Here is a 41,761-nt window from a genome sequence, read left to right as displayed (position 1 = left end):
GCGACGTCGATGACGTCCTGCGCCTCGCCCGGTTCGCCCACCCGGACCAGGGCCTCGGCGAGGTCGCCGTGCCAGCGGCCGCGCGCCGGGTCGCTCCCCCTGGACCCCGCCGTTGTCTTGCAGCTAGCCGGCCAGCCTCTTCGCTGCCGTTGCGATGCGTTCGTCCGTTGCCGTCAGGGCCACTCGTACGAAGGTGGCTCCTGCCTCGCCGTAGAAGTCGCCGGGGGCGACCAGGATGCCCCGGTCGGCCAGGTGGGCGACCGTGGTCCAGCAGGACTCGTCGCGGGTCGCCCAGAGGTACAGGCTGGCCTCGCTGTGTTCGATGCGGAAGCCGTGGGCGAGGAGGGCCTCGCGCAGGAGGGTGCGGCGGGCCGCGTAGCGGGCGCGCTGCTCCTGGACGTGGGTGTCGTCGCCGAGGGCCGCCACCACCGCCGCCTGGGTCGGGGCCGAGGTCATCATGCCGCCGTGCTTGCGGATCTCCAGCAGCGGGGCGAGGACCGCGGGGTCGCCGGCCAGGAAGGCGGCACGGTAGCCCGCGAGGTTCGAGCGCTTGGAGAGGGAGTGGACCGCGACGATGCCGTCGTACGACCCGCCGTTCACGTCCGGGTGCAGCACCGAGACGGGGTCGGCCTCCCAGCCCAGCTCGAGGTAGCACTCGTCGGAGAAGAGCAGGACGCCGTGCTCACGGGCCCAGGCGACGATCCGGGTCAGCTCCTGCTTGGAGAGGACCTTGCCGGTGGGGTTCGACGGGGAGTTCAGCCAGAGGAGCCTCAGACCGTCCGGGTCGAGCCCGGTCGGGTCGTCGTAGACCTCGTGGTCCGCGCGGGCGAGGCGGGCGCCGACCTCGTACGTCGGGTAGGCCAGGCGCGGGTACGCGACCCGGTCGCCGGGGCCGAGGCCCAGCTGGGTCGGGAGCCAGGCGACGAGTTCCTTGGAGCCGACGATCGGCAGGACGTGCCGGTGGGTGACCTCACGGGCGCCCAGCCGGCGCTCCAGCCAGCCGGTGATCGCGTCGCGCAGCGCCGGGGTGCCCCAGACGGTCGGGTAGCCCGGGGAGTCCGCCGCGTCGATCAGGGCCTTCTGGATCAGGTCGGGGACCGGGTCGACCGGGGTGCCGACCGAGAGGTCGACGATGCCGTCCGGATGCGAGGCGGCCGTCTTCTTGTACGGCTCCAGCTTGTCCCAGGGGAACGTGGGCAGGCGGTCGGAGACTGCGGACACGGTTTCTGGCTCACTTTCTCGTACGGACGGTGTCGTACGGACGGCAAACGCCTCGGTCCCGCATGGCCGGCAGAGCTCATCAGGCCGTACGGGACCGAGGCGGCACGTGTGGTGCGGGCCGCTGATGCGGTTACTCGGCCTGCGGCGGCAGCGCGGCGATGAAGGGGTGGTCGCGCTCGATCAGTCCCAGCTTGCTGGCGCCGCCGGGCGAGCCGAGCTCGTCGAAGAACTCGACGTTCGCCTTGTAGTAGTCCTTCCACTCCTCCGGAGTGTCGTCCTCGTAGAAGATCGCCTCGACCGGGCAGACCGGCTCACAGGCACCACAGTCGACGCATTCGTCCGGGTGGATGTACAAGGACCTGGAGCCCTCGTAGATGCAGTCGACCGGGCACTCCTCGATGCACGCCTTGTCCTTCACGTCGACACAAGGCTGCGCGATGACGTAGGTCACGCTGTCGTTCCTCCTCGATAGGGCGCTGGCGGGCCTCCTCAGGCCCTGCCGCCTGGCGCGCGGGAGCGCGGCGTCGTCGATGCCCGCCCCTAGTATCTCCGTTCTTGGGCATGATCCGAACAGGAGGGGTGAACCGACCAGTGGAAATCTCGGCCTACGGACGCCTCGAGGTCCGTATCACCGCTGCTGACGTGGGCAAACGCGTCTCCGTACGGCGGTTGAGCGACGCTGGAGTCACGGAGGGGAAATTCACCGACACGGTGGGTGTTCTCACATCATGGGACAAGGGTGTGCTCGTGATCACACGGAAGAGTGGGGAGGCCGTCCGGATTGACGAGTCCTCGCTGGTCGCCGGGAAGGTCGTGCCTGCCGCCCCGGCCCGCCGCCGGGGTCCCGCCGCGACGTACGAGGAGCTCGCCCGGGTCGCCTCGCGGGCCTGGCGGCCGGTGGAGAGCGAGCGGCTCGGCGCCTGGGAGCTGCGGGCCGCCTCCGGCTTCACCCGCCGCGCGAACTCCGTGCTGCCGCTCGGCGACCCCGGCCTGCCGCTCGACGGGGCCCTGGACGCCGTACGACGCTGGTACGGCGAGCGCGGCCTGCCCGCCTATGTACAGACGGCGACGGGCGCCGAGGGGGCCCAGGAGCTGCTCTGCGCGGAACTGGAGCGGCGCGGGTGGGTGCGCGAGGTGACCGCCGGGCTGTGGACCGGGGCGCTGGCGCCGGTCGCCGACCGGGCGGACGCTGAGGGTGTGGTGCTGGGCAGGGAGGCCGACGAGGCGTGGCTGGCCCGGTATCAGCGCAAGGGGGTGAGCGAGGTGGCTCTCCGTGTGCTCGGGAGCGGACCGTCGGTGTGGTTCGCCTCGATACCCGGTCCGGTCGGCGGTGCGCCCGCCGCGATCGGGCGGTGTGTCGTGGACGGGCGGTGGGCCGGGTTCGGCGCCGTCGAGGTCGATCCCGCACAGCGCCGCAGGGGTCTCGCCACAGTCGTGATGGCCGCGCTGGCCCGGCGGGCCCTGGACGAGGGCGCCTCGGCCGCCTGGCTGCAGGTGGAGGAGGAGAACGCGGGGGCGCGGGCGCTGTACGCCGGGATGGGGTTCTCGGCGCATCACGCCTACCACCACTACCGGGAGCCGTCGTGAGCGCGTACGACCCCGCGGAGGTGCGGCGGCTCTTCGCCGAGGAGGCGCGGGCCGAGCGGCCCGACCTGGCGGCGCTGTGTCTGCTGGTGGGCGCGGCGGCGGACCCGGAACTGGGCGAGGCCGGGGTGGACGCCGCGCAGATGGAACTCGACCGGCTGGCCGGCGAGGTGCCGTACCGGCCGGGCGGGCCGCGGGCGTGGGCGCTGGCGCTGGCGGAGCTGCTGGGCGGGCGGTACGGGTTCCGGGGCTCCGGAGCGGACTATCAGCGCCTGGAGTCCTCGTTGCTGCACCAGGTGCTGCTGCGGCGGCGGGGGCTGCCGATCCTGCTGTCGGTGGTGTGGGTGGAGGTCGCGCGGCGGGCGGGGGCGCCGGTGCACGGGGTCGCGCTGCCGGGGCACTTCGTGGTGGGGTTCGGGCCGCCGGAGGATCTCGAACGGCAGGTGCTGGTCGATCCGTTCGACGGGGGGCGGGTGCTGTCGGGCGGCGACGCGGAGCTGCTGGTGGCCGGGGCGGGCGCGGCGCGGCTGGAGCCGTCGATGCTGGTGCCGGCGGAGCCGTTGTCGGTGGTGATGCGGATCCTGAACAACATCCGGTCTTGGGCGGCGGCGCGGCCGGAGCGGTCTGATGTGGGGTTGTGGGCGGTGGAGTTGTCGTTGCTGGTGCCGTCGCATCCGGCTCGGTTGCGGTACGAGAAGGGTCATCTGCTCGTGCAGCGGGGGGACTTCATCGGGGGTGCGGTGGAGTTGGAGGAGTACGCGTCGTTGGTGGAGGTGGTGGATGAGCCTGCGGCTGCGAAGGTGCGGAGGGAGGCGCATGCGGCGCGCTCCATGTTGAACTGACGGTTGTGTGGCGGGTGCGGGTGCGTCGTGGCTGGTCGCGCAGTTCCCCGCGCCCCTGGGTGGGCTCCCCTTGCGCTTCTTTCAAAGCCAACCCTTCTCCCTCGCTATCCGTACCGCCTCCGCCCTGTTTCTCGCCGCCAGTTTCTGGATCGCCGTCGAGAGGTAGTTGCGGACCGTTCCCTGGGACAGGTGGAGTTCCGCGGCCAGTTCGGCGTTCGTCGAGCCGTCGGCCGCCGCGCGGAGGATCTCCCTCTCGCGGTCCGTCAGGGGGTTGGCGCCCTCCGCCAGGGCCGCTGCCGCCAGGGTCGGGTCGATGACCCGCTCGCCCGCGAGTACCTTCCGTACCGCCTGGGCGAGTTGGGCCGCCGGGGCGTCCTTCACCAGGAAGGCGTCGGCGCCCGCCTCCATGGCGCTGCGGAGGTAGCCGGGGCGGCCGAAGGTCGTGAGGACGACCAACTTCAGGCGCGGGAACTCCTGGTGGAGCCGGGCCGCCGCCTCGATGCCGGTGCAGCCCGGCATCTCGATGTCGAGGAGGGCCACGTCGATGTCGTGGGCGCGGGCGGCCGCGAGGACCTCGTCGCCGCGGGCCACCTGGGCGACCACCTCGATGTCGTCCTCCAGGCCGAGGAGGGCCGCCAGTGCCTCGCGGACCATCGACTGGTCCTCCGCCAGGAGGACCTTGATCGTGCCGTCACTCATGGGCGGGATCCTACGTCCGCGGCGGTGCCCGCCGGGACGCGGGCGGTCAGTCGGAAGCCGTGCTTGACCCGGCCCGCCTCCAGGGTGCCGCCCGCCTTCTCCAGGCGCTCGGTGAGGCCGGTGAGGCCGTTGCCGGGGCCCTTGCCGGAGCCGCCGGAGCCGTCGTCCTCGACGGAGAGTTCGAGGCGGGGGCCGTCGAGGGTCTGGCGGCGGACGACGTCCACCGTGCAGCGGGTGGCGCCGCTGTGCCGTACGACGTTGGTGACGGCCTCGCGCAGGGCCCAGGCGAGGGCGGACTCGCTCTCCTCGGGGACGCCGTCGAGGTCGGGTTCGGCGGGGGTCACGGCGGTGATGCCGGCCGCCGTCAGCGCGACCTGGGTGCCGGCGAGTTCGGCGGCGAGGCGGGGGCGCCGGTAGCCGGTGACGGCCTCCCGGACGTCGACCAGGGCCTGGCGGCTGACCTGTTCGATGTCGGCGACCTGCTGGGCCGCCTTCTCGGGGTGGTCGGGGAGCATCCGGCCGGCCAGCTCGCTCTTGAGGGTGATCAGGGAGAGGGAGTGGCCGAGGAGATCGTGCAGATCGCGGGCCAGGCGCAACCGCTCCTCGTTGGCGGCCAGTTGGGCGACGGTGGCGCGCGCCTTGCGCAACTCGACCGTCGTACGGACCAGTTGGCTCACGCCCGTCATCGCGAAGCCGATGAGGAGGACCAGGACCAGGAGGTTGGCGGCCTCCCCGATGTCGGTGCGCAGGCCGACGAGCATGAGCAACGCGCCCGTGCCGGGGATCGCCCAGAACGCCGTCCGCAGCGGCAGGGCGGTGCCGCTGGCCACGGAGACGTAGCAGAACAGGCCCAGCCAGGCGGAGCCGAGGGTGAGGGACAGGACGACGGCGAGCACGGCCATCGCGCCGATGAGGCCCTGGACGAGCCTCGACGGGTAGGGCGTCGCCCCCATGTCGCGGAAGAGGAGCGAGAGATAGACGGTGACGAACACCGCGAGGCCCGTCCAGCCGGCGACCGTGCCGGCGGTGGTGTGCCGGCCGGAGAGCAGGTCGTGCACCGGTGAGCTCAGGAACACCAGCCAGACGCCGATCCACAGCACCTTGCGCCGCCACAGCTCGCGGCGGGTGCGGGCCGCCTGGCCCAGCAGGATCGGCGGGCCCTGCCGGGCTTCCTTCGACAGCAGGTCGTCCGTCATGGCGCTCACGCCTTCAGCGTGTCCTTCCGGTACAGCCAGGCCGCGCCGCCCGTGAACAGGGCGAAGAAGACGGCCAGGATGGCGATGTCCTTGGCGTGCGGGGCCTGGCTCTGTTCGATCGCCTGCCCCAGGGCAGCGTACGCGTGCGTGGGCACCCACTTGGCCATGTCCTGCAGCCACTGCGGGAAGGTCGTCGTCGGCATCCACAGGCCGCCGAGGATGGACAGCCCGAAGTAGGTGATCATCGTGATCGGGCGGACCGCGTCCCCGCTCGCGAGGTAGCCGATCGCGACGCCGAGGGCGGCGAAGACGAGGCTGCCGGCCCAGATCGAGCCCGTGAGCGCGAGCCACTGCCAGGCGTCCAGCCGTACGCCCTTCACGGCGGCGGCGACGGCGAAGACGACGACGATCGAGGGGAGGCTCACGACGGCCGCGCTCGCGGTCTTCGCCAGGACGTATCCGCGGCCCGGCAGCGTGGTCAGCCGCAGCTGGCGCACCCAGCCGCTCTCGCGCTCCTTGGCGATGCGCTCGCTGTTGCCCATCAGGACGGCCGTGAGGGCGCCGAAGGAGGCCATCGACACCATCATGTACGTCGGGAGGGTCAGGCCCGTGCCGTCGACCTTGGTGGTGGCGTCGGCGCTGCCCGCGATCAGCAGGAACAGCACCGACGGGTAGATCACCGAGAAGAACAGGAACTTGCGGTTGCGCAGGGCGCGGGCGAGCTCCAGCTTGATCAGGCTGTTCACTTGGTCTTCGCCTCCTCGGCGGCGGTGATGGCGACGAATGCCTGCTCCAGACCGAGCCCGGCGACTTCGAGGTTGCGGGGGTAGACGCCGAGGCCGTAGAGCGCGTGGACGGTGGCGTCGGCGTCGGAGGACTGGATGCGGACCGTCTGGCCGGAGACGTCGAACGTGGTCAGGAAGGGCAGAGCGCGCAGCGCGGTCTCGTCGATCTCGCCCTCGAGGTCGAAGGAGACCCGGCGGGCGCCCGCCTTCGCCTTGATCTCGGCGGCGGTGCCGTCGGCGAGCAGCCGGCCCCGGTGCAGGACCAGGACGCGGTCGGCGATCGCGTCGGCCTCTTCCAGGTAGTGCGTGGCGAACAGGACGGTCCGCCCCTGGTCCGCCTGCTCGCGCATGGTGGCCCAGAAGCCCTGGCGGGTGGTGACGTCCATGCCGGTGGTGGGCTCGTCCAGGACGATCAGATCGCTGTCGCCGGCCGTGGCGAGCGCGAAGCGGACGCGCTGGGCCTGGCCGCCGGAGAGCTTGTTGACCTTACGGGAGGCGATCTGGGCGATGCCGGCCCGGGCGAGTACGTCGGAGGCCTTGTACGGCTTGGGGTGCAGGGCGCAGGCGAGGCCGACCAGTTCGCCGACGGTGACCTCGTCCATCAGGCCGCCGCTCTGCAGCATGGCCCCGACCCGCCCGGCGACGATCGCCTCGCGCGGGCTGGTGCCGAAGACGGTGACCTTGCCGCCGTCGGCCTGCTTGAGGCCGAGCAGCAGGTCGAGGGTGGTGGACTTGCCGGCCCCGTTGGGCCCGAGCAGCGCCACGGTCTCCCCCGGGTGCAGCTCCAGGGTCAGCCCGTCCACGGCGCGTACCTCGCCGTAGGCCTTGCTCACCCGGTCGAAGCCGACCGCGGGTGCCGTCGTCTGCCCGGGGGGTGCTGTCTTCGTCGTCATGACAGCGATCGTCGCCCGAGGGGGCCGGTCGGGGGCAGTGTCGGGCGTCCTCAGTGCCGCATGACAGATGTCATGGCTGTCATGACTGTCATGCGGCGCTGGGGGCGGATCAGCTCGGGTTCGTGTCGATGACCGCGATCCGGTCCGTGGTGCTCTTGAGGGCCGGGCGCAGGGCGCCGATGACGTCCTGGACGGTGACGGCCGTCTTCTGGCCGGTGCCGCGGGTGATCAGGACGTCGTTGAAGGTGCCGCCGTACAGCTCCTTCAGGGCCTCCTGGTTGTAGGCCTCCACCAGCTTGCCGTCGACGGCCTTGACGCCGAGGAACTTCCACAGGGAGTTCTTCGGGCTGAACTCGATGCCCGGGGCGCCGCCCTTGACCTGGATCTTGACGTTTCCGGACATCGCCGGTTCGGCGAACTCCTTCATCATCCGGTCGACCTCGGCGTCGGTGATCGTCGGCTGCTTGGCCGTGGTCGGGACGGTCACCGCAGTGGTGGAGCCGGTCTCCACCTGGGCGCGGTACCCGGCGACGACGGCCGCCTCGGCCTTCGCCGCGTCGATGCCCTTGCCCGCCTTGCCGTAGACGGCGACGGCCTTGCCCGACTCGAACTTGATGGTGCCGTCGGTGGACGAACCGGAGCCGCCCGCCGCGCTCTGCAGCGCCGCCTGGAGCTTCTCCTCGTCGACCGGCATCTCGGGCTCGATCTCACGGTGCTGCCCGAACAGCGAGCCGATCACCGAGACCGGGTTGTAGTCGCTCTTCGCGGCGTCGTCGAGGGTGGCCTGGATGTCGAACTGGAGGCCTGCCTGGTCCGGCTTGAGGGAGACGGTGTCGCCGTCGACGGACAGCTTCAGCGCCTGCGCGGCCCGCTTGTCGAAGGCGTCGTCGAGCTTCTTGGCGGCCTCGTCGCGGGTGCTGCCGCCGATGTCGACGCCGAGCACGGTGGTGCCCTTGGGCACGTCGGAGTGGCTCATCAGCAGTCCGGCGCCGTAGACGCCGACACCGCCGAGGACCAGGACGCCGCCGAGCAGGACCAGCTTGCTGCGGCCCTTCTTCTTTTTCTTCTTGGAGCTGTTCTTGGAGCTGTTCTTGGAGCTGTTCTTGGAGTCGGACGCGTTCTGCGCGGCCGCGGCGGCCGGCTTGGGCGCGTTCTTCGCCCCCGGTCCGCCGCCCTGCGTACCGCCGGGGCCGCTCTGGCCGGCGGAGGGCACGACCGGGATGCCGCTGGTGACGGTGTGCCCGGAGACGTTGTCGGCGGGACGGCCGTAGCCGCCCGTGCCCGGCCCGGGGGCCTGGATCTGCGGGGTGAGGATCGCGGTGTCGTCACTCAGACCGCCACCGGGGAGCCGGCCCGTGGCGGGGCCGGTACCCGTGCCGGGGCCGGTACCCGTGCCGGGAGCGGCGGTACGGGGGCCGCCGCCGGGTCGGCCGTAGCCGTTGGGCGCGCCGGGGGCGCCGGGGATACCGGGGGCGCCGATGGCCGGGCCGGCCGCGTTCTGGGCCACGGGGGGCACCATCGGGCCGTCGCCGGTGACCGGGCCGCCGGTCGGGCCGGTGGGACCCTGCGGGCCGCCGAGGCCGTGCGGGCCGGAGGGGCCGTCGGGGCCGTTGAAGTCGTGCCGGCTGCCGGGACCGGGGCCGGCGCCCTGGCCGTTCGCCCCGGGGAAGCCCTGCTGGTCGCCGCGGCCGTTGTCGGAGAAGTACGGCAGCTCGTCGCGGCGCGCCTCGGCACCGCCGCCGCCCGGCCCCGCGGTCTGTCCGCGACCCTGGCCCGGAGCCTGCCCCTGACCTTGACCCTGACCCTGCGCCGGGCCCCGGCCCTGCCCCTGTGCCTGTGCCTGTCCGGGCCGGGAGTTGCCGAGCGGGCCCGCGGCCAGCGCCTCGGTCACGTCGAAGGAACCGGTGCCGCCGCCGTGCCCGGGAGCCACCGGACCGCCGGTGGCGCCACCGGGGAGCCCGGCGCCGTTGGTGCCGCCCGGCCTGGCGCCGAGCGGTGCGCTCATGGAACCGACCACGCCACCGGGCCGCCCGCCGACGGGTCGCCCGGCACCGGGGCGCGCGCCACCCACCGAAGCACCCGGCGTACCCGGCGCACCCGCGCCCGACGCACCCGAAGTGCCGGAAGCGCCCGCACCTGCGGCGGAACCGCCCGGAATGCCCGCCCCGTTGGTCGCTCCGCCGCCCTGACCGCCCTTGGCGGGCCCGGACTTGCGCGGGGCGAACCAGTCGCTGGCCTTCTCCTCCGTACCGGAGGCGGGTTCGGCGGGCGCCGCGAAGCTGCCCGTGTCGGACCCGGAGGCCCCGGCGGAACCGGCCGAGCCGGAGGACCCCATGGCCCGGGTGGAGCCGCTGGAGCCGGTGGAGCCGGTGGAGTTGCCGGCACCGGCCGCGGGCCCCGGCTGTGCGCCGGTGTTGGTGTCGTCGACCTCGGAGTCGGCGACGGGCTTGCGCACGACGACCGGCGGAATGGGCCGGGAACCGGGGATGTTGATCCGGATCCGCGTCGTCAGCGTGGTCTCGGTCTTGCGTTCCTCCGGCTGGGCGGCCGAACGGCCCGCGTCCGCACCGCCGTCGGACACCACGGGGATGCCGTACGGCGGCGTACCCGAGGGGTACGCGGCCCCGCCGCGCCCGTTGGGCCCGGAGGACGGACTGTCAGTTTCACGACTCAAGGCAGGTTCTCCAGTTTGGCTCCGCCGCCCGCCACGACCTCACGGGCAGCTCGGCGGCGCGCACCACCATACTGGCCGCTTCTGGCGCGTATCCCACGACCGCCGCTGAAAACCCACACGGGACTCGCACGGCCGCGCCCTGCGAAGTGGTACGTCACTTGCCAAGTCGGACGTCGAAGCCGTCCGGTTGCCGCCCCAGCCCAAGGGTGGCGCAGATCACAGCCAGAGCCATACCGCCGAGCAGGAAGAGGTAGGAGCCGCCTCCCGCGCCGAACAGGAAGTCGCCTTCGGAACGGCCCGCGGTGCACACGATCACGGAGATCATCCAGCCGGCGGCCGGCGCGACCGCCCCGGCGCGGCTGTTCGCGGCCCGGGCGCCGCCGAGGAAGAGCCCGGCCGCGCCGGCGAGCGCGAGCAGCAGTCCGCCGGGGAACCAGCCGGCCTGTACGAGCGCACCGGCGAGGCCGGTGACCGCTCCGAGGACGAGAAGTCCGAGGTAGGCGGCGATCCGTCCGACGGAGGGCCGCTGGAGGGGCTGGGCGAGCATCGAACCGGGACCGGACATCAGGCGACTCCCTCGATCCCGACCTCGACTCCGGCGAAGAGGTCGGTCTCCCTGCTCTGCACCTGCTCTCCGGGCCCTCCTCGCACCAACTCGTAGTACTCGGTGGTGAAGAGGGGCTGGGCCAGCTCGTTGGAGAGGGCGAAGTGGCGCTCGCCGGGGGCGACCTCGATCTGGGTGGCGTGCGCGCGCATCGCGGCGGCTTTCGCACTCGCATACGCCGTACCGTCGATGGCGGTGGTGATCCGCTCGTCGTCGACGACACCGGGTACGTCGCCGACGGCGGCGCTCTTACTGAAGGGCAGCGTCGGCAGCTCCTCCCGGAGCCGGTCGAAGGCGGCCTCGACGACGGAGCGCGGAACGCGGTTGTAATAGACCTTGGGGACACTCCAGCCGGCTCCACCCCCGGCCCCGGCCGCGAAGTCGACAGCCCGCAGGGCGACGCGGTGGGCCTGGATGTGATCGGGGTGGCCGTAGCCGCCGTTGTCGTCATAGGCGACGACGACATGGGGACGCACCTCGAGGATCACCTCGGCGAGCGCGGCGGCGGCCTCGTCGACACTCGCCTGCCAGAAGCACGCGGGGTCGTCATTGTCGGCGATCCCCATCATCCCGGAGTCGCCGTACCGCCCGACACCGCCGAGCAGCCTGAAGTCACCGACACCGAGCGCGGCCATGGCATCGGTGAGCTCCCGCAGCCGGTGCTCACCGAGGGCGGAACCGGTCAGATGCCGCAGGTGGGGCGGAATGACCTCCCCCCGCTCCCCGAGCGTGCAGGTCACCAACGTCACCCGGGCACCCTCGGCCGCGTACCGGGCCATGGTCGCGCCGTTGTTGATCGACTCGTCGTCCGGATGCGCGTGCACCAGGAGCAGACGCCGAGCGGGCATTTCCGTCATGGAGCCAGCCTACGAGGCGACAGCCGCCACACGGTCACCTCCCCGCCCGCCTGTCACCCCTCGCCGTCGAGCACGTGTGCGATGGCCAACGCGATCCGCTCGATGTGCTCGATCCGGTCGATGATCGAAGGCTTCACCCAGGTCACGATCGAACTCGGGAAGCCGGGCAAGCGCGATGTCGTCCCGGATCCGCCTGGCTTACGGATGCGGATGCGGGGAAGGCGCGGGTTGTAACAGCGAAGGTCGAGCTCCGGTCAACCACGCACCGGAGCCCCCTCGTCGGCACGCGTCAGAACTTGATGCTGCCGATCATGCTCGCCACGCTCGTCGTCAGATCGTTGATCGTCCCCGCCATCGTCGAGGAGGCAAGGTAGAAGCCGAGCAGCATGCAGACGACCGCATGACCGCCCTTCAGTCCTGACTTCTTGATCAACAAGAAGACGATGATCGCCAGCAGCACCACCGCCGAAATCGAGAGTGCCACGGCGGCTCACCTCCAAGAACCCGGGAACGTGGGGGCAGGAACAGAACGAGGGAACTTGTAAATCCATACAACTGCCAGCAGGTTCATACCCACAGTGCGCTAGTGATCATAACTACGAGTACGTGCGCATCTCTCGGCGCACAGCCGCACAAGGGGGCGCATGGCCAATATGGTCGGGGGATGACGACCGAGTCCGACTCCTTCCCCCGCCGGCACGCCCGCACCCAGCGTTTCACGCTCGGCGCGCCGCGTTCGTTCACGGTGGCCCCCGACGGCTCCCGGGTCGCGTTCCTGCGCTCCGGCTCCGGTGCGGATCGCGCGGGCGCCCTGTGGGTCCTCGATCCCACGGACGGTGCGGAGCGGTCGGCCGCCGATCCGCGTGCCCTGCTCGGGGGTGCCGAGGAGGACCTCTCGCCCGAGGAGCGGGCGCGTCGGGAGCGCAGTCGCGAGGGCGGTGCCGGGATCGTCGGCTACGCCACCGACGACGCCGTTGAGCTGGCCTCTTTCGCGTTGTCGGGGCGGCTTTTCACGGCCGAGCTGAGGGCCGGTACGGCGCGCGAGATCCGGGTGCCGGGGCCGGTGGTCGATCCCCGTCCGTCCCCCGACGGGCGACTCGTCGCGTATGTCGCCGGGGGTGCGCTGCGGGTGGTGAGCGCCGAGGGCGAACCCGACCGGGCCGTCGCGGAGCCGGAATCCGGCACGGTTTCCTATGGATTGGCCGAGTTCATCGCGGCCGAGGAGATGGGGCGTTCGCGGGGTTTCTGGTGGGCTCCGGAGTCGGACCGGCTGCTGGTGGCGCGGGTGGACGACACGCCGGTGGAGCGGTGGTGGATCTCAGATCCCGCACAGCCGAAACGTGACCCACAACACGTGCCGTATCCAGCTGCTGGGACGGCCAACGCCGAGGTCCGGCTGTTCGTGTTCGGGCTGGACGGGGTGCGCACGGAGGTCGTCTGGGACCGGGCCAGGTATCCGTATCTGGCCCGAGTGCACTGGTCAGGGGCGGGTGCTCCGCTGCTTCTCGTCCAGGCGCGCGATCAGCGCAGTCAGCTGTACCTGGCGGTGGACACCGAGTCCGGGGCGACCCGGATGGTGCATGCCGACGAAGATCCGATTTGGCTGGATCTTTTCCCCGGCGTCCCGTGCTGGAGCCCCTCGGGGCAGTTGGTCCGGATCGCCGACGAGGGCGGCGCCCGGGTCCTCGCGGTCGGGGAAAGGCCGCTGACCGGAGCGCAGTTGCACGTGCGGGCGGTGCTGGACGTCACGGCCGACGACGTGCTCGTCTCGGCGTCCGCCGGGGAGGGGGCGGAGCGCCCGGAAATCGGCGAGGTGCATGTCTATCGCGTCAATGAGCTCGGGGTCGAGCGCCTCTCCCCGGAGCCCGGCGTGCACTCTGCCGTGCGCGCCGGGGGCGTGACCGTGCTGGTGTCCGCGGGGCTGGATCGGCCCGGGAGCGTGGTGCGGATCCTGCGGGACGGGAAGCCGGCGGCGACTGTCCGGTCGTATGCGGAAGATCCCGGTCTGTCCCCGCGCGTGACCCTCACCGAGGGGGGCGCACGGCGGATCCCGTGCGCCGTGCTTATGCCTACGGACTACCCCAGTGACACCTCGCAACCCTCCGCGCCCCTGCTGCCCGTCCTCCTCGACCCCTACGGCGGCCCGCACGGCCCTCGGGTCGTCTCCGCCCACAACGCGCATCTGACCTCGCAGTGGTTCGCCGACCAGGGCTTCGCGGTGGTCGTCGCCGACGGACGGGGCACCCCGGGCCGCTCCCCCGGCTGGGAGAAGGCGGTCCACCACGACTTCACCGTCAGCCTCGACGACCAGATCGAGGCGCTCCAGGATCTGGCGAAGTCCCACCCCCTGGATCTGACCCGGGTGGCGATCCGCGGCTGGTCCTACGGCGGCTGGCTGGCCGGGCTCGCGGTGCTGCGCCGCCCGGACGTCTTCCACGCGGGCATCGCGGGCGCCCCGGTCACCGACTGGCGGCTGTACGACACCCATTACACCGAGCGCTATCTCGGCGACCCGGCGGCGAACCCGGAGGCGTACGCGAAGAGTTCGCTCGTCACCGACGCGGGGCTGTCCGCGCCCGCCGAGCCGCACCGGCCGCTGATGATCGTGCACGGTCTCGCCGACGACAACGTGGTCGTCGCGCACGCCCTGCGGCTGTCCTCCGCGCTGCTCGCGGCGGGCCGGCCGCACGAGGTGCTGCCGCTGTCCGGCGTCACGCACATGACCCCGCAGGAACAGGTCGCGGAGAATCTGCTGCTGCTCCAGGTGGACTTCCTGAAGCGCTCGCTGGGACTCGGCTAGACAAGGCAACGGGCCGGGATGACATGGCGCATCCCGGCCCGTTTACGGCACCCGCACGGCCGTACGCTGTTCAGACTGACGCGTCCGTATATCGGAATCGGGTCGGCCAAGTTGCCTGCGTGTTAACGCAGTTACGGTACAAATGTGCGGCTATGGGCGGGGGTCCCCATGATCGACCCCTGCGAAGTGGCAGGCGGAGGCGTGTGCGGCGGGCCCGCCGAGGTCCCTCAGGGGCTCCGGGACGGCGAGCACCGGCACCTCCTGGGCGCACCGCTCCCGCGCCTTCCAGCAGCGGGTGCGGAAGCGGCAGCCGGAGGGCACGTCCGTCGGGGACGGGACGTCACCGGTGAGGATGATCCGCTCGCGCCCCGCACGGGCCTCCGGGTCCGGGACCGGGACCGCCGACAGCAGCGCCTGGGTGTAGGGGTGCGTCGGACGGTCGTAGATCTGCTCGTCGGAGCCGATCTCCACGATCCGGCCGAGGTACATCACCCCGACCCGGTCCGAGATGTGCCGGACGACCGACAGGTCGTGGGCGATGAAGAGGTACGACAGCTCGAACTCGCTCTGCAGCCGGTCGAGGAGGTTGACGACCTGGGCCTGCACCGAGACGTCCAGCGCGGACACCGGTTCGTCGGCGACGATCACCTCGGGGCGCAGGGCGAGACCGCGCGCGATGCCGATGCGCTGGCGCTGGCCGCCGGAGAACTGGTGGGGGTAGCGGTGGATGTGCTCCGGGTTGAGGCCGACCACGTCGAGCAGCTCCCGGACCCGGCGGCGCCGGTCGCCCTTGGGGGCGGCCTCGGGGTGGATCTCGTACGGCTCCCCGACGATGTCACCGACCGTCATCCGCGGGTTGAGGGAGGTGTACGGGTCCTGGAACACCATCTGGATGTTGCGGCGGACGGCCTTCAGGGCGCGCCCGGAGAGCCGGGTGATGTCCTCGCCCTTGTAGCGGATCCGGCCGCGTGTCGGGCGCTCGAGGCTCACCAGCAGCTTGGCCACCGTGGACTTGCCGCAGCCGGACTCGCCGACGATGCCGAGGGTTTCGCCCTTCCCGAGCGTGAAGTCGACGCCGTCGACGGCCTTCACCGAGCCGACCCGCTTCTTGAACAGGACGCCCCGGGTGAGCGGGTAGTGCTTGTACAGCCCGCTCACTTGGAGAATCGGCTCAGTCATGCAGGCACTCCCTCCAGAAGTGGCAGGCGCTGCCGCGGTCCTCGTCCACCGGGTGCAGCGGCGGTACGTCGGTCCGGCAGGCGTCCCGGGCCGCCGGGCAGCGGGGGTGGAAGGCGCAGCCGGGCGGGATGTCCATGAGGTTGGGTGGCAGGCCGCTGATGGCGTGGAGCGCGTGGCCCTTGCGGTCGAGGCGGGGGATGGAGTCGAGGAGGCCCCGGGTGTACGGGTGTGCCGGGGCCTTGTAGAGGTCGTGGACGGGGGCCGACTCGACGATCCGGCCCGCGTACATCACGGCGATGCGGTCGGCGACGTCGGCGACCACGCCGAGGTCGTGGGTGATGAGGACGAGGCCCATGCGGTACTCGCGTCGGAGCTCGGCGAGGAGGTCCATGACCTGGGCCTGGACGGTGACGTCGAGGGCGGTGGTGGGCTCGTCGGCGATGATCAGGGCCGGTTCGAGGGCGAGGGCCATCGCGATCATGATGCGTTGGCGCATGCCGCCGGAGAACTGGTGCGGGTAGTCCACGACCCGCTGTTTCGCGGCCGGGATGCGGACGCGGTCCATCAGCTCCACGGCCCTGGCCCGCGCGTCCTTCCTGGACAGGCCCCGGTGGACGACGAACATCTCGCCGAGCTGGTCGCCGACGGGGACGACCGGGTTCAGGGAGGACAGGGCGTCCTGGAAGATCATCGCCATCTCGGCGCCCCGGATCCTGCGGCGCTCGTCCTCCTTCATCCTCAGCAGGTCCCGGCCCTTGAACAGCACCTCGCCGCCGGTGATCCGGCCGGGCGGCACGTCGAGGATCCCCATCACGGCCTGCGCGGTCACCGACTTCCCGGACCCGGACTCCCCGAGCACCGCGAGCGTCTCCCCCGCGTGCACGGCACAGCTGACCCCGTTGACGGCCCGGGCGACCCCGTCCCGGGTCCGGAACTCCACCCGCAGATCCCGCACTTCGAGCAGCGTCTCCCCGCGGGGCCGCGGCCCCGCCGTCTCCGCGTCTCCTGCGTCCAGCGGCATCGCCGGGTCACCTCAGCTTCGGGTCGAGGGCGTCGCGGATCGCGTCGCCGAGCATGATGAAGGCCAGGACCGTCAGGGCGAGGGCGCCGGAGGGCCACAGGAGGGCGTGGGGGGCGTTGCGGACGTAGGGGGAGGCGGCGGAGATGTCGATGCCCCAGGAGACCGTGGGGGGCTTCAGACCGACGCCCAGGTAGGAGAGCGTGGCCTCCAGGGCGATGTACGTGCCGAGCGCGATGGTCGCGACGACGATCACCGGAGCCACCGCGTTCGGCGCGATGTGGCGCAGGAGGATGCGGGAGGAGGAGGCGCCCAGCGCGCGGGCCGCCTGGACGTAGTCGTGCTGTTTCGCCGTGATCACCGAGCCGCGGGCGATCCGGGAGATCTGGGGCCAGCCGAGCAGCACCATGAAGCCGATGACCGGCCAGACGGTGTCGCCGGTGACCACGGAGAGCAGCACCAGGCCGCCGAGGACCACGGGGATCGCGAAGAAGACGTCCGTGATCCGGGAGAGGACCGCGTCGCCCGCGCCACCGAAGAAGCCCGCGAGGCCGCCCAGGACGCTGCCGAGGACGGCGACCCCGAGGGTGGCGAGGACGCCGACCGTGACGGACGTACGGGCGCCGTAGACCGTGCGGGTGTAGACGTCGCAGCCCTGGCCGTCGTAACCGAAGGGGTGGCCCGGGCCCGAGCCCTCCTGGGCGTGGGCGAGGTCGCACTTCAGGGGGCTCTCCCAGGTGATGGCCGAGGGCCACAGGGAGATGAACAGCAGGAAGAGGATGATCAGGGAGGAGGCCAGGAAGACCGGGTTGCGGCGCAGGTCGCGCCAGGCGTCGGACCAGAGGGAGCGGGGCCGGCCCGTGGCACCGGTGGTGGGGGCCTTCTCCAGCGGCAGCGGCTGCCCCACCGTCAGCCCCGGCGCCGCGATCTCGCCCTCGGGCTCCAGTTCAGGCATAGCGGATCCTCGGGTCGAGTACGGCGTACAGAAGGTCGACGAGCAGATTGGTGACCAGGAAGACCAGCACGAGGACGGTGACGAAGCCGACCACGGTCTGGGTGTTCTGGCGGAGGATCCCCTGGTAGAGCTGGTAGCCGACGCCGTGGACGTTGAAGATGCGCTCGGTGACGATCGCGCCGCCCATCAGGAACCCGATGTCCGCGCCGATGAAGGTGATCACGGGGATGAGGGAGTTGCGCAGGAGGTGGCGGGTGACGACCCGGTGGCGCGGCAGTCCCTTGGCGACGGCCGTGCGGACGTAGTCGGCGCGCCGGTTCTCGGCGATCGAGGTCCGGGTCAGCCGGGTGACGTACGCCAGGGAGACCGAGGCCAGGACCAGGCCCGGCACGATCAGCTCGCCGAAGGCGGCCTGCGGGGACACGGACGGTCTGATCCAGCCCCACTCGACGCCGAGCAGCAGCTGGAGCAGCAGACCGGTGACGAAGGTGGGCACGGAGATCACCACGAGGGTGGCCAGCAGGACCCCGGTGTCGACGGGGCGGCCCCGGCGCATCCCGGTGATCACGCCGAGGGTGATCCCGATGACGATCTCGAAGAGGATCGCGACGACCGTGAGCCGTGCGGTGACGGGGAAGGCCGTCGCCATCAGCTCGGTGACCGGCTGCCCGTTGAACGCCGTACCGAAGTCTCCGGTGAAGACGTTCCCCATGTAGGTCAGGTACTGCTGCCAGACGGGCCGGTCGAGGCCGAACTCCTGCTTGAGCCGGGCGGTCGTCGCCGCGTCGCACTGCCGTTCGCCGCACAGGCCCGCGACGGGGTCGCCCATGACGTTCACCATGAGGAAGATCAGCAGCGTCGCCCCGAGGAACACGGGCGCCATCTGCAGCAGCCGCCGTACGACGTACCGCCCCATGGCGGGTCAGCCGACCTTGATGTCGGTGTAGACGGGGACGGAGAACGGGTTGAGCCGGACGTCGGAGAGGCGTTCCCCGTAGCCGCCCGTGCCGTTCTGGTACCAGAGCGGGATGGCCGCCATGTCGTCCCGGACGACCTCCTCGGCCTGCTGGAACAGCGCCACGGCCTTGGCGGGGTCGGTCTCGGCGTTGGCCCGGTCGACGAGCCCGTCGAACTCCTTGTTGGACCACTTGCCGTCGTTGGAGGGGGCGTTGGTGTAGTAGAGCGGCTGGAGGAAGTTCTGGATGAGCGGGTAGTCCATCTGCCAGCCGGCCCGGAAGGGGCCGCTCAGCTTCTGCTTGGTGGTCTTGTTCCGGTAGTCGGCGAAGGTGCCGATCGGGCTGCCGGCGCAGGCCCGGTCGTCGCCCAGGACGTTGTTGATGGAGTTGCAGACGGCGTCGACCCACTGCTTGTGGGAGCCGGCGTCCGCGTTGTACGTGATCTTCACCTGTCCGCCGGGCAGTCCGCCGCCCTGCTGGATCAGCTCCTTGGCCCGGGCCGGGTCGTAGGTGCACCACTCGCCGCACAGCCCCTTGCTGTCACCGCCCTTGATCCCGAGGACCGGTGACGTCCAGTCCGTCGCCGGGACGCGGGTGCTCTGGTAGATCGTCCTGGTGATCCGGTCGCGGTCGATGGCCATGGACAGCCCCTTGCGGACCTTGTCCATGCCGGGCTTGGCCCACGCCTCGTCGTAGTAGGGGAAGGCGATGGTCTGGATGATGCCGGCGGGCTGGTTGAGGTACCGGCCGCCGAGGTCGCCGGGGGCGTTCTTGAGCTGGGCGGCGGGCACGTCATCGGTGAGGTCGAGGTTGCCGGCCAGCAGGTCGGTGTAGGCGGTGTTGGGGTCGGTGTAGACCTTCAGGGTCACCCCGCCGTTGCGCGCCTTGTCCGCGCCGGGGTAGTCGTCCCGTCGGACGAGGTTCATCTGCGCGCCCCGGGTGTACGAGGCGATCGTGTAGGGCCCGTTGCCGACGGGCTTCTTCAGCCAGGCCTCGTGGTCGTCGAAGAACGCCCGGGGCAGCGGCGAGAAGACGGCGTAGCCGAGGGTGTCGGGGAAGGAGGAGAACTTCTGGCTGAGGCGCACGGTGAAGGTGCGGTCGTCGACGACCTTCAGTCCGGACAGGGTGTCGGCGCTCTGTTTCCCCGTCTCCGGGTGGATCCGGTCGTATCCCTCGATGTACTTGAAGAACTCGGCCGCTTTCTGCGCGTTCTTCAGGCTCGCCCCGTAGTTCCAGGCGTCGACGAAGGAGCGGGCGGTCACCTTCTCGCCGTCGCTGAACGTCCAGCCGTCCTTCAGGGTGACCGTGAAGTTCTGCGAGTCCGGTGTCTCGATGCTCTGGGCCAGCATGTTCTGCGCCTGGGCGGTCTCGGGGTCGTACCGCTTCAGGCCGCGGAAGATCATGTCGAGGACCTTGCCGCCCTGCACCTCGTTGGTGTTGGCGGGCTCCAGCGGGTTCTGCGGGTCGCCCCAGGACGAGGTGAGGACCTCGCTCGTGTCGCCGCCGCCGCTTCCTCCGCCTCCGCACGCCGTGGCGGCGAGCATCGTCAGCGCCGCGCATACGGCCCGTCCCGCGTGCATGCCTCGACCCATGGGATGCCTCCTCGTGGCTGCGCGCCGTAGGCCCTGACGCCTTGATCCCTTACCAGTCAATATCGCCACATCGGAAATTCTGCGCACTTTCACCCCACCCGTACGGGTTCCTTCGGGGGCGGCGGGAGGCAGGAAACCCGTTCAGCCCGACTCCACAGCACCTCCAGTGGTACGTTATTAGGTACCACTCATTCACTGGGGGTCAGTCGATGTCGATAACCGCGAGCGAGGCCCGCAAGGCTCTCTTCCCTCTGATCAAGAAGGTCAACGACGACCACGAGGCCATCGAGATCGTCTCGAAGCACGGCAACGCCGTACTCGTCTCCGCCGAGGACTACGCGGCGTTGCGCGAGGGGTCGTACCTGCTGCGCTCTCCGGCGAATGCGCGGCGGCTGCTCAAGGCGTACGAGAACGCGCTGGCTCACATCAATGTGTCGGAGCGCGAGCTGATCGATCCGGATGCGGCAGACCCCGCAGCGGGTGTCGAGTGAGGCTTGTCTTCGAGGATCAGGGCTGGGAGGACTACACGTCCTGGCTCAAGAACGACCGCAAGATGCTCGCCCGGATCAACAGGCTGATCGAGGACATCAGGCGGGACCCCTTCACGGGGATCGGCAAGCCCGAACCGCTCAAGTACCATCTGCCCGGCGCATGGTCTCGGCGGATCGACGACGAGCACCGGCTCGTCTACCTGGTGACGGACCAGGAGATCGTCATCCTCGCCGCCCGGTACCACTACTGACGGTGTCCACAGCGGCACTCAGACACCGGCGACCAGCTCGGTCTCGAATCCGTCAGTGTTCTCCAGATAGGCGGCGTAGTGGTCCGGGCCGCCCGCGTGCGGGTAGCGGTCCGGGAAGAGCGGGGTCCAGCCGTGGGACGGGGCCTCGCGGGCCAGCGCGTCGACCTGCGCCCGGCTTCCGGCGTGGAACGCCAGGTGGTTGAGGCCCGGGCGCAGCCGGTCGTGGCCGGTGGCCGCGCGCAGTGCGGGGGACTCCTCGACCACGACGTAGAGCGTGCCCTGGCGCCAGCTGCGGCCGCGGTCCCACTCCTGGTACGGCTCGTAGCCGAGCCTCCCCAGCAGCCAGCCCCACTCGTGGACCGCTCTGGCCAGGTCCGGGACCCACAGTTCGATGTGATGAAGCATCGGCGTCCTTTCCGGGACAGCACGAAAGCCCGGCACCTCCGCGTGAGGTGCCGGGCTTCGTGGGTTCGTCACGCCGCGTGCACGACGTCCTTCTCCTCGGCGAAGTGGCAGGCCGACTCATGGGCCGCCGGGGTGTCCTCGCCCCGGAAGCGCTCCGGTACGGCGAGCACCGGGACCTCGGTCGAGCACTTGTCCTGCGCCTTCCAGCACCGGGTGCGGAAGCGGCAGCCGGACGGCGGGTTCGCCGGCGAGGGGACGTCACCGGTGAGGATGATCCGGTCGCGGCCCTCACGGGCCTCCGGGTCCGGCACCGGGACCGCCGACAGCAGCGCCTGGGTGTAGGGGTGCGTCGGGTGGTCGTAGATCTGCTCGTCGGAGCCGATCTCGGCGATCTTGCCGAGGTACATGACCCCGACCCGGTCCGAGATGTGCCGGACGATCGACAGGTCGTGCGCGATGAAGATGTAGGAGAGGTTGAACTCGTCCTGCAGTCGCTCCATCAGGTTGATGACCTGGGCCTGGACGGACACGTCCAGCGCGGAGACCGGCTCGTCGCAGATGATGATCTCGGGGTTGAGGGCCAGGCCGCGGGCGATGCCGATGCGCTGGCGCTGACCGCCCGAGAACTGGTGCGGGTAGCGGTTGATGTACTCCGGGTTGAGACCCACGACGTCCAGGAGCTCCTGGACCTTCCGGCGCCGGTCGCCCTTGGGGGCCACCTCCGGGTGGATGTCGAAGGGCTCGCCGATGATGTCACCGACCGTCATCCTCGGGTTGAGCGAGGTGTACGGGTCCTGGAACACCATCTGGATGTTGCGGCGGACCGCCTTCAGGGCGCGACCGGACAGCTTGGTGATGTCCTGGCCCTTGTAGAAGATCTCGCCGGCGGTGGCCCGCTCCAGGTTCATCAGCAGCTTGGCGACCGTGGACTTGCCGCAGCCGGACTCGCCCACGATGCCCAGGGTCTCGCCCTGGTACAGGTCGAAGGAGACCCCGTCGACGGCCTTGACCGCGCCGATCTGCTTCTTGAACAGGATGCCCTGGGTGAGCGGGAAGTGCTTCACCAGGTTGCGCACCTGGAGGATCGGCTCACCGCGGTCCACCGGCGCCTCGATCGCGGCGACCGCCTCCGACTCGGAGTGGACGTCGGCGGTCTCCACCTCGGAGACGTTCGGCGTGGTCTCCTGCTCGTCGTTCTTGCTGAGCTCAGCCATGGATCGTCTCCTTCCAGAAGTGGCACGCCGAACCCCGGCCGACCAGTTCGGTCCCGTCCTGCTCGGTCACCGGCACCAGCGCCGGGATGTCCGTGCGGCAGATGTCCTGCGCCTTGGGGCAGCGCGGGTTGAAGGCGCAGCCGGTGGGGATCCGCAGCAGGTTGGGCGGCAGACCCTTGATCGCGAACAGCTCCTGGCCCTTCTGGTCCAGGCGCGGGATCGAGTCCAGCAGACCGCGCGTGTAGGGGTGCGCGGGACGCTTGTAGAGCTCGTGCACGGGGGCACGCTCCACGATCCGGCCCGCGTACATCACCGCGATCTTGTCCGCGACGTCGGCGACCACGCCGAGGTCGTGGGTGATCAGGATCAGACCCATGTTGTACTCGCGCTGGAGCTCTGCGAGCAGATCCATGACCTGGGCCTGGACCGTCACGTCGAGGGCCGTGGTGGGCTCGTCGGCGATGATCAGGTCCGGCTCCAGGGCCATCGCCATGGCGATCATGATGCGCTGACGCATACCGCCGGAGAACTGGTGGGGGTAGTCACTCACCCGGGCCGCGGCGGCCGGGATCTTGACCTTGTCCATCAGCTCGATCGACTTGGCCCGGGCCTCCTTCTTGGAGAGGCCCTGGTGCACCCGGAACATCTCGCCGAGCTGGTAGCCGACGGAGAGCACGGGATTGAGCGAGCTGAGCGCGTCCTGGAAGATCATGGCGATCCGCCGGCCGCGGATGCGCCGGCGCTCCTCGGCGGACATCTTCAGCATGTCCTGGCCGCGGAAGAGGATCTCGCCCTGCGGGATCCGGGCCGGCGGCATGTCGAGGATGCCCATGATCGCCTGCGCGGTCACGGACTTGCCGGAGCCGGACTCGCCGAGGACGGCGAGGGTCTCGCCGGCTTTGACGCTGTAGTTGACGCCGTTGACCGCCTTGGCCACACCCTCCCGGGTGTGGAACTCGACGTGCAGGTCACGTACTTCGAGCAGCGGCCCGTCGTCGCCCTCGCGGGGCGCCGGTACCGCGGCTGTGTCTTCGATGATGGTCACGTACGCCTCCCTCAGCGCAGCTTCGGGTCGAGGGCGTCGCGGACCGCGTCGCCGAGCATGATGAACGCGAGCACCGTGATGCTCAGCACCGCACTGGGGTAGAACAAGACATGGGGTGCGGTACGGATGACCGTCTGTCCAGACGAAATGTCATTGCCCCAGGAAACCGCGCTGTCCGGAAGGCCGATGCCGAGGAAGGACAGGGTCGCCTCAGTCGCGATGTAGCCGCCCAGCGCGATGGTGGAGACCACGATGACGGGGGCGAGCGCGTTCGGAAGGATGTGCCGGAGCATGATCCGCCACGTTCCGGCGCCGAGTGCCCGTGCCGCCTGCACGAAGTCCTGCTCCTTGACCGTGATCACGGATCCACGCATGACGCGTGCGATCTGTGTCCAGCCCAGGAACACGAGCGCGACCACCACGGACCACACGGTGCGGTGCGTGAACGAGTTGAGGACGACGATCGAACCGAGCAGCAGAGGAATGCCGAAGAACACGTCCGTCAGACGTGACAGCAGGGAGTCCACCCAGCCGCCGTAATACCCCGCGATCATGCCGAAGAGACTGCCGAGGACGGCAACACCGAGCGTCGTGCAGATACCGACGATGATCGAGGCGCGCGCGCCGTAGACGACGCGGGCGTAGATGCTGCGGCCCTGGCCGTCGTATCCGAACCAGTCCGCCTGGAAGAAGTGGGTGAACTGCGGCTTCCCCAGGTAATGGTTGGCGAGGTCGGCGTACTTCGGATCTGTTCCGGTGAACAGGCCCGGAGCGATCGCGATGGCCACCAGCAGCAGGATGAGCGCCGAGGACACGACGAAGACGGGGTTGCGCCTCAGATCGCTCCAGGCGTCGGACCAGAGGCTGCGCGGTTTGTCCAGCTCGGCGGTCACAGCGGGAACCGTCTCGACGGCGCCGTCCTCCGCAGTCTTGGACTTGAGAGCCTCAGGCATAACGGATCCTCGGGTCAAGAACGGCGTACAGCAGGTCGACTGCGAGACTGGACACCAGGTAGACGATCACCAGCACGGTGACGATGCCGACGACCATGGCGTTGTCCGACTGGTTGATCGACCGGTAGAGCTCGTTGCCGATTCCATGCACATTGAAGATGCCCTCGGTGACGATGGCGCCGCCCATCAGGGCGCCCAGGTCGGTACCGAGGAAGGTGACGACTGGAATCAACGAGTTGCGCAACAGGTGGACACCGATCACACGGCGGCGAGGAAGTCCCTTGGCCACCGCGGTGCGAACGTAATCGGCGCGGATGTTCTCCGCGATCGAGGTACGGCTCAGCCGGGCGATGTATGCGAAGGACAGGGATCCCAGCACGATGCCGGGCAGCACCAGCTGCGAGATGTCGTTGGAGTCCTGGACGGTGGGGGTCACCCAGCCCAGCTGGTTGCCGAACACCGTCTGGAAGACATAGCCCAGAACGAAGATCGGAATGGACGTCAGCAGCAGGGTGACCGCAAGCACGAACTTGTCTGAGAGCCGACCGCGGTTGAGGCCGGAGAGGAGGCCCAGGGAGATACCGACCACGATTTCAATGGTGAAGGCGACCAAGGCCAGCCGGATGGTCACCGGGAAGACCTCGGACATGACATCCAGGACCTTGCGGCCGGTCACGAAGCTGGTGCCGAAGTTCCCTGAGAAAACGTTGCTGATGTAGTGCCAGTACTGCGCGAGCACCGGTCGGTCGAACCAGTACTCGTGCCGGAGGCGCGCCATCGCCTGCGGATCCGCAGGTCTGTCGCCCCACAACGCCCGGACTGGGTCGCCGGGCAGGGAGTACACCATCAGAAAGATGAGCAGAGTGGTCCCGAAGAACACCGGGATCATCTGGAGCAGTCGCCTCGCGACATAGCGCCCCATCGAGCCTCCATTGTCAGCCGCTGTGGTGGTCGCCCCGCCGCTCCTCGTAGGGCTTTCCGGACAGGCGCCACTCGCGAACGGTGGGCGCCCGCGGTGAAACGCGGGCGCCCAGTGGATCGACCGTTGCGGCCTTTACTTCTTGAACACCTCGACGTCGGCATACACCGGCTTGCCGAAGGTGTCGTAGCTGACGTTCTTGACGTTGGCCGAGTAGCCGGCGTTCGTCTTGTAGTACCAGAGCGGGATGGCCGGCATGTCGTCGTACAGGGCCTTCTCGGCGTCCTGGTACAGCTTCACCGACTCATCGAGCGTGGCGGCCTTGTCGGCCTTTGCTGCGAGCTCGTCGAACGTCTTGTTCGAGTAGCCGCCCTCGTTGCCGGCCGCAGTGCTGCCGTAGAGGTCCTTGAGGAAGTTGGCGTTCAGCGGGTAGTCCTGCACCCAGCCCGAGCGGTAGAGGCTCTGGACCTTCTTCTTGGTACGGACGTCCAGCGCGGTCTTGAAGTCCGCCTTCGCGTCGCCCTCGCACTTGACGCCCGTGTTCTGGGTGATGTTGGCGCAGACCGCCGTCACCCATTCCTTGTGGCCGCCGTCGGCGTTGTAGAGGACGGTGATCGACGCGTTGGCACCGCCCGCCTCCGTCACCAGCTGCTTGGCCTTGGCCGGGTCGTACGTGCAGGCCTCACCACAGGCGTCGGCGAGGTAGCCCTTGACGGCCGGCGGTACGAAGCCCGTCGCGGGCGTGCGCGAACCGGCAAGCACCTTCTCGGTGATCGTCTTCCTGTCGATGGCCATCGACAGGCCCTTGATGAACTTGCCTCGGTCCTTCAGGCCCTTGATCGTCGGAGCGTACTCGGCGACGGCGATCGTCTGGATCGCGTTCTGGGGAGCGTCAACGGCGCGCTTGCCGAGGTCCTGGTGGTACTTGGCCATGTCGCTCGGCGCGACCTGGTCGAGGACGTCCAGGTTGTTGGACACGGCGTCCTGGTACGCGGCCTCGGAGGTCGTGTAGAACTTGAAGTTGATGCCGCCGTTCTTCGGCTTCTGGCCCGCGTACTTGGCGTAGGTCTTCGTCAGGAAGTTCTGGTTGTGGTTCCACTTGACGAACTCGTACGGGCCGTTGCCGATGGGCTCCTCGCCGTACTTCTTCGGGTTCGTGTAGAAGACCTTGGGCAGCGGGTAGAAGGCGCTGTAGCCCAGCTTGTAGGTCCAGTACGGAGCGGGGTTGGCCAGCTCGACCTTGATCGTGTAGTCGTCGGGGGTCGTCAGACCGGACATCTTGTCGGTCTTCGGGTCACCCTTTTCCGGGTGAACGTCGGTGTAGCCCTTGATGTCCGCGAACCACGAGGCGTTCTGCTGAGCGTTCTTCGAGTCTGCGCCCCAGTTCCACGCGTCGACGAAGGAGTGCGCGGTGACCTTCTCGCCGTTGTGGAAGGTCCAGCCCTGCTTGACCTTGATGGTGTAGTGGCTGGCGTCGTCCTGGGTGATGGACTCGGCAACGAGGTTCTCGAGGGCGCCCGTCTTCGGGTTGTAGTCGGCGAGACCGCTGAAGAGGGCGTCGGTGATGTGGCCACCACCGGTTTCCATGACGTTGGCCGGCTGAATGGGGTGCTGCGGCTCGTTGCTCTGGTAGCTGAAGACCCCGTTGGGGTCGACCTTCCCCGAGCCCTCGTTGCCCGAGCTGTCGCCCCCACCTCCACAGGCCGTCGCACCCAGCGCCACAACCGCGGCTATCGCAACCCACTTGGCGCTCTTGGCACCACGCATGGGGCTCCTCCTCATGAGTCCATTGGTTCACCACATGGGGGAGCACATGACACCACCGTCACCGGTGCCTGAAACAGTCAGGTGCCCCCTTGCTCGTGAGTCGGTGCCGCCAGCAGCGCGCCCCGTTCATCCGAGCTCTACGCGCCTAACTATCTGCCATGGGACATGCCCGAGCCACACCCCTAAGGTCTCGGTTCGATCACACCTGCCACCTACTTCTTCCAAAATCCGGACAAACAGTTTGCAGAAAGATCCCTGCGAAACGGACTTGTTACACAAGTATCGACACTGACTGTCCGTATAGCGGACGGTCTCGACGAAAAACTAGTTGCGCTCGACCCGTGGAGGTGATCTCTCGACACAGGGAGGGAACAAATGGTGACGGACCCTGCCCAGGCGCCCGCACATTTCAGCAACCCTAGCGGCACGGCGCCGCAGGAGCGATCGAGTCGACCCCCCACAAAGACTTCATAGGGAAAACCCTGCGTGCTCCTGACCATCTCTGCCCGCCAACCCGGACCCGGGCACGGCCGCGGCCGGACCTCCACAGAGAGGCCCGGCCGCAGTCACCGCTTATGGCAAGGGAGTTGGGTCAGCAGTAGCCCCGCTTGGCCGCGAGCTTGACAGTGCCGCTCGCCGGCCTCTCGGTGCACTTGACCGCACCCTCGGCCTGGATGTTCCAGCTGTGCGCCTTGCCGTAGCCGACCTTCGTCCAGCCCGTGCCCCGGGCGTTGCAGGTCTTGGCCTTGTAGTAGCCGGAGGCCTTCTTGACGCCACTGAAGACCACGTACGCGCCCGGCTTGTTGAAGTTGTAGGTGACCGACTCGCTCGTCTCCTTGGTCTTCTCACCGGCCTTGGTCAGGGTCCCGGAGACATGGGCGTCCATGCTGGAGATCACCCAGCTGGCCGAGTAGCTGCCTCCGGCGGTGACCTCGCGCCCGGACGTGACCGTCTTGCGGTAGGTCGCCGTCTTCGTGTACGTCCCCGTGCTGCTTGCCGGGATGTTGATCTGCTTCGCGTGGGTGACGATCCACCCGCTGCTCAGGTTGGTCCAGGTGGCGCTCTTGTAACCCGGCTCGCACACAGTCGGCACTGCGTTGGCCGCGCTCACCGGGCCAAGCACCACGATCGAGGCCGTGGCCAGGCCGGTGGCAGCCGCTATCGACATGAACTTCTTGTTCACTGGTGTTCCCCGTTTCCTCATGCGCGCCCCGCATGTACAGAGCCCGCACCCCGTTGCCCCGCCGTACTTGACGGAGCCAGGACAAACTACTCCCTCGTAATTACAGGCCCTCAAGGGACTTGAGGGAAATCTGAGGGAAGAACCGGTGACTGCCGGGTGACCCCGGAGGCCTTCCCCCGCAATGCCCCGTACCATGGGGTGAGGCCGTGGCATGTCAAGCCCGGCAGGGCCCGCGTCACACAGACGTACACGGACGACGGGCCTTCCTCACACTCCGGGAGAACGCCGCTTTATGGCCACGCGCCACGACATCCGCAACGTCGCCATCGTCGCCCACGTCGACCACGGCAAGACGACCCTCGTCGACGCCATGCTGAAGCAGGCCGGTGCCTTCGCGGCGCACGCGGCCGAGTCGCTCGACGACCGAATGATGGACTCGAACGACCTGGAGCGTGAGAAGGGCATCACGATCCTGGCCAAGAACACGGCCGTGAAATACCACCCGAAGGATGGCGGCGACGTCATCACCATCAACATCATCGACACCCCGGGCCACGCCGACTTCGGTGGCGAGGTCGAGCGCGGTCTGTCGATGGTGGACGCGGTGGTGCTGCTCGTCGACGCCTCCGAGGGCCCGCTGCCGCAGACCCGGTTCGTGCTCCGCAAGGCGCTCCAGCAGCGCCTGCCCGTCATCCTGTGCATCAACAAGACGGACCGCCCGGACTCGCGCATCGACGAGGTCGTCAACGAGACCTACGACCTCTTCCTCGACCTGGACGCCGACGAGGACCAGATCGAGTTCCCGATCGTCTACGCGTGCGCGCGGGACGGCGTGGCCTCGCTGACCAAGCCGGAGGACGGCACCGTCCCGGCCGACAGCGACAGCCTGGAGCCGTTCTTCTCCACAATCCTCTCCCACGTCCCGGCCCCGGAGTACGACGAGGCGGCCCCGCTCCAGGCGCACGTCACCAACCTGGACGCCGACAACTTCCTCGGCCGTATCGCGCTGCTCCGCGTCGAGCAGGGCGAGCTGCGCAAGGGCCAGACCGTCACCTGGATCAAGCGTGACGGCACGATGGCGAACGTGCGCATCACCGAGCTGCTGATGACCGAGGCGCTCACCCGCAAGCCCGCCGAGAAGGCCGGCCCGGGCGACATCTGCGCCGTCGCCGGTATCTCGGACATCATGATCGGTGAGACCCTCGCCGACACCGAGAACCCGATCCCGCTGCCGCTGATCACGGTCGACGAGCCGGCGATCTCGATGGTCATCGGTACGAACACCTCGCCGATGGTCGGTCGCGGCGGCTCCGGCAAGGGCGCCGACGCGAAGGCCGCCGTCAAGGACCGCAAGGTCACCGCCCGCCAGGTCAAGGACCGCCTCGACCGCGAGCTGATCGGCAACGTCTCCCTGCGGGTGCTCGACACCGAGCGTCCGGACGCCTGGGAGGTCCAGGGCCGTGGTGAGCTGGCGCTCGCCATCCTGGTCGAGCAGATGCGCCGTGAGGGCTTCGAGCTGACCATCGGCAAGCCGCAGGTCGTCACGAAGGAGGTCGACGGCAAGACGTACGAGCCGGTCGAGCGCATGACGATCGACGTGCCCGAGGAGCACATGGGCGCGGTCACGCAGCTCATGGGCGTCCGCAAGGGCCGGATGGACAACATGTCCAACCACGGCTCGGGCTGGGTCCGCATGGAGTTCGTCGTGCCGTCCCGCGGTCTCATCGGCTTCCGTACCGAGTTCCTGACGCAGACCCGCGGCACGGGCATCGGGCACTCCATCCACGAGGGCCACGAGCCCTGGTTCGGCGTCCTGCAGACCCGTAACAACGGCTCCCTGGTCGCCGACCGCTCCGGTTCCGTCACCGCCTTCGCGATGACGAACCTCCAGGAGCGCGGCGTGCTGTTCACGGACCCCGGCACCGAGGTGTACGAGGGCATGATCGTCGGTGAGAACTCCCGCTCCGACGACATGGACGTCAACATCACCAAGGAGAAGAAGCTCACGAACATGCGGTCGTCCTCGGCCGACTCGTTCGAGGCCATCGTGCCGCCGCGCAAGCTCTCCCTGGAGCAGTCGCTGGAGTTCTGCCGTGACGACGAGTGCGTCGAGGTGACCCCGGAGGCCGTCCGCATCCGCAAGGTGGTCCTGGACGCCCGCGAGCGCGCCCGTACCGCGAGCCGCGCCAAGCACGGCTGACCCCGGTCGAGCAACAGTGTGACGCCCGTGCCACACGGCACGGGCGTCAGCCTTTCTCGTGGGCGAGGCCGGGGCGGAGTCAGGATCCCGACGATGTGCTCGGAACCGGTGTCACACCCTGCTTCAGGAAGCCCATGTCCTCGTACACCGGCGTCTGGAAGCCGAAGGCGCCCGCGTTGACGACGTTCTTGCGGGCGGCGGTGAGCTGGGGGCGCTGGTAGAGGGGGATCGAGGCGGCCGCCGCCCAGATACGGGAGTCCGCCTTGCGGATCAGGGAGCGCTCCTCGTCGGCGTCCAGGGTGGTGATCGCGCGGTCGAAGAGCTGGTCGACCTGGTCGGTGCCGACGCGGGTGTAGTTCTGCTCGACGCTCAGCGAGCCGTCGGCGGCCGGCACGGGCTTGGCGTAGATCGGGCGGGCGTCGGTGGCCGGGAACGCGGTCGCGGGCCAGGAGTAGAGCGCGAGGTCGTACTCGCCGGAGGCGATGTGGTCCTTGAAGTAGCTCTCGTCCGGGACCTTGACGGTCTCCGTGCGGATGCCGACCTTGCCCAGCATCTTCGTGATCCGCGCGGCGACCGTGCGCAGCGGCTCCGAGCCCGCCCCGGACGGCACCACGAACCGCAGCGACAGCGCCTTGCCGTCCTTGGCCAGCGCCCCGGCGGCGGCTTCCGCCGGGGCGCGGGTGCCCTTGGGGGCGTAGGCGCCGGGGGCGCCCTGCCGCTGGTGCTTGTACCGGGTGCCCTCCTGCGCGAGCTGCCGGTCGTCCGCGTCGTGGCCCTTGTCGTCCTCCCCGACGATGTACGCCCCCTCGGAGCCGCCCTGCGACTTCTCGTCGTCGGACCCCTCGTCCCCGGAATCTTCCTCGCCGGCCTCTTCCTTCTCGCCCTTCTCGCCGGCGGCCTCCTTCTCGCCCTTCGCCCCCGCCGCCTTCTCGCCCTTCTTCTCCTCCTTGACCGGCCCCCCGGCCACCCACCCGGCGTCCGTGAGCAGCGCCTGCGCCTCCGCCGTGTCCTGGCCGCCGAGCGCCCCGCTGTTGTCGGCGTACGCCTCCTGCCCGGAGAGCGCGAGATGGCTGCCGACCGGCACCGCGGGCAGCCCCAGCGGCCTGAGCACCAGCTCGGCCAGGACCTTGCGGTCCAGCGCCCGGGCCACGGCCCGCCGCACCCGCTCGTCCGCGAGCGGCCCGTCCGCGCCGTTGAGCGCCAGCTGGGTGTACGCCGGCTCCAGGGAGCGCCGTACCTCGAAGTCCTTCAGCGCCTTCTGCTGGCGCTCCCACTTCGCGATCGCCTTGCGCAGCTTCGCGCGGGCCTGTGTCTCGTGCTCCGCCGTCTCCTCGTCGGAGCCGTGCGCGAGCGCCCAGGAGCGCAGGGTCTTCGCGGCGGTGCGCCCGGCGCCGGGTCCGGCGAGCGGCCCGGCCGCCGATCCCCTGGCCGCGCCCTCGATGCGCTGTGCGTCGGCGGCGTCGATCTCGGCCAGCTCGATCTTCCCGGCGGCCAGTGCGGCGGCCCGCTCCGTGCGGGGCACGGCCGTGAGCTGGATCTCGGAGAGCTTGGCCGGCTCCCCCCACCAGCGCGGGTTGCGGGTGAGCCGGACCTGGGCCTTCTTGCGGTCGACCTTCTTCACCAGGAACGGACCGGCCGTCACCTTCAGCGTGCGCCGCGCCCCGTCGTTGAACGAGGTGGGCGTGCCCATGACGTCCTTCGGGTACAGCGGCGAGAACAGCGACTGCCAGTCGGAGTAGGGGCGGGCGAAGGTGACCCGGACCTCGAGGTCGTCGTCGCCGCGCTCGATCTTCTCGATGCGGTCGTAGCCGGCGTTGCGCGCGGTCCAGTACGCGCTGTCCTTGCCGGACAGGGCGCGCCACTGGGCGGCGAAGTCCGCGGCGCCGATCTCCCGGCCGTCGCTCCACACCGCCTGCTGGTTCAGCTTGTACAGCACGACCTGCTTGGGCTCGGTGTCGACGACCTTCGCGGACTCCAGGTAGTCGGGGTTGCGCCGGGCCCGTCCGTTCGCGTCGATCCGGTACATCGACGGCAGGACGGCCTGGGCCACCCGGGTCGTCGTGGCGTCGGCGTCCGACTGGAAGGTGTTGAAGGTCTCCGGGACCGCGTCCACCGCCCAGTGCAGCGTGCCCCCGTCGGCGACCATGGCCCGGGCGGCCGGGGCGACGTCCTGGCGGGCCAGCGGCTTTCCGGCCTCGTCGCTGTCGCCGCAGCCGGCCAGCAGCGGCACCGCGAGCACACCCGCCGCGAGGAAGGCGACCGAGCGCATGACCGCGCGCAGTCCGACGCCGTCGTAGGGCTTCGACATCTCTGGTACCTCCGGGGAGCCGCTTCCGGTGCGTTCTGATCACATTTGGCGGTATTTTGGAGTTGATCAGATCTACGGTCTGGTCTACGGCTCACTGAAGAGGAAAGGGTTCGCCTGCCGGGGGCGACACGGCGGCGGGGGCTCGCAGCCCCACTCGTGCGGAGCAATGCACGCCCTCCGCATCCGCCAATCGCTGCACACGCCTTCACATCGACAGGTGTGACGCGCAACACTCGCAGGCGCACATGAACGTTGCCGTCCAGGGCACAGCCGCCCACGGAAGCGAGGTCACGTCATGTCCGTGCACGACGACCTGACTACGGTCCAGCGCTGTCTCGACGACCTCTCACGGTCCGTCGGCCGTCTGGAGCAGCAGCTCGGCAGCGGCGGCCTGGAGATGCGCCGCGTCCGCGCCGACGCCGACCACCTCCGGGAGAGCGTCGCGCTGCTGCGTGAGACCGCCTCGGGCCCCACGGCCCCGCCGGTCCCGCAGAAGCAGCAGCTCCTCACCATCCCGGACACCCCCTACGACGACTCCCTGTGGATCGACACGGACGACGAGGGACTCGGCGCCCGGGACCGGCACGCCCCCTGAGACCCCCTCCGACCCGACACCGACCGGAGTCCTGCGTTGGCCACTGGTACGGAACCTCCCTCCACGGAACCCCATCCCCCGGGCGGCGTACGCGGCGCCGGACGCGCCGCGATCGCCGCCCCCCATCTGCGGACCGACCGCTGGTGGCTGGCGCCCGCCGCCACCGCCGCCGGTCTGCTGGCGTTCATCGCCTACTCGACCTGGCGGGCCTTCGCGAACGCCGACTACTACGCGGCGCCGTACGTCTCGCCGTTCTACTCCCCCTGTCTGGCGGAGAACTGCAAGCCCATGCACGCCGGGCCCAACGCGGAGATCTTCGGCGGCTGGTGGGGCATCTCGCCCGCGATCATCATCCTGATCTTCCCGCTGGGCTTCCGCCTGACCTGCTACTACTACCGCAAGGCCTACTACCGGGGCTTCTGGGCCTCGCCCCCGGCCTGCGCGGTGGCCGAGCCGCACACGAAGTACACCGGTGAGACCCGCTTCCCGCTGATCCTGCAGAACATCCACCGGTACTTCTTCTACGCCGCGATCGTCGTCGCCGGGATCCTGACCTACGACACCGTGCTCTCCTTCCGCGACGAGCACTACCGCTGGGGCCACATGGGCCTCGGCACCCTGGTCTTCCTGGTCAACATCACCCTGATCTGGGCGTACACGATCTCCTGCCACTCCTGCCGGCACATCGTGGGCGGCAAGCTCAAGCACTTCTCCCGGCATCCGGTGCGGTACAGGGCGTGGCAGTTCGTCGGCCGGCTCAACGCCCGGCACATGCTGCTCGCCTGGGCGTCGCTGGTGAGCGTGGCGGTCGCCGACTTCTACGTGTACCTGGTCGCATCCGGCGCTTTCGACGATCCGAGGTTCTTCTGATGAGCGTGGTCGACCGGCAGCAGTGGGACGTCGTGGTCGTGGGCGCCGGTGGCGCCGGGCTGCGCGCCGCCGTCGAGGCCCGGGAGCGCGGCGCCCGTACGGCCGTGATCTGCAAGTCGCTGTTCGGCAAGGCGCACACCGTGATGGCCGAGGGCGGCATCGCGGCCGCGATGGCCAACGCCAACGAGCACGACAACTGGCAGGTCCACTTCCGCGACACCATGCGCGGCGGCAAGTTCCTCAACCAGTGGCGGATGGCCGAGCTGCACGCGCAGGAGGCCCCGGACCGGGTGTGGGAGCTGGAGACCTGGGGCGCCCTGTTCGACCGTACGAAGGACGGGCGGATCTCCCAGCGCAACTTCGGCGGCCACGAGTACCCGCGCCTCGCGCACGTCGGCGACCGCACCGGCCTGGAGCTGATCCGCACGCTCCAGCAGAAGATCGTCGCGCTCCAGCAGGAGGACTTCCGCGAGACCGGCGACTACGAGTCCCGGCTGAAGGTCTTCCAGGAGTGCACGGTGACCCGGGTCCTGAAGGACGGCTCGCGGGTCAGCGGGGTCTTCGCCTACGAACGGGAGACCGGCCGTTTCTTCGTCCTGGAGGCGCCGGCCGTGGTGATCGCCACCGGCGGGATCGGCAAGTCCTTCAAGGTGACGTCGAACTCGTGGGAGTACACGGGCGACGGCCACGCGCTGGCGCTGCTCGCGGGCGCGCCCCTGCTGAACATGGAGTTCGTGCAGTTCCACCCCACCGGCATGGTCTGGCCGCCGTCGGTGAAGGGCATCCTGGTCACCGAGTCGGTGCGCGGCGACGGCGGGGTGCTCAGGAACTCCGAGGGCAAGCGGTTCATGTTCGACTACGTCCCGGACGTCTTCAAGGAGAAGTACGCCGAGTCGGAGGAGGAGGGCGACCGCTGGTACGAGGACCCGGACCACAACCGGCGCCCACCGGAACTCCTCCCCCGCGACGAGGTGGCCCGGGCCATCAACGCCGAGGTGAAGGCGGGCCGGGGCTCCCCGCACGGCGGTGTCTTCCTCGACGTCTCCACCCGGATGCCCGCCGAGACGATCAAGCGCCGGCTGCCGTCGATGTACCACCAGTTCAAGGAGCTGGCCGACGTCGACATCACCGCCGAGGCCATGGAGGTCGGGCCGACCTGCCACTACGTCATGGGCGGCATCGCGGTCGACTCCGACACCGCCGCCGCCCGTGGCGTACCGGGGCTGTTCGCGGCCGGTGAGGTGGCCGGCGGGATGCACGGCTCCAACCGGCTCGGCGGGAACTCCCTGTCCGACCTGCTGGTCTTCGGCCGCCGGGCCGGGCTGCACGCGGCAGAGTACGCGGCGGGGGCGGACGTACGGCCCCCCGTGCACGACGCGGACCTCGCGGTGGCCGAGGAGGAGGCCCTGCGGCCGTTCTCCGGCGACTCCGCCGAGAACCCGTACACCCTCCATCACGAACTCCAGCAGGCCATGAACGACCTGGTGGGCATCATCCGCCGGCAGGGCGAGATGGAACAGGCCCTGGAGCGGCTCGCGGAGCTGCGGGTACGGGCCGCGCGCGCCGGGGTCGAGGGCCACCGCCAGTTCAACCCGGGCTGGCATCTCGCCCTGGACCTGCGGAACATGCTGCTGGTCAGCGAGTGCGTGGCCCGTGCCGCCCTGGAGCGCACCGAGTCGCGCGGCGGCCACACCCGTGAGGACCACCCGGCGATGGAACGGACCTGGCGCAACGTCAACCTGCTGTGCCGGCTCACCGACGACGTGACCGGCGTCGCCCTCACCCGGGAGACCACCGATCCCATCCGCCCGGACCTGCTCGCCCTGTTCGAGAAGGAGGAGCTGGTCAAGTACCTCGCCGAAGAGGAGCTGTACGAGTGAGCAGCTACGAGGCCCGCTTCAAGGTGTGGCGGGGTGATGTGGGCGGCGGGGGTCTGCAGGACTTCGCGGTCGAGGTCAACGACGGCGAGGTGGTGCTGGACATCATCCACCGCCTCCAGGCCACCCAGGCCCCCGATCTCGCCGTCCGCTGGAACTGCAAGGCGGGCAAGTGCGGTTCGTGCTCGGCGGAGATCAACGGGCGGCCCCGGCTGCTGTGCATGACCCGCATGTCGGTGTTCGACCGGGCCGAGACCATCACCGTGACCCCCCTGCGCGCCTTCCCGGTGGTCCGCGACCTGGTGACGGACGTCGGCTTCAACTACCACAAGGCGCGCGAGGTCCCGGCGTTCGTGCCGCCCGAGGGGGTCGGGCCGGGCGAGTACCGGATGTTCCAGGAGGACGTGGACCGGTCGCAGGAGTTCCGCAAGTGCATCGAGTGCTTCCTGTGCCAGGACACCTGCCATGTGGTGCGCGACCACGAGGAGAACAAGACGGCCTTCGCCGGCCCGCGCTTCCTGATGCGGGTGGCCGAGCTGGACATGCACCCCCTGGACGCAGCGGAGGAGAGCGGCCTGGACCGCAGGAAGACGGCCCAGGACGAACACGGCCTCGGCTACTGCAACATCACCAAGTGCTGCACGGAGGTCTGCCCCGAAGGCATCAAGATCACCGACAACGCGCTGATCCCGCTGAAAGAACGGGCGGTCGACCGCAAGTACGACCCGCTGGTGTGGCTGGGGTCGAAGATCAGGAGGCGCTCGTCCTCGTAGACGGCCGGGGCAGGGGCCCCGGGCGCCGGGCGTACGACTGGAGCGCCAGGCCCGCCAGGTTCAGCCCCATGCCGACGAGCGGAAGGTTGCGGTGCAGGTGGGGCGTGCTGTTCAGCGGGCCGAGGAACAGGAAGGCCGTCAGTCCGAACGCGCTGAGCAGCACGCCGACCCCCCACAGCCGCGGCCGCTCCTCGATGCCGGTGAACCGAGGGGTCCACCCCGTGGTGACGGCCACCAGGCCGATCACCGCCATGCCCGCCACGCAGACCATGCCGACGCCCATCAGAACCGCGAACATGGCGGTCATGATCCCAGGATCACGAGCACCTGCAAGAGATTTGACTCGGCGATGGCGCGCATCGGGCCGGGATTTGGGAAATCGCCGTCGAGCAGGCGCAACGGGCCCGCGACGAGGGAGAGATGCATGGCCAGCCGGTAGAACGCCAGCCGGTCCTCGTCGAGTTCGGACCCGGGTCGGCGCAGGACCTCGTAGTGCCGGCCGAAGCGCAGCGCGAGGAAGACGTGTTCGTGCTCGACGTCGAAGTACATCAGGCCCTCGATGTCGATGAGCACCGGTGCGCCCGCCGGGGTCACCAGGACGTGGTCGGGCCCGAGTTCGCCGTGGATCAGGGTGTGCCGGTCGCGCGGCCGGACGGCGGCGGCGAGCGTCCGGACGCGCTCGTCGATCCCCTCGCCGATCGCGCCGAGCCGGGGATCCCGCCGGGCGGCCTCGGCCGCGTCGCGCAGGGCGCCGTCGAGGACGACGTCGACGCACGAGGTGCCGTGCGAGCTGCCGCCCGCGTCGACGACGGCCACCTTCCCGTACCGGGGTCCCCGGCAGGCGTGCAGTGCGCGCAGCTCCCCGGCCAGCCGCTCGAGGACCGCGGCCGCCGTCTCCGGCTCCCGCGCCAGCGCCTCCTCCAGGCTGCCGCCGCTTACGTCCTCCACGACGGCCGCGTCCGCCGGGAGGTGCCGGCCGGTGCGGTCGGCGAGCAGCAGGCGGGGGGTGCGGACCCCGGCGGCCGTCAGCCGGTCGTGGGCGGCGGTGAAGAGGTCGAGGCTGGTGGCGGGCGAGAAGGGGCGGCGTGGGTCGGGGGCCGGGGTGCGGCTCCCGTGGTCCCAGTAGTCCTCCTCGGGCGACCAGACATAGGCGATCGCCGTCGAGTCGTCGTCGTACGTCAGCCGGTAGGCGCCCTTCTTGCTGCCGCCGGTCAGCCGGGTGGCGCCGGCGAGCGTGCGATGGCCGCCGGAGGCGGCGCGGGCGAGGGGGGCGAGGTCGGCGGCGGTGAGGTGCTGTCGTCTGCGGGTCACCGGGTCCAGTGTGGCCCGCATGGACTCACCGGCCCCAGCCGTTTTCGTACGCCGCCCAGTCCGTCTCCGTCGCCGTGAAGTCCACGTACGCCGCCACCCCGAAGTTCGCGCGGTCGGCGTCGGTCCGGGACAGTCCGAGCCGCACGCCCCGGACGGCGGCGGCGACGGTCTCGGCGTGCGCCCAGTGACCGAAGCGGTTCTCCCGGTAGAAGGGCAGCCCCATCAGCAGGTCGGTGGAGGACGGGGTGACCTCCAGGGCGAGGGAGGTCTGCTGGGCGACGTAACCGCCGTACGTGCTCTCCAGCGGCTGCATGGTGTCGTACGACATCACGGCGATCTGGTCGACCCGGCGGGCCACCTGCCCGAAGAACCGCTGGGACCACCACTTGGGGTGGCCGGTGGTCGCGCCCCAGAAGGAGTGGAAGCCGGGGACGGGGTCGATCTGGTGGGCGGCGACGGAGAGTGGGACGTCGCGTGAGCCGGTGACCTCGTGGAGCGCGTCGAGGAGGGCGAGGTAGTTCCGGTCACCCGAGTGCAGGGGCTCCAGGTCGAAGTGGGCGCCCTCGAAACCGGCGGCGAGGATCTCGCGGGTGGACCGCACGACGGCGGCCCGGGTCGCCGCCCGCTCCAGCCGCATGCCGTCCGGGCTCTCACTGGCGAGCCTGTCCCCCAGCCAGGCCTGCACCCGCACACCGGGCGCCTCCCGGTGCAGAGCGGCGATGAACCAGGCCGCCCTCGGGTAGGCGGAGGCGGGCAGCGTCCCGTCGTGTTCGAGGGGACCGGCGTGGACGTACAGGTCATGGATCCCGGTGCCGCGCAGCCGCTCGGCGAGCGCCTCGACGTCGGCGTCGCCCTTCCGCCCGTCGACCCAGGCGTGCCCCAGCCAGAAGGCGTCCTTGCCTCTGGTGCGGGTGCCGTCGGCCGGGTCGCCGAGGTAGTTGATGCCGAGGGCGGCCTGGGAGACGAGGACCGGGGAGAGGAGAAGCAGGACGACGGCGAGGACGAGGACGAGGCGCCGACGGCGGCGCCGGGGCTTCACGGGTGCCGGCGCTTGAGCTTGCGCCGGTGCTTGCGCTTGCGCTTCCGCCGGTGCTTGCGCCCGCGCTTCCTCCTCCCGGCGGCGCTCTTCCTCCCCCTGAGGTGCCTCGGTGTCCATCCCCGTTCCCCCTTCCGTGGTCCCCCGTCCCACCGGCCCCGCCTCGGGTGTATCCCGCTCGCGTGGCCGCATTCACGGCCATACGCTCCGAAATGTGACGTCATCCATGCATCGAGGCCGCCGGCGTGCCAGATCGCACATACCCGTGCGGGTGGCGCATGCCGTGCTGGGCGGTGCGGCCGGGGTCGTGTGGCTGGTGTTGCCGGGGATGACGCCGGGAGGCGATCCGCCGGTTGCGATCAAGGAGCCGCGGCCGGTCGTGAGCGCGGTGGCCGTGACACGGGACCCCCCGCGACCACAGACGGCCGAGGACGACGAGACGTCCGTCGCGGATCTCATCCTGCCCCTGGTCGCGGTCGGCGCGGTGGGCGCGGTCGCGGCGTACGGCTACATACGCCGGGTGCGGCGGGCACGCGAGCGGACGACCCCCGGCGGGGTGACCGGCCCCCCGGCCGTGAGTGCGGAGCCGTCGCTCGCCGGGCCGGACGCGGAGGCGTGTGCGGCCCTGGTCCGCGCCGACGACCGACTCCGCGTGGCCCGCGCCGAACTCGGCTTCGTGCGGGGGCTCCTCGGGTCGGCGGCCGTCACGCCGTTCACGCGTGCGCTGAGCGAGGCCGAGGGCGAACTGGCCGCCGCCTTCCGGATGCGGCAGCGGTACGACGAGGGCGTACCGGAGGAGGAGGCGCCCCGGCGGCACGCGCTCGCGGGGATGATCGGCCGGTGCGAGGAGGCCGGCCGCCGACTGGACGCCGTGGCGCAGGACTTCAGCCGTCTGCGGGACCCGGACCGGGCCCTCCCCTACGCGGAGGCCCGCTTCCGTGACCTGACCGGCCACACCGCCGCGGCCCAGACCCTCCTCACCGCCCTCTCGACGCGGTACGCCCCCACCGCCACCTCCGCCGTCACCGGCGCGGTCGAACAGGCCAAGGACCGGCTGCTGTTCGCGACCTCCAGGCTCAACCTCGCCCGCCAGGAACTCTTCTCCGGCCGCACGGAGGCCGCGACCCTCCAACTGAACGCCGCCGAGGCCGCCGTGGCCCAGGCGGCCGTCTTCGTCGAGGGCGTCGACCGCACGGCCGCCGAACTGCGGGACGCCGAGGAGACCGTCCCGGCGGCGCTCACCGGCGCGGAGGCGGAACTGTCGACGGTACGCCGGCACACCTTCCGCGAGGACGAGCCGCATCCCCGGCTCCTCAACGCCGACGCCGTCCTGGCCTCCGTACGCCAGGAGGTGACGTCGAACCGGCCGTACGACCCCCTGGGCGCCCTGCGCCGGATCGTACGGGCGACCGCGCCGCTCGCCTCGGGGCGGGCCGGGGTGCTGCCGGCCGCCGCGCTGTCCGTGGCCCGCGCCGCGACCGCCGCCGCGGACGACTTCGTCACCACGCACCGGGGTGCGGTGGGCGCCGCCGCCCGCACCCGGCTGGCGGAGGCGCGGCGCCTGCTCGCGGGCGGAGCGCCGGCGGATGCGGAGCGGGCGGACGAACTGGCGCTGGAGGCAAGGGAACTGGCGGAGCGGGATGTGCGGTTGCAGGGCAATCCGGCGTCCGCCGCACCGATCGGACAGCCGCAGACGGACGGCTCCGCCGGGGCGGTCCTCGGCGGGATCCTCCCGGGAGAGACCTCCGCCGAGCACGGCGAACACCCGCCGACGGGCTTTGGCGGGCTCTAGTACTCCAGCGGGACCTTGAACCGCTTCCAAGTGCGGGAAAATCGGTGGCAGTTGTAGCGAACTGGTGACGGTCCCGAGGCTGCGTCAGCCCCCTTTATATGATGATCTGATTCTTGTCGCGAGTTATCGGCGGGACAGGTCGGACACACGGGGGTGTGAGAGGCGTGATCAAGCCGGAGGAGATTCCGCAGTTCACCGGCGATCTGTTCCAACTGGAGCTGGATCATGCCGCGTTGAAGAAGGACGCGGGGAACGTCCGGACCACGGGCAGTGATGTGGACGCCCGGTTCCAGGGTCTGTCGGCGTTCTATCGCGCGCCGGAGGCGGAGCAGCTGTTCGCGACGACGAAGCCGGTGAAGACCAGGGCGGACGATTTCGCGACGGACCTGGAGACGGTGTCGTCCGCCCTGTCGTCGTATGCGACGGAGATCCGCCCCCTCGTCTCGAAGCTGCTGGAGCTGAAGACGAAGGCGACCACGTTCGTCGCGTCGGTGAAGGACGACGACGAGTGGGAGTACGACGAGGACAAGGTCGACGAGCACAACCAGCTGCGGGACGACATCACGGCGACGGTGGCCGCGTTCTGGGCGGCGGAGCGGACCTGCCACAACAAGATCACGGGGATCTGGGGCGGGACCCAGATGGTGGCGGGCGACGGCTCGGACCGTAAGGACCAGTACGGCTTCAACGCCGAGGATTTGAAGAACGCGAAGCTTCCCTGGGGTGACCCGGTGGAGGAGAAGCACCACTGGTACGAGGTCGGCCACTGGGTGAAGTCCTTCGTCTGGGACGGCCTGATCGTGGACGGCATCTGGGGCACCATCAAGGGCCTGGGCACGCTGGTCGGCTTCGGCGGCTGGGACGCGATGGGCCAGGCGTGGAAGGGCCTCGCGCAGCTCGCGACCGGTCTCGCGCT

At 70.2% G+C, this 41,761-nt stretch carries 37 protein-coding genes and 1 pseudogene; 12 read left to right on the top strand and 26 right to left on the bottom strand.

The features are described 5' to 3' along the window. Nucleotides 1-123: 123 nt before the first annotated feature. Nucleotides 124-1,221 (bottom strand): bifunctional succinyldiaminopimelate transaminase/glutamate-prephenate aminotransferase, encoded by a 1,098-nt coding sequence (locus ABZ464_RS47800; protein ID WP_359288430.1) that lies wholly within the window; start codon nt 1,219-1,221, stop codon nt 124-126. Nucleotides 1,222-1,351: 130 nt separating this feature from the next. Next, the gene (gene fdxA / locus ABZ464_RS47795; protein WP_030961637.1) at nt 1,352-1,672 is read right to left on the bottom strand and encodes a ferredoxin; all 321 of its coding nucleotides are present in this window, start codon (nt 1,670-1,672) and stop codon (nt 1,352-1,354) included. 140 nt (nt 1,673-1,812) lie between these two features. On the opposite strand from fdxA, the gene ABZ464_RS47790 reads away from it, so the two are divergent. Together ABZ464_RS47790 and ABZ464_RS47785 are read left to right on the top strand one after the other, a co-directional pair. Further along, the gene (locus tag ABZ464_RS47790) at nt 1,813-2,808 is read left to right on the top strand and encodes a GNAT family N-acetyltransferase (RefSeq protein WP_359288434.1); all 996 of its coding nucleotides are present in this window, start codon (nt 1,813-1,815) and stop codon (nt 2,806-2,808) included. Next, a complete protein-coding gene (locus ABZ464_RS47785; protein WP_359288428.1) occupies nt 2,805-3,647 on the top strand; it encodes a transglutaminase-like domain-containing protein in 843 nt (280 codons plus the stop codon). Before ABZ464_RS47790 ends, ABZ464_RS47785 begins: the two co-directional genes overlap by 4 nt. 81 nt (nt 3,648-3,728) lie before the next feature. Here the strand turns inward: ABZ464_RS47785 and ABZ464_RS47780 are convergent, their stop codons facing one another. From ABZ464_RS47780 to ABZ464_RS47745, 8 genes are all read right to left on the bottom strand, one after another. Next, nucleotides 3,729-4,346: a response regulator transcription factor gene (locus ABZ464_RS47780; protein WP_359288426.1), complete on the bottom strand. Its 618-nt coding sequence runs from the start codon at nt 4,344-4,346 to the stop codon at nt 3,729-3,731. Then, on the bottom strand, nt 4,343-5,542 hold the full coding sequence (locus ABZ464_RS47775) for a histidine kinase (RefSeq protein ID WP_359288432.1): 1,200 nt from the start codon (nt 5,540-5,542) through the stop codon (nt 4,343-4,345). The genes ABZ464_RS47780 and ABZ464_RS47775 overlap by 4 nt, the downstream gene beginning before the upstream one ends. A 5-nt stretch (nt 5,543-5,547) precedes the next feature. Further along, nucleotides 5,548-6,288 carry an ABC transporter permease gene (locus tag ABZ464_RS47770; protein ID WP_359288424.1) on the bottom strand — a complete coding sequence of 247 codons (741 nt, stop codon included), beginning with the start codon at nt 6,286-6,288 and terminating at the stop codon, nt 5,548-5,550. Next, on the bottom strand, nt 6,285-7,220 hold the full coding sequence (locus tag ABZ464_RS47765; protein WP_359288422.1) for an ABC transporter ATP-binding protein: 936 nt from the start codon (nt 7,218-7,220) through the stop codon (nt 6,285-6,287). The genes ABZ464_RS47770 and ABZ464_RS47765 overlap by 4 nt, the downstream gene beginning before the upstream one ends. Before the next feature lie 109 nt (nt 7,221-7,329). Beyond that, nucleotides 7,330-9,894 (bottom strand): hypothetical protein, encoded by a 2,565-nt coding sequence (locus ABZ464_RS47760; protein ID WP_359288420.1) that lies wholly within the window; start codon nt 9,892-9,894, stop codon nt 7,330-7,332. 154 nt (nt 9,895-10,048) lie between these two features. Further along, nucleotides 10,049-10,459 (bottom strand): DUF6113 family protein, encoded by a 411-nt coding sequence (locus ABZ464_RS47755; RefSeq protein WP_359288418.1) that lies wholly within the window; start codon nt 10,457-10,459, stop codon nt 10,049-10,051. Beyond that, on the bottom strand, nt 10,459-11,355 hold the full coding sequence (gene mshB / locus ABZ464_RS47750; RefSeq protein ID WP_359288416.1) for an N-acetyl-1-D-myo-inositol-2-amino-2-deoxy-alpha-D-glucopyranoside deacetylase: 897 nt from the start codon (nt 11,353-11,355) through the stop codon (nt 10,459-10,461). Before mshB ends, ABZ464_RS47755 begins: the two co-directional genes overlap by 1 nt. 289 nt (nt 11,356-11,644) lie before the next feature. Continuing rightward, nucleotides 11,645-11,839: a hypothetical protein gene (locus ABZ464_RS47745; protein ID WP_055635483.1), complete on the bottom strand. Its 195-nt coding sequence runs from the start codon at nt 11,837-11,839 to the stop codon at nt 11,645-11,647. Between the two features lie 180 nt (nt 11,840-12,019). Between ABZ464_RS47745 and ABZ464_RS47740 the strand changes: the two genes are divergently transcribed. Next, entirely contained in the window at nt 12,020-14,155 is a 2,136-nt protein-coding gene (locus tag ABZ464_RS47740) for a prolyl oligopeptidase family serine peptidase (RefSeq protein ID WP_359288414.1), read from the top strand. Between the two features lie 150 nt (nt 14,156-14,305). Here the strand turns inward: ABZ464_RS47740 and ABZ464_RS47735 are convergent, their stop codons facing one another. The 5 genes from ABZ464_RS47735 to ABZ464_RS47715 are packed head-to-tail and all read right to left on the bottom strand — an operon-like array spanning nt 14,306 to nt 19,855. Next, on the bottom strand, nt 14,306-15,334 hold the full coding sequence (locus ABZ464_RS47735; RefSeq protein ID WP_359288411.1) for a dipeptide ABC transporter ATP-binding protein: 1,029 nt from the start codon (nt 15,332-15,334) through the stop codon (nt 14,306-14,308). After that, nucleotides 15,327-16,355, bottom strand: coding sequence for an ABC transporter ATP-binding protein (locus ABZ464_RS47730; protein WP_359288409.1), 1,029 nt, complete (start codon nt 16,353-16,355; stop codon nt 15,327-15,329). Before ABZ464_RS47730 ends, ABZ464_RS47735 begins: the two co-directional genes overlap by 8 nt. A 7-nt stretch (nt 16,356-16,362) precedes the next feature. Continuing rightward, the gene (locus ABZ464_RS47725) at nt 16,363-17,307 is read right to left on the bottom strand and encodes an ABC transporter permease (RefSeq protein ID WP_359288408.1); all 945 of its coding nucleotides are present in this window, start codon (nt 17,305-17,307) and stop codon (nt 16,363-16,365) included. Then, the gene (locus tag ABZ464_RS47720) at nt 17,300-18,223 is read right to left on the bottom strand and encodes an ABC transporter permease (RefSeq protein WP_359288406.1); all 924 of its coding nucleotides are present in this window, start codon (nt 18,221-18,223) and stop codon (nt 17,300-17,302) included. The genes ABZ464_RS47725 and ABZ464_RS47720 overlap by 8 nt, the downstream gene beginning before the upstream one ends. A gap of 6 nt (nt 18,224-18,229) precedes the next feature. Then, nucleotides 18,230-19,855 (bottom strand): ABC transporter substrate-binding protein, encoded by a 1,626-nt coding sequence (locus tag ABZ464_RS47715; RefSeq protein ID WP_359288404.1) that lies wholly within the window; start codon nt 19,853-19,855, stop codon nt 18,230-18,232. Between the two features lie 209 nt (nt 19,856-20,064). Between ABZ464_RS47715 and ABZ464_RS47710 the strand changes: the two genes are divergently transcribed. Both ABZ464_RS47710 and ABZ464_RS47705 read left to right on the top strand, forming a co-directional pair. After that, nucleotides 20,065-20,346, top strand: coding sequence for a type II toxin-antitoxin system prevent-host-death family antitoxin (locus ABZ464_RS47710; RefSeq protein ID WP_359288402.1), 282 nt, complete (start codon nt 20,065-20,067; stop codon nt 20,344-20,346). Further along, entirely contained in the window at nt 20,343-20,597 is a 255-nt protein-coding gene (locus ABZ464_RS47705; RefSeq protein ID WP_359288400.1) for a Txe/YoeB family addiction module toxin, read from the top strand. The genes ABZ464_RS47710 and ABZ464_RS47705 overlap by 4 nt, the downstream gene beginning before the upstream one ends. An 18-nt stretch (nt 20,598-20,615) precedes the next feature. Here ABZ464_RS47705 and ABZ464_RS47700 read toward each other — a convergent pair whose 3' ends face one another. The 7 genes from ABZ464_RS47700 to ABZ464_RS47670 form a co-directional block, all read right to left on the bottom strand. Further along, a complete protein-coding gene (locus ABZ464_RS47700; protein ID WP_359288398.1) occupies nt 20,616-21,002 on the bottom strand; it encodes a VOC family protein in 387 nt (128 codons plus the stop codon). Between the two features lie 68 nt (nt 21,003-21,070). Next, nucleotides 21,071-22,216 (bottom strand): dipeptide ABC transporter ATP-binding protein, encoded by a 1,146-nt coding sequence (locus ABZ464_RS47695; RefSeq protein ID WP_359288396.1) that lies wholly within the window; start codon nt 22,214-22,216, stop codon nt 21,071-21,073. Then, nucleotides 22,209-23,261, bottom strand: coding sequence for an ABC transporter ATP-binding protein (locus tag ABZ464_RS47690; RefSeq protein WP_359288394.1), 1,053 nt, complete (start codon nt 23,259-23,261; stop codon nt 22,209-22,211). The genes ABZ464_RS47695 and ABZ464_RS47690 overlap by 8 nt, the downstream gene beginning before the upstream one ends. Nucleotides 23,262-23,272: 11 nt before the next feature. Then, the gene (locus tag ABZ464_RS47685; protein ID WP_359288392.1) at nt 23,273-24,214 is read right to left on the bottom strand and encodes an ABC transporter permease; all 942 of its coding nucleotides are present in this window, start codon (nt 24,212-24,214) and stop codon (nt 23,273-23,275) included. Next, complete coding sequence (locus ABZ464_RS47680) at nt 24,207-25,136, bottom strand: ABC transporter permease (RefSeq protein WP_359288390.1); 930 nt, start codon at nt 25,134-25,136, stop codon at nt 24,207-24,209. The genes ABZ464_RS47685 and ABZ464_RS47680 overlap by 8 nt, the downstream gene beginning before the upstream one ends. A 132-nt stretch (nt 25,137-25,268) precedes the next feature. Further along, complete coding sequence (locus ABZ464_RS47675; protein ID WP_359288388.1) at nt 25,269-26,900, bottom strand: ABC transporter substrate-binding protein; 1,632 nt, start codon at nt 26,898-26,900, stop codon at nt 25,269-25,271. Between the two features lie 592 nt (nt 26,901-27,492). Further along, the gene (locus ABZ464_RS47670; protein ID WP_359288386.1) at nt 27,493-28,083 is read right to left on the bottom strand and encodes a hypothetical protein; all 591 of its coding nucleotides are present in this window, start codon (nt 28,081-28,083) and stop codon (nt 27,493-27,495) included. A 292-nt stretch (nt 28,084-28,375) separates the two neighbouring features. Between ABZ464_RS47670 and typA the strand changes: the two genes are divergently transcribed. Then, a complete protein-coding gene (gene typA / locus ABZ464_RS47665; RefSeq protein WP_359288384.1) occupies nt 28,376-30,283 on the top strand; it encodes a translational GTPase TypA in 1,908 nt (635 codons plus the stop codon). 79 nt (nt 30,284-30,362) lie between these two features. On the opposite strand, the gene ABZ464_RS47660 is transcribed toward typA, so the two are convergent. Continuing rightward, nucleotides 30,363-32,591: an ABC transporter family substrate-binding protein gene (locus tag ABZ464_RS47660; protein ID WP_359288382.1), complete on the bottom strand. Its 2,229-nt coding sequence runs from the start codon at nt 32,589-32,591 to the stop codon at nt 30,363-30,365. Between the two features lie 295 nt (nt 32,592-32,886). Between ABZ464_RS47660 and ABZ464_RS47655 the strand changes: the two genes are divergently transcribed. The 4 genes from ABZ464_RS47655 to ABZ464_RS47640 are packed head-to-tail and all read left to right on the top strand — an operon-like array spanning nt 32,887 to nt 36,706. Then, nucleotides 32,887-33,186: a hypothetical protein gene (locus ABZ464_RS47655; RefSeq protein WP_055635500.1), complete on the top strand. Its 300-nt coding sequence runs from the start codon at nt 32,887-32,889 to the stop codon at nt 33,184-33,186. Between the two features lie 36 nt (nt 33,187-33,222). Further along, the gene (locus ABZ464_RS47650; protein WP_359288380.1) at nt 33,223-34,056 is read left to right on the top strand and encodes a hypothetical protein; all 834 of its coding nucleotides are present in this window, start codon (nt 33,223-33,225) and stop codon (nt 34,054-34,056) included. Beyond that, on the top strand, nt 34,056-35,936 hold the full coding sequence (locus ABZ464_RS47645) for a fumarate reductase/succinate dehydrogenase flavoprotein subunit (RefSeq protein WP_359288378.1): 1,881 nt from the start codon (nt 34,056-34,058) through the stop codon (nt 35,934-35,936). Before ABZ464_RS47650 ends, ABZ464_RS47645 begins: the two co-directional genes overlap by 1 nt. Further along, nucleotides 35,933-36,706 (top strand): succinate dehydrogenase/fumarate reductase iron-sulfur subunit, encoded by a 774-nt coding sequence (locus tag ABZ464_RS47640; RefSeq protein ID WP_359288376.1) that lies wholly within the window; start codon nt 35,933-35,935, stop codon nt 36,704-36,706. The genes ABZ464_RS47645 and ABZ464_RS47640 overlap by 4 nt, the downstream gene beginning before the upstream one ends. Here the strand turns inward: ABZ464_RS47640 and ABZ464_RS47635 are convergent. Genes ABZ464_RS47635 through ABZ464_RS47625 form a run of 3 tightly spaced genes read right to left on the bottom strand, consistent with a single transcriptional unit; the run spans nt 36,684 to nt 39,245 of the window. Then, nucleotides 36,684-37,013 carry a hypothetical protein gene (locus ABZ464_RS47635; protein ID WP_359288374.1) on the bottom strand — a complete coding sequence of 110 codons (330 nt, stop codon included), beginning with the start codon at nt 37,011-37,013 and terminating at the stop codon, nt 36,684-36,686. The two genes, ABZ464_RS47640 and ABZ464_RS47635, sit on opposite strands and share 23 nt — an antisense overlap. Next, nucleotides 37,010-38,017, bottom strand: coding sequence for a phosphotransferase (locus ABZ464_RS47630; protein ID WP_359288372.1), 1,008 nt, complete (start codon nt 38,015-38,017; stop codon nt 37,010-37,012). Before ABZ464_RS47630 ends, ABZ464_RS47635 begins: the two co-directional genes overlap by 4 nt. A 25-nt stretch (nt 38,018-38,042) precedes the next feature. Continuing rightward, nucleotides 38,043-39,245 (bottom strand): hypothetical protein, encoded by a 1,203-nt coding sequence (locus ABZ464_RS47625; RefSeq protein WP_359288370.1) that lies wholly within the window; start codon nt 39,243-39,245, stop codon nt 38,043-38,045. 187 nt (nt 39,246-39,432) lie between these two features. On the opposite strand from ABZ464_RS47625, the gene ABZ464_RS47620 reads away from it, so the two are divergent. Both ABZ464_RS47620 and ABZ464_RS47615 read left to right on the top strand, forming a co-directional pair. Then, a complete protein-coding gene (locus ABZ464_RS47620) occupies nt 39,433-40,845 on the top strand; it encodes a hypothetical protein (RefSeq protein ID WP_359288368.1) in 1,413 nt (470 codons plus the stop codon). Nucleotides 40,846-41,009: 164 nt separating this feature from the next. Then, nucleotides 41,010-41,761 (top strand): annotated as a pseudogene (locus tag ABZ464_RS47615) (protein phosphatase); the annotation flags it as partial.

Source organism: Streptomyces sp. NPDC005820, assembly GCF_040630255.1.
GTDB lineage: Bacteria > Actinomycetota > Actinomycetes > Streptomycetales > Streptomycetaceae > Streptomyces.
This window is presented reverse-complemented; position numbering and strand designations above follow the sequence as displayed.

Bases quoted from the DNA above. Each gene is read 5' to 3' on its own strand.
- ABZ464_RS47725 (WP_359288408.1), bottom strand. From the start codon at position 17,307: ATGCCTGAACTGGAGCCCGAGGGCGAGATCGCGGCGCCGGGGCTGACG.
- ABZ464_RS47710 (WP_359288402.1), top strand. From the start codon at position 20,065: ATGTCGATAACCGCGAGCGAGGCCCGCAAGGCTCTCTTCCCTCTGATC.
- ABZ464_RS47700 (WP_359288398.1), bottom strand. From the start codon at position 21,002: ATGCTTCATCACATCGAACTGTGGGTCCCGGACCTGGCCAGAGCGGTC.
- ABZ464_RS47720 (WP_359288406.1), bottom strand. From the start codon at position 18,223: ATGGGGCGGTACGTCGTACGGCGGCTGCTGCAGATGGCGCCCGTGTTC.
- ABZ464_RS47780 (WP_359288426.1), bottom strand. From the start codon at position 4,346: ATGAGTGACGGCACGATCAAGGTCCTCCTGGCGGAGGACCAGTCGATG.
- ABZ464_RS47755 (WP_359288418.1), bottom strand. From the start codon at position 10,459: ATGTCCGGTCCCGGTTCGATGCTCGCCCAGCCCCTCCAGCGGCCCTCC.
- ABZ464_RS47675 (WP_359288388.1), bottom strand. From the start codon at position 26,900: ATGCGTGGTGCCAAGAGCGCCAAGTGGGTTGCGATAGCCGCGGTTGTG.
- ABZ464_RS47740 (WP_359288414.1), top strand. From the start codon at position 12,020: ATGACGACCGAGTCCGACTCCTTCCCCCGCCGGCACGCCCGCACCCAG.
- ABZ464_RS47660 (WP_359288382.1), bottom strand. From the start codon at position 32,591: ATGTCGAAGCCCTACGACGGCGTCGGACTGCGCGCGGTCATGCGCTCG.
- typA (WP_359288384.1), top strand. From the start codon at position 28,376: ATGGCCACGCGCCACGACATCCGCAACGTCGCCATCGTCGCCCACGTC.
- ABZ464_RS47685 (WP_359288392.1), bottom strand. From the start codon at position 24,214: ATGCCTGAGGCTCTCAAGTCCAAGACTGCGGAGGACGGCGCCGTCGAG.
- ABZ464_RS47655 (WP_055635500.1), top strand. From the start codon at position 32,887: ATGTCCGTGCACGACGACCTGACTACGGTCCAGCGCTGTCTCGACGAC.
- ABZ464_RS47735 (WP_359288411.1), bottom strand. From the start codon at position 15,334: ATGACTGAGCCGATTCTCCAAGTGAGCGGGCTGTACAAGCACTACCCG.
- ABZ464_RS47635 (WP_359288374.1), bottom strand. From the start codon at position 37,013: ATGACCGCCATGTTCGCGGTTCTGATGGGCGTCGGCATGGTCTGCGTG.
- ABZ464_RS47645 (WP_359288378.1), top strand. From the start codon at position 34,056: ATGAGCGTGGTCGACCGGCAGCAGTGGGACGTCGTGGTCGTGGGCGCC.
- ABZ464_RS47775 (WP_359288432.1), bottom strand. From the start codon at position 5,542: ATGACGGACGACCTGCTGTCGAAGGAAGCCCGGCAGGGCCCGCCGATC.
- ABZ464_RS47680 (WP_359288390.1), bottom strand. From the start codon at position 25,136: ATGGGGCGCTATGTCGCGAGGCGACTGCTCCAGATGATCCCGGTGTTC.
- ABZ464_RS47765 (WP_359288422.1), bottom strand. From the start codon at position 7,220: ATGACGACGAAGACAGCACCCCCCGGGCAGACGACGGCACCCGCGGTC.
- ABZ464_RS47715 (WP_359288404.1), bottom strand. From the start codon at position 19,855: ATGGGTCGAGGCATGCACGCGGGACGGGCCGTATGCGCGGCGCTGACG.
- mshB (WP_359288416.1), bottom strand. From the start codon at position 11,355: ATGACGGAAATGCCCGCTCGGCGTCTGCTCCTGGTGCACGCGCATCCG.
- ABZ464_RS47730 (WP_359288409.1), bottom strand. From the start codon at position 16,355: ATGCCGCTGGACGCAGGAGACGCGGAGACGGCGGGGCCGCGGCCCCGC.
- ABZ464_RS47625 (WP_359288370.1), bottom strand. From the start codon at position 39,245: ATGCGGCCACGCGAGCGGGATACACCCGAGGCGGGGCCGGTGGGACGG.
- ABZ464_RS47695 (WP_359288396.1), bottom strand. From the start codon at position 22,216: ATGGCTGAGCTCAGCAAGAACGACGAGCAGGAGACCACGCCGAACGTC.